We start from the raw sequence: 57,671 nt of genomic DNA, 5'->3' as shown, positions 1-57,671 counted from the left end.
CGCTCGGTCAGGAGCTTTTCCAGCTCCAGTTCGGCATCGCGGATCTTGCCACGCCAGGTTTGCAGGTCGTTATCCAGGGCCTTCCAGCGCAACACTGTGAGTTCCGCTTTTTTCTGACGCTCTTCCTGCTTGTAGGCTTTGTACTTTTCCGCAGCGGCGGCCTGGCGCTCCAGGTGCTGCAACTGGCGGCCCAGCTCTTCCCTAAGGTCGGTCAGGCGGTCGAGGTTTTCCTGGGTGCGCTTGATGCGGTTTTCGGTTTCCCGGCGGCGTTCCTTGTACTTGGAAATGCCGGCGGCTTCTTCGATATAGACCCGCAACTCCTCCGGCTTGGCTTCAATCAACCGGGAAATCATGCCCTGTTCGATAATGGCGTAGCTGCGTGGCCCCAGGCCGGTACCCAGAAACAGATCTGTGATATCACGGCGGCGGCACTTGGAGCCATTCAGGAAGTATTCGGACTGGCCTTCCCGGGAGACCCTCCGCTTGACCGAGATCTCGTTGAATTTCACGAATTCGCCGGGCGCCTTGCCTTCGGTGTTATCAAACACCAGTTCGATGGAGGCCTGCCCCACCGGCTTGCGGGCGCTGGAACCGTTAAAGATAACGTCGGTCATGGATTCGCCCCGCAGGTATTTTGCGGAGCTCTCGCCCATTACCCAGCGTACGGCGTCGATGATATTGGATTTGCCACAACCGTTCGGCCCCACCACCGCCGTCATGTTAGACGGAAACGGCACAGTGGTTGGATCAACAAAGGATTTAAAGCCGGCCAGTTTGATGGACTTGAGCCGCATATCAGGCGTTCTCCTCCGTGAGAATGCTCAGTACCTGTTGGCGCTGGTGTTCACCGAAATCCCGGATGACGTTTTGCAGGCGGTCGGTATCGCCGGTTACGGCGGCATCGGCGAGGTTCCGGAAGAACGTGCCGGTTTCGGCGATTTCACTGCGGAAGTGGTCCAGGGCCACGTAGTAGGTGCGGCTGATGGCGGGCCGGAAGTTTTCCAGGGTTTCTTCCAGGAACGGATTTTCAACCAGGCTGTAGGCGTAGCGCATAACGCCAAAACCAGCCTCGATCACCCGTTCGGCGGCATCCGGAGCCTGGGAATTGAGGGCATCAATCACCGCCTGCATTTCCCGCACCTGGCTCATCACGCCGCCCAGCTCGTCACCGGACCAGCGCTCAAGCACCTTGCGCCCGAGCATGCACAGCAGGTCAATATAGATGTCGTAGAGTGCGTTGACCGAGGCGGGGGTCAGGTCAGACACCACGGCACCGCGGCGCGGGTAGATTTCGACCAGGTGCCGGCGTTCAAGGATCAGCAGCGCCTCACGCACCGAGCCGCGGCTGACGTTCAGCTCTCCGGCAACCTTGAGCTCCTGAATACGCTCGCCGGGCTTGAGGTCCCGAATGACGATTCTCTGGCCAATATGCTGGGCGATCTGTTCGGAAAGGCTTTCCGGTGCCTGAAATCTCATAGACCTGATGCTCACTTCTGCCAACGCGTAACAATCAAACGCAGGAGTTTATCACAGGCTTTTGCCGGCCCCACCCCTTGTCTGACATTTTGATTGCCGGCCGTCGGGGTGGAGCCGTTGAGATATCAGCTGCGGGGTTTACGCTGAGGGCGCGCCGGGGCGGAGTCAGACACCTGCCAGCTGCCTTTGCGGGCGCGCTGAAGGGATTTTCCGGGGCTCTTCCGGCGCTTGCGATCGTCGGCGGCTTTCTGGCCCGGTGTTTTCTGGGGAATGCTGACTGGCGCGAGGTCGACCGTGCGGCTCAGGGTATCGACCGCTTTCTGGTCCAGCTCTTCCCACTTGCCCAGGGTCAGGCGGCTGGGCAGGAAAATCGGCCCGTAACGAACGCGTTTCAGGCGGCTTACCCGCACCCCCTGGGATTCCCACAGGCGGCGGACTTCCCGGTTGCGGCCTTCCAGCAGGGTAACGTGAAACCAGCGGTTCATGCCGCTGCCGCCGGCCGGTGAGATATCGGAAAACTTGGCCATACCGTCATCCAGCAGGACACCTTCACGCAAACGCTCGAGCATGGCGTCGTCTACTTCACCAAACACCCGGACCGCATACTCCCGGTCAATCTGGCGAGACGGGTGCATCAACCGGTTGGCCAGCTCGCCGTCGGTGGTGAACAGCACCAGGCCGGTGGTGTTGATATCCAGCCGGCCAATGGAAATCCAACGCTGGTCTTTCAGCCGAGGCAGCCGGTCGAATACCGTCGGGCGGCCTTCCGGGTCTTTCCGGCTGGTGACCTCCCCTTCGGGTTTGTTGTAGATCAGCACCCGGCGCACGACTTCGGCGGCGGAACTTACATCCAGCACCTTGCCGTCAAGTTCAAAGGTGTCGTCAATGGTGGCTTTCTGGCCGGGCTGTGCTGGCTGGCCGTTGACCAGCAGGCGGCCGGATTCCATCCAGCCTTCGATTTCCCGGCGTGACCCGGCACCTGCACGGGCCAGCAGTTTCTGAATTCGCTCCGGGCCTTCACTCAGGGCCTGGTCGCCGCGAGCCGGTTTCTTTGCTGCGCCTGGTTTTCCGGGGCTAGGTGCCGCCATGTATTACATCCTTTACTGAATAGCTGACGCCGGTGGCATCAGTGGAGTGTCTGGTCGGGCGCGTCGAGTTCGATTCCGCCCTGCATATTGCGTTCTATCTCCCGGCCGATCTCTTCGAGGTCCCGCACTTCCGATAACGGAGGCAACTCATCGAGCCCGGTCAGGTTGAAATAATCAAGAAATTGCCGGGTAGTGGCATACATGGCCGGCCTGCCCGGCACATCCCGATGGCCTACTACTCGCACCCACTCTCGCTCAAGCAGGGTGCGAATGATATTGCTGCTTACCGTAACGCCACGGATTTCTTCAATCTCGCCCCGGGTAATCGGTTGCCGGTAGGCGATCAGTGCCAGGGTTTCCAGCAACGCCCGGGAATACCGCTGGGGCTTTTCCTCGAACAGCCGGCCAACCCAGGGCGCGAACTCTTCCCTGACCTGCAGCCGGTAACCGCTGGCCACTTTCTTCAACTCGAAACCGCGGCCTTCACAGGACTGCTCCAGCAGCACCAGCACGTGCTCCATAACCTGCCGGGCCGGACGTTCGCCCTCGTCGAACAACTCCCGGAGCTGATCCAGTGACAGGGGCTTTCCGGCGGCCAGCAGGGCGGCCTCGGCAATACAACGAATGCGGTCCAACTGTTCTTCGTTCATGGTTCCGGATATCCCTTAGCTGGCAGCACGGGCGCGCACGTGAATGGACCCGAGAACCTCTGCCTGCACAATTTCAATCAGCTGTTCCTTCACCAGTTCCAGTGTTGCCAGAAAGGTTACCACCACACCAAGCCGGCCTTCTTCAATGGTGAACAGGCTTTCGAAGGTCACGAACCGGTCTCCCTGAAGGCTGGCCAGGATATGGGACATGCGTTCCCGGGTAGACAGCCGTTCCCTCTCCACATGGTGGCTGGTGAACAGATCGGCCCGTTGAAGCACTCTACGCAGTGCCAGCAGTAGCTCCCTCATATCGACATCCGGGTGCGGCTGGGACGACGGCAACTTCGGTAATGCGGCAGAAGCGGCAAAGGTGTCCCGCTCCATGCGGGGCATTTCGTCGATATCTTCGGCCGCCTGCTTGAACCGCTCATATTGCTGCAGCCGACGGATCAGCTCTGCCCTCGGATCGATATCATCGTCGTCGTCACTTTCCTGGCGGGGCAGTAACATCCGGGACTTGATCTCCGCCAGGGTGGCAGCCATCACCAGGTACTCGGCCGCCAGTTCGAAGCGCATAGCTTCCACGGCACCGATGTAGTCCATGTACTGGCGGGTGATCTCGCTGACGTCGATATCCAGAATGTTCATGTTCTGGCGGCGAATCAGGTACAGCAACAAGTCCAGGGGCCCCTCAAAGGCCTCCAGGAAAACTGCCAGTGCATCGGGTGGAATGTAAAGGTCTTTCGGCAGGTCGACCAGGGGCTTGCCCGACACCCGCGCAAGGGGTTCCTGCACCGGGGTATCCGCCGGGGCGTCAGCCACTTCCGTGCTTTCGTCCGTCATACCTGTTCACCTCTGGTCGGGGTTGCCCGGCCCGGATCAGCGGTAACTGAGCCCCATGGCGGCACGAACTTCCTCAAGGGTATCGCGGGCGGCATCACGGGCCTGCTCACGCCCCTCTTCAAGGATAGAGCGAACCAGGTCCGGGTTGCCCTCATATTCCCTGGCCCGCTCGTGCAGCGGTTTCTGTTCTTCGATAATGGCGTCAATCAGCGGCTTTTTGCAATCCAGGCAGCCAATGCCGGCACTGCGACAACCTTCCTGCACCCAGGTGCAGGTTTTCTCGTCGGAATACACTTTGTGCATGCCCCATACCGGGCATTTTTCCGGTTCGCCCGGATCGGTTCGGCGCACCCGCTGCGGGTCGGTCTGCATGGTACGGACTTTCTGTGCCACGCTGTCCGGCTCTTCCCGCAGGCCAATGTAGTTATTGTAGGACTTGGACATCTTCTGTCCGTCCAGGCCCGGCATCTTGGATTCCGGGGTCAGCAGCGGCTGGGGCTCAGGCAGAATCACCTTGCCGCCGCCTTCGATGTAGCCATACAACCGCTCGCGGTCGCCCAAGGAAATATTCTGCTGCTCTTTCAACAGTGCCCGGGCAGTTTCCAGGGCTTCTACATCGCCCTCTTCCTGATAACGTTTCTTCAGGTTGCGGTAGAGCTTGGCGTTCTTCTTGCCCATCTTGACGATGGCCGCTTCCGAAAGCTCTTCGAAGTTGGGCTCCCGACCGTAGATATGGTTAAAGCGACGGGCGATTTCCCTGGTAATCTCCACATGGGAAACCTGGTCTGCGCCGACTGGCACTTTACCGGCACGATACATCAGGATATCCGCTGTCTGCAGCAGCGGGTAACCCAGGAAACCATAGGTGGCAAGATCCTTTTCCCTGAGCTTTTCCTGCTGGTCTTTGTAGGTTGGAATCCGCTCGAGCCATCCCAGCGGCGTGATCATGGACAACAGGAGGTGCAACTCAGCGTGTTCCGGCACCTGGGACTGAATGAACATGGTTGAGGAACCCGGGTTCACGCCGGCGGCCAGCCAGTCGATGACCATGTCCCAAACACTCTGCTCGATACCGGAGGTGTTGTCGTACTGGGTGGTCAAGGCATGCCAGTCTGCGACGAAGAAGAAGCACTCATACTCGTGCTGGAGCTTGACCCAGTTTTTCAGCACACCGTGGTAGTGCCCGAGGTGCAGCTTGCCGGTCGGACGCATGCCGGACAACACTCTTTGCTGGGAATCGACAGAACTCAAAGCACGAACTCCTTCTTTCTATTTATAAAGTACCCTTTTCCGCCAGAATACATACTGCCACGGGAAACGGGCTGACCGGGCATTATAGACGCAACACTGCCCTGCGTTAAGCAGAGCGAATCAAAAGCCTGGCAACATAACGCAAAACCCCCGGAATTCTCGCGAATCCGGGGGTTTTGTTAAAGGCTTGAAACGGGACTGATTACCAGCCGGTCACTTCCTTCAGGGCCTTGCCGATTTCGGCCAGGCTGCGCACGGTTTTAACGCCGGCGTCTTCCAGGGCGGCAAACTTCTCGTCTGCAGTACCCTTACCACCAGAGATGATGGCGCCCGCGTGGCCCATACGCTTTCCTGGAGGTGCAGTAACACCGGCAATGTAGGAAACCACAGGCTTGGTGACGTTCTCTTTGATGAACGCAGCGGCTTCTTCTTCAGCGGTACCACCGATTTCACCGATCATCACGATGGCTTCGGTTTCCGGATCTTCCTGCAGCAACTTCAGAATGTCGATGAAGTTGGAGCCAGGAATCGGGTCACCACCGATACCGATACAGGTAGACTGGCCGAAACCGTAGTCCGTAGTCTGCTTGACGGCTTCGTAAGTCAGGGTGCCGGAGCGGGATACGATGCCAACCTTACCCTTCTTGTGGATATGGCCAGGCATGATGCCGATCTTGCACTCGTCCGGAGTGATGACACCCGGGCAGTTCGGGCCAATCATGCGAACGCCTTTACGGTCAACGTATTCTTTGGCGTACAGCATGTCGATGGTCGGGATGCCTTCAGTGATACATACGATCAGCTTGATGCCGGCATCAGCCGCTTCAATGATGGCGTCTTTACAAAACGGCGCCGGTACATAGATCACGGTAGCCTCGGCACCGGTCTGCTCTACGGCGTCACGAACGGTGTTGAACACCGGCAGGCCCAGGTGCTCGGTACCGCCCTTACCCGGGCTTACACCGCCAACCATCTTGGTGCCGTAGGCAATGGCTTGCTCAGAGTGGAAAGTACCCTGTGCGCCGGTAAAGCCCTGGCAGATAACCTTGGTGTCTTTATTGATCAGGATGCTCATTATTTACCCCCTGCGGCTTTAACGACTTGCTCTGCGGCATCCGCCAGGCTGGTGGCGGCGATGATGTTCAGGCCACTTTCGGCGAGTACCTTGGTACCCAGCTCCGCGTTGTTGCCTTCCAGACGAACCACAACAGGCACTTTAACGCCGACTTCTTTAACCGCACCGATGATGCCCTCTGCGATCATGTCGCAGCGAACAATACCACCGAAGATGTTAACCAGAACGGCCTGTACCGCGTCGTCAGACAGGATGATCTTGAACGCTTCGGTAACGCGCTCTTTGGTAGCGCCGCCGCCTACGTCCAGGAAGTTCGCAGGCTGGCCGCCGGCAAGCTTGATGATGTCCATGGTGCCCATGGCCAGGCCTGCGCCGTTAACCATACAGCCGATGTTGCCTTCCAGGGCTACGTAGTTCAGTTCCCACTTGGCCGCTTCGGCTTCACGGGGGTCTTCCTGGGAAGGATCACGCATCTCGTGGATTTTCTTCTGACGGTACAGGGCATTGCCGTCTACGCTGATCTTGGCGTCCAGGCAGTGCAGGTCACCGGCCGGAGTGATAACCAGCGGGTTGATCTCGACCAGTGCCAGGTCGCACTCTTCGAACAGCTTGGCCAGACCCAGGAAGATCTTGGTGAACTGTCCGATTTGCTTGCCTTCCAGGCCCAGCTTGAAAGCCAGTTCGCGGCCCTGGTAAGGCTGCGCGCCTACCAGCGGATCGATCTCGGCTTTCAGGATTTTTTCCGGAGTTTCTTCGGCTACCTTCTCGATTTCAACGCCGCCTTCAGTAGACGCCATGAACACGATACGGCGGGTGCCACGGTCTACAACCGCGCCCAGGTACAGTTCCTGGTCGATGTCGGTCAGGGACTCAACCAGGATTTTACTGACCGGTTGGCCGTTTTCGTCAGTCTGGTAGGTTACCAGGTTCTGGCCCAGCCACTTCTGAGCGAAGGCACGGATTTCTTCTTTGTCTTTAACCAGCTTTACACCGCCGGCCTTACCACGGCCACCAGCGTGAACCTGTGCTTTGACAACCCATGCGTCGCCGCCGATTTCGGTAGCAGCGTCAACAGCTTCTTGAGGCGTATCGCAGGCGATGCCCTTGGAGACTGGCAGGCCATATTCAGCGAAAAGCTGTTTGCCCTGATATTCGTGCAAATTCATAGTTAATGTCCCGTCTTTAGATGGATGATAACCACGTACGGAGAGTAACCGGCAGCGGGGCGCCCGAAGGCGCCCCGCTCAATCCGATAACGAATTATTTCTTCTTGCGACGGTTAGCGACGTGAATCGCCCCGCCGGCAACGGCCAGGGCCGCCTCATGCACAGACTCGGACAGAGTCGGGTGCGCGAAACAGGTCAGGGCCAGATCTTCGGCACTGGAACCGAATTCCATGGCGATCACGCCCTGGGCAACGATTTCAGAAGCCTGGGGACCAACTACGTGGAAGCCCAGAATGCGGTCGGTCTTCGCGTCTGCGATGATCTTGACCATACCACCGGTGGCGTTCGCCGCCATGGCACGGCCGTTGGCCGCAAACGGGAAAGTGCCCACGTTGTACTCTTCACCTTCGGCTTTCAGCTGCTCTTCGGTCTTGCCAACCCAGGCAACTTCCGGCGCGGTGTAGATTACGTTGGGAATGCAGTCGTAATTGACCTGCGGCTTGTGGCCGGCGATGCGCTCGGCAACCATCACGCCTTCTTCAGACGCTTTATGTGCCAGCATCGGACCACGAACGATGTCACCTACGGCCCATACGCCAGGGGCTTCGGTCTTGCAGTTGTCGTCTACAAAAATGAAGCCGCGCTCATCCATGGTTACGCCGGAATCTTCCGCCAGCGCACCATCGGTGTACGGACGACGGCCAACAGCAACAATCAGTTTGTCGAACTTGGCTTCCTGCTTGCCCTTGGAGTCTTCGTAGTTCACATAAACCAGCTTGCGCTTCACTTCAGCACCGGTCATACGGGCACCGGTAATGATGTTCAGGCCCTGCTTCTTGAACTGCTTCAGAGCATCCTTGGCAACCTGCTGGTCAACTACCGGCAGGAAGGTGTCCTGGGCTTCGATCACGGTCACTTCCGCGCCCAGGCGGGCCCAGACGCTGCCCAGTTCCAGGCCGATAACACCGGCACCGATGATGCCCAGGCGCTTGGGCACTTCGGAAAACTCCAGCGCGCCCTCGGAATCGACAATGTACTCGCCGTCGAACGGTGCCGGCGGGATTTCGATAGGCTTGGAGCCGGTCGCCAGAATAACGTTGTCAGCTTCGTAGGTCTTGGTGTTGCCGTCTTTGTCGGTTACCTCAACCTTGCGACCCGCCAGCAGCTTGCCGTGGCCATGGATGGGGGTCACACCATTCGCTTTGAACAGGCCGGCGATGCCGCCAGTCAGCTGCTTAACGATGCCCTCTTTGCGCTCCATCATCTTGGCAACGTCGATCTCGACGCCCTTGGCCAGGATACCCATAGACTCGTAGTCGTGGCTCGCTTCCTCGAACTTGTGAGTCACTTCCAGCAGCGCCTTGGACGGGATACAGCCCACGTTCAGGCAGGTGCCGCCCAGAACCTGGCTTTTGCCGTCTTTACCGGTCCAGGATTCCACACAGGCAGTTTTCAGACCCAGCTGGGCTGCCTTGATGGCAGCCACGTAACCGCCGGGGCCTGCGCCAATGACAATAACGTCGAACTTATCGGACATAATCTTTCCTGTTATCGAATTCGTTGAGTGTCAGCTTATACGTCCAGCAGGATACGGGCCGGGTCTTCCAGCATTTCCTTGATCGCAACCAGGAACTGCACCGCTTCCTTACCGTCGATCATACGGTGATCGTATGACAGCGCGAGGTACATCATCGGCAGGATTTCAACCTTGCCGTTCACCGCCATCGGGCGCTCCTGGATCTTGTGCATACCCAGAATCGCAGTCTGCGGTGGGTTCAGGATCGGCGTGGAGATCAGGGAACCGAAAATACCACCGTTGGTGATGGTGAAGGTGCCGCCGGTCATTTCTTCAATGCCCAGCTTGCCTTCCTTCGCCTTGGTACCGTACTCGACAATCTTCTTCTCGATGTCGGCCAGGCCCATGGCGTCGGTGTCGCGCAGAACCGGCACAACCAGGCCACGGTCGGTAGATACGGCTACGCCTACGTCCTGGTAACCGTGGTAAACCATGTCGTTACCGTCGATGGACGCGTTAACGGCCGGGAAGCGCTTCAGGGCTTCGGTCGCTGCCTTGGTGAAGAAAGACATGAAGCCCAGCTTGATACCGTGGCGCTTCACAAAGCTTTCCTGGTACTGCTTGCGCAGTTCCATGATCGGAGCCATGTTCACTTCGTTGAACGTAGTCAGCATAGCGGCGGTCTGCTGGGCATCCACCAGGCGCTTGGCGATGCTGGCACGCAGGCGGGTCATCGGAACGCGCTTCTCGGCGCGCTCGCCCTGGGCAACTTCCAGCGCCGGAGCAGCGGCCGGCTTGGCGGCGGCAGCACCGGAAGACTTGTTGCTGTCTACGTGGTTCTGAACGTCTTCCTTGGTGACACGACCGTCTTTACCGGTGCCCTTTACAGCAGCCGGATCAACGCTGTTCTCTTCGGCCAGCTTGCGGGCAGCCGGGCTCAGGATAGCGTCGCCGGAGGAAGCAGCAGCTTCTTCCTTGGGCGCTTCGGCCTTGGCTTCCGGCTTGCTTTCAACAGGCTTGGACTCGCCTGCGGCGCCTTCCTTGAATCGGCCGATCACTTCACCGCTTTCGCAGGTGTCGCCTTCGCCTTTAACAATTTCTTCAATCACACCATCAGCCGGTGCAACCACTTCGAGCACAACCTTGTCGGTTTCAATATCGACAATCAGCTCGTCACGGGAGCAGGCTTCACCAGGCTGCTTGTGCCAGGTCGCGACGGTGCCTTCGGCAACCGACTCAGGGAAAACGGGGGCTTTAATCTCAGTTGACATTACAAATCCTTAGTTCGGTAGCTCGTCAGATTCCAAACGCGTCGTTAACCAGTTTCTTCTGCTCTTCGATGTGAACAGACATGTGTCCACAGGCAGGAGCAGCAGAAGCATCACGACCGGCGTACTCAAGGTGCAGTTTCGGGTTCAGGCGCTGCAGTGCGTGCCGCATGTGGTGCTGACTGCAGTACCAGGCGCCCTGGTTCATAGGCTCTTCCTGACACCAGACCGCGCTCTTGAGCTTGGTGTACTGGCCCAGAATTTCGTCCAGATCGTCTGCCGGGAACGGATACAACTGCTCGAGGCGAACGATGGCCACATCGTCACGCTCGTCGGCTTTCTTCTTCTCCAGAAGATCATAGTAGACTTTTCCGCTACACATGATCACACGGGTGACTTTCTTCGGATCAGAAGGTTCTTTCTCGGGCAGTACTGTCTGGAAGGTACCTGAGGTCAGGTCATCCAGGCCGGAGATCGCCTCTTTGTGACGCAGCAGGCTCTTCGGTGTGATCGCAACCAGCGGCTTACGCAGCGGGCGCTTCACCTGGCGACGCAGCATGTGGAATACCTGGGACGGCGTGGTGGGTACGCAGACCTGGATATTGTGCTCGGCACACAGCTGCAGGAAACGCTCCAGGCGCGCGGAGCTGTGCTCTGGCCCCTGCCCTTCGTAACCATGAGGCAGCAGCAGGGTCAGGCCACACAGACGGCCCCACTTGTGCTCGCCACTGGTCAGGAACTGGTCGATCACCACCTGGGCACCGTTGGCGAAGTCACCGAACTGGGCTTCCCAAACAATCAGTGCGTTCGGCGTGGTGGTGCTGTAACCGTATTCGAAGGCCATAACCGCTTCTTCAGACAGCAGCGAGTCATAGATTTCGAATTTCGGCTGGTCTTCGGCCAGCTCTTTCAGCGCAACGTGGGTAGAGCCATCCTTCTGGTTGTGCAGTACCGCGTGGCGGTGCGAGAAGGTACCACGGCCAACGTCCTGGCCGGTCAGACGGATCGGGTGACCTTCGTTCAGCAAGGTGGCGTACGCCATCATCTCGCCATAGCCCCAGTTCATAGACAGGGCACCGGCAGTCATCTTTTCCCGATCGTTAACGATCTTGGAAACCTGGCGCTGGATGCTGAAGCCTTCCGGAACCTGAGTCAGTTTCTTGCCCAGCTTCTGGATCGTTTTCAGGGCAACGCTGGTCTTGCACTTGGCAGTCCACTCGTGGCCCAGGTACGGAGTCCAGTCAACGTAGAGCTCTTTGTTGGGCTCTTTGACCAGTGACTTGACCACGTGCTCACCCTTGTCGAGTGCGTCACGGTAGTCGTTCTCCATCTGCTTGGCTTCGTCTTCGCTGATCACACCGGCTTCAACCAGCTGATCTGCGTACAGAGCGCGAGTGGTTTTCAGCTTGCGGATCTTGTCGTACATCAGCGGCTGGGTAGCAGCCGGCTCGTCGGCCTCGTTGTGGCCACGGCGACGGTAGCAAACCAGATCGATAACCACGTCCCGCTTGAACTCGTTGCGGTAGTCCATGGCCATCTGGGTTACAAACAGCACGGCTTCTGGGTCGTCTGCATTCACGTGCAGAATCGGCGCCTGAACCATTTTCGCCACATCGGTACAGTACTCGGTAGAACGGGCGTCTTCCTGCTTGCTGGTGGTAAAGCCAACCTGGTTGTTGATGACGATGTGGATGGTGCCACCTACACCGAAGCCCCGGGTCTGGGACATCTGGAAGGTTTCCATCACAACGCCCTGCCCGGCAAAGGCCGCGTCGCCGTGCATAACGATCGGAAGCACAGTGCTGCCGTCGGTATCGCCACGACGATCCTGGCGGGCACGGACAGAACCCTCAACCACCGGAGATACGATTTCCAGGTGTGACGGGTTGAATGCCATTGCCAGGTGCACTTCGCCACCCGGAGTCATCACGTTGGACGAGAAGCCCTGGTGGTATTTCACATCACCGGAGCCGGAATCCGCGAGCTTCTTGCCCTCGAACTCGTCAAACAGTTCCTTCGGATTCTTGCCCAGGGTGTTTATCAACACGTTCAGACGGCCACGGTGTGCCATGCCCAGCACGATTTCCTTGGCACCGTAGGAGCCGGCCCGCTGGATCAGTTCGTCCAGGCACGGAATCAGGCTTTCGCCACCTTCCAGGCCAAAACGCTTGACGCCCGGATAACGGGAGCCCAGATATTTTTCCAGGCCTTCGGCAGCGGTGAGACGCTCGAGCACGTGCTTGCGGGTTTCCGCTTCGTACTCAGGGCGGGAGCGCACTGGCTCCATCCGCTGCTGGAACCAACGCTTGATGCGGGTATCCACCACGTGCATATATTCGGCGCCAATGCTTTCGCAATAGGTCTGGCGCAAGCCTTGCACGATGTCTCCGAGCTTCATGGTCTCGGAGCCGAAATTCAGTGAACCTGTCTGGAATTCGAGATCCAGGTCAGACTCGCCCAGTTCGTGGAACGAGGGCTCGAGATCTTCAACAGGCTGACGCTGCCAGACGCCCAGCGGATCGAGCTTTGATTCCTGGTGACCACGGAAACGGTACGCATTAATCAGCTGCAGAACACGGATCTGCTTCTTGTCAGCATCTGACGTGGCGCTTGCAGGCACACCACTACTGGCAAGAAAACGCTGGTTGCGGGAGATATGCTCGAACTGTTCGCGGATGGTCGAGTGAACGATGTCGCGGCCTTTATAGCCATCAACACTCGGAAGCTTGTCGAAGTAGCTTCTCCACTCTTCGGGAACTGAATTGGGGTCTGTCAGGTAGGTCTCAAAAAGCTGTTCAACGTAGGCCAGATTTCCACCTTGCAGGTGGGAAGTCTGCCATAACTGCTCCATGATGCTTTCGTGCATTTTGAATAGCTCACCTTGGGCTGGTGCGGGGGAGCGAGTATGGTCGGCCAGGGGTAAATCTCAGTCAATACGGGTTATTACGGCATGACTTTTGGCCACCACACCCTGCAAGGATGTTTTCCGTCCCCAGTGATTTTTATACTCAGCTGCGCCATCAGCCAGACTGGATAAGCCCAAGCAGACAGCGCGCATAAGTTTGCACCCCGATAAGACTTTTGACTATAAGCCTTTGGTTGAAGGCCCCGCATATAGCGAGGCCTTCGAGGGTACTAACTGGTGTCAGAGCACCAGTATAGCTGATGCTGCAAATTTTGCCGGTCAGGTGGCTCGCTGCAGCAACAGGTTCCGGATATGGCCAATCGCCTTTGTGGGGTTCAGGCCTTTCGGACACACACTTACGCAGTTCATGATGCCGCGGCAGCGGAAGACGCTGAACGGGTCATCCAGGTTCGCCAGTCGCTCTGCCTGGGCAGTGTCGCGGCTGTCCGCCAGGAAGCGGTAGGCCTGCAGCAGGCCAGACGGACCAATGAACTTGTCAGGGTTCCACCAGAACGACGGACAAGCGGTGGAGCAGCATGCACACAGAATACACTCGTACAGGCCGTCCAGCTTTTCACGATCTTCCGGCGTCTGAAGACGCTCGATGGCCGGGGCCGGGTTGTCGTTTACAAGGTACGGCATAACTTTTTCGTACTGCTTGTAGAACAGACTCATATCCACGACCAGGTCACGGATAACCGGCAGGCCCGGCAGCGGGCGCAGAACCAGCTTGTTGTTCTTGACCACATCCGACACCGGAGTGATACAAGCCAGGCCGTTCTTGCCGTTCATGTTCATGCCATCAGAGCCGCAAACACCCTCACGGCAGGAACGACGATAGCTCATGGAAGGATCTTTTTCCTTCACCAGGTTCAGAACATCCAGAACCATGAGATCTTTGCCCGCAGGAATCTCGATTTCGACATCCTGCATGTAAGGGGCATTATCGGTTTCCGGATTAAAGCGATACAGGCTTACCAACATATTCAGGATACCCCCTTAGTAGGTCCGGACTTTCGGCTGGAAAGTCGGAACCGTTTTCGGTGCAAAGTTCACGTCACGCTTGCCAACACGCTTGTCCAGCGGGAAGTACATGGAGTGCTTCAGCCAGTTCTCGTCGTCACGCTCGGTAAAGTCGTTACGGGCGTGCGCACCACGGCTTTCTTTACGCTCGATCGCAGACTTGGCTGTTGCGTAGGCAACTTCGTACAGGTTATCCAGCTCCAGCGCTTCGATACGGGCAGTGTTGAACGCCTTGCTGGTATCGGCCAGCTTGGTCTTGCGAACACGCTCGCCAATCTCTTCCAGCAGCTTGATACCCTTCTCCATGCTCTCGCCGTCACGGAATACGCCGAAGTACAGCTGCATGCAGTTCTGCAGATCCTTACGAACCTTGGGCACATCCTCACCTTCAGAGGCACTGTCCAGACGCTCCAGGCGAGCCATGGCACGCTTGATATCTTCTTCGCTGGCGCCATCAACCTCGAAGCCGCCACGCAGCTGCTCTTCAATGTGCAGGCCAGCTGCACGACCGAAGACCACCAGGTCCAGCAGGGAGTTACCACCCAGACGGTTAGCGCCGTGTACAGATACACAAGCTGCTTCACCACAGGCAAACAGGCCGGGAATAGGCTTGTCGTTGCCGTTTTCATCCTGGGTCAGGGCCTGGCCACCTACGTTGGTGGGAACACCGCCCATCATGTAGTGACAGGTCGGAACGACCGGGATCGGCTCTTTAACCGGGTCAACGTGCGCAAAGGTACGGGACAACTCGCAGATGCCCGGCAGACGCAGGTTCAGGGTTTCTTCACCCAGGTGATCCAGCTTCAGCAGTACGTGATCCTTGTCGGGACCACAACCGCGACCTTCCAGGATCTCCAGAACCATGGAACGGGCCACAACGTCACGGCCAGCCAGGTCTTTCGCGTTCGGAGCATAGCGCTCCATGAAACGCTCACCTTCGGCGTTGATCAGGTAACCGCCCTCACCCCGACAACCTTCTGTAACCAGGGTGCCAGCACCGTGAATACCGGTCGGGTGGAACTGCCACATTTCCATATCCTGTACCGGGAAACCGGCACGCAGCGCCATACCGATACCGTCGCCGGTGTTGATCATGGCGTTCGTGGTAGAGGCGTAGATACGGCCAGCACCACCGGTAGCCAGAACGGTAGCCTTGGACTTGATGTAAGCCACTTCACCGGATTCGATCTCGATGGCAACCACACCAACCACTTCGTCTTTGCTGTTCTTGACCAGGTCTACGGCGTACCACTCGTTCAGGAAGGTAGTGCCGCCCTTCAGGTTGGCCTGGTACAGGGTGTGCAGCAGGGCGTGACCGGTACGGTCAGCGGCGGCACAGGTACGGGCTGCCTGGGTGGGGTTATCCGGACCCTTGGACTGGCCACCGAACGGACGCTGATAGATACGGCCCTGCTCGGTACGGGAGAACGGCAAGCCCATGTGTTCCAGCTCGAACACAGCCTGGGGGCCTACGGAACACATGTACTCGATAGCGTCCTGGTCACCGATATAGTCGGAGCCCTTGACGGTATCGTACATGTGCCAGCGCCAGTCATCATTGGGATCAGCGCTTGCGATCGCACAGGTAATGCCGCCTTGGGCAGACACTGTGTGCGAACGGGTCGGAAAGACCTTGGTGATACACGCGGTGTTGATACCGGCTTCTGTCAACTGCAGGGCGGCACGCATACCGGCACCGCCGCCACCGATAACAATCGCGTCGTAAGACATGGTTTTGATGTTAGCCATCGATTAAAGCCCCCACAGAATCTGAATGCCCCACACGACATATACGAACATCACCAGAATGCAGGCTGCCTGCAGCAGGAAGCGCGGCATTGCTGCTTTGATGTAGTCGGTGGATACGGTCCACAAGCCTACCCAGGCGTGTCCGGCAATGGACAACAGCGCCAGCAGGCTGAAAATCTTGAACCAACCCTGGCTGTACAGGGAAGACCACGCCTGGTAGTCCACGTCTGTAGTTACGAAGAAACCAAGGAGAAACAGCGTGTACAGAGCCAATACGTAGGCAGTAACCCGCTGGATGATCCAGTCCTGAATCCCGTTACGACCAATATTCGTTACACTGTTCATGCCCATACCCAGACTCCTGCCAGAATGATGAGAACAATGGAAACCACAAGCGTGATTTTGGCGGCAAGGCGGCCACTTTCCAGCTCTTCAGCAATACCCGCATCCATCAGCAGGTGCTTGATACCTGCAGCAAGGTGGTAAAGCAGAGCAGACAGGATGCCCCAGATAATCAGCTTTGCCAGGAAGCTGTCCAGCAGTTCGTTAACCCGGTTGAAGCCATCTTCCCCGGACAGGGAAAGATCCAGGCCGTACATCAGGAATGCAACACCAACAAAAATGATGATGCCGCTGATGCGATGCAGGATCGAAGTAATGGCTGGCAGCGGGAAATGGAACTTGCCGAGATCGAGATTTACTGGTCGTTTGCTATTCACAGCGCTCTCACACTCTCTCTTGGTACCGCGAAACCGGAAAAACCGGCGGCGGTGGGTTGGTATGTTAGGTCCGGAGAATCAGTACGATACCGGTAACCGATTGGTTCAGGAGGGCGGATGACAACCCGGTAGCTTGCTACGCTGAAGCATGCAAGAAAACGGTGCATCCCCGATTCCGGGCTACGGATTATAAGGAGACACCCCGGTAATTACAAACTTGCAACAACCGCCAAAGCCTTGCGAGGCGCTGCCCTGCCCCATCTATAAGGATTATTGACAAACCGGAATTCAGGGCAAAAGCGCCGTCATTCGGGATATCCCTCATTTACACCGGATGTTAATTTGGTGCTTTTCGCACCCAGCTCATTGACAAAAAAAGCTGACGCCCTATATTTTGCGCCCAGTTTTGCGATAATACGCGCTTTCTGGCGCATCTACACATGCAAATCAGCTGTCACAGCTAATCAAACGGGAGAGCACCATGACCGACAGGAAAGCCACGCTCTCGGTGGGAGACAAGTCCATTGAGCTACCGGTTTACTCCGGCACCGTCGGCCCTGACGTTATAGACGTACGCGGCCTCGTCCAGGAAGGCGTATTCACTTACGACCCGGGTTTTGTATCTACCGCAGCCTGCGAATCTGCCATCACCTACATCGATGGTGCCAAAGGCGTCCTGCTGCACCGGGGTTACCCGATCGACCAGCTGGCCGAGCATTCCGACTTCCTCGAGGTATGCTACCTGCTCCTGAACGGTGAACTGCCGAGCGCTGAAGAGAACAAGCAGTTCCACGACACCATCAAAAACCACACCATGCTGCACGACCAGATGCGCAACTTCTTCAACGGCTTCCGCCGTGATGCGCACCCCATGGCCATTATGTGCGGCGTTGTGGGCGCCCTGTCTGCGTTCTACCACGACCAGATGGATGTGGCTGATCCCAAGCAGCGCGAGATTACCGGCCATCGCCTGATCGCCAAGATGCCGACCATCGCCGCATGGTGCTACAAGTACTCCATGGGCCAGCCGTTCATGTATCCGCGTAACGACCTGTCCTACGCCGAGAACTTCCTGTACATGATGTTCGGCACCCCTTGCGAGGACTACAAGCCGAGCCCGGTTCTGGCCAACGCGATGGACAAGATCTTTATCCTCCACGCTGACCACGAGCAGAACGCCTCTACCTCCACCGTACGCCTGGCGGGCTCCACCGGCGCCAACCCGTACGCGTGTATCGCCTCCGGCATCGCCGCCCTTTGGGGCCCGGCGCACGGCGGTGCGAACGAAGCGGTTCTGGACATGCTGGCTGAAATCGGCGACGAGTCCAACATCGAGAAATTCATCGCCAAGGCCAAGGACAAAGACGATCCTTTCCGCCTGATGGGCTTTGGTCACCGGGTTTACAAGAACTTTGACCCGCGCGCCAAGGTAATGGCACAGACCGCCCACGAAGTGCTGAGCGAGCTGGGCCTGGAAAACGATCCGCTGCTGAAGATTGCCCAGCGCCTGGAAAAAATTGCCCTGGAAGACGAATACTTCGTTCAGCGCCAGCTGTACCCGAACGTCGACTTCTACTCCGGCATCATTCTGAAGGCCATCGGTATTCCGACTTCCATGTTTACCGTGATCTTCGCCATGTCCCGCACCATCGGCTGGTTCTCTCACTGGAACGAAATGGTCAGCGGTGCCAACCGCATCGGCCGTCCGCGCCAGCTGTACACCGGCTCGCCGAAGCGCGACTACCCGAAGAAGTAAGCTGCAAGCTTGGTTCACCCAGAAAAAAGCCGCTGAATCCAGCGGCTTTTTTCGTATCATGGCACGACAAATTCGACTAATCCGACAACAACCAGGAGCAGATCATGGCAACTATCGCGTTTATCGGGCTCGGGGTAATGGGCCACCCGATGGCAGGCCACCTTGCCCGGGCCGGCTATGACGTCAGCGTTTGGAACCGCACCAGCGAAAAGGCCCGTCAGTGGGCCGAACAGTATCCGGGCAAAGCCTGTGACAGCATTGCAGATGCGGTCGCCAACGCAGACGTGGTACTGACCTGCGTGGGCGCCGATAAAGACCTGGAAGAAGTCTACACGGCCCCCGATGGCATCATCAGCAACGCCCCGGCCACAGCCACCCTGGTAGACCACACCACTGCATCTGCCGGCATTGCCGAGACACTGGCACAGGCGGCCCGTGCACGGGGCCAGGGCTTTATCGACGCCCCGGTTTCCGGCGGCCAGCAAGGTGCCGAAAACGGCCAACTGACGATTATGTGCGGCGGCAGCCCCGAGGATTTCAGCAAGGTTAAGCCAGTACTCGAATGCTACGCCCGGGCCCTGAACCTGATGGGCCCTGTGGGCAGCGGCCAGAAGACCAAGATGGTTAACCAGATTGCCATTGCGGGGCTGGTACAGGGGCTGTCAGAAGCCCTGCACTTTGCCGAACAGGCAGAGCTGGACGTGCGCAAGGTGGTGGACGTGATTTCCAAGGGCGCGGCCCAGTCCTGGCAGATGGAAAACCGCTCCGGAACCATGATCGACGGCGAATTCAACCACGGCTTTGCGGTGGACTGGATGCGCAAGGACCTGGGCATCTGCCTCGAAGAAGCCCGCAGAAACGGCTCCAGACTGCCGGTAACGGCACTGGTGGACCAGTTCTACGGAGATGTGCAGGAGATGGGCGGAAACCGCTGGGATACGTCTTCGCTGATTCAGAGGCTTCGTAAGAAGTAATCATTTGCCACGAAATCCACTAAAGAACACGAAAGTGAAGAAAAGATAACTGATTTTTTTCCACGGACACTCACGGACTCTCACGGACAGTAAAAAAACAGTTTTCTCTTTTGTCCGTGTGGGTCCGTGAGTGTCCGTGGCTAATCAGTTTTCTTTTTTCGTGTTTTTTAGTGGATTTCGTGGCAAAAAAGAATCACTTCTTCTTGTCCCGAGGCACCCAGCGGCCGTTTTCGTACCAGGCGGACCAGCCGGTGGCTTTGCCATCCTGTTCCGACATAACGTACTGCTCTTTCGACTTCCGGCTGTAGCGGATCACCGTCGGGTTACCCTCGGGATCCTTCTCCGGGGCGTCCATCAGGTAATCGTATTTCGGGTCGATTTCCTTGCGGTGTGGCTTGATTTCCATCACCAGCGGTGGGCGGGTTTCCCGGTTTTTCGGGAACTTACTGGCAGCCAGGAACAGGCCGGAAGCACCGTCACGCAGCACGTAGGTGTCGTCTACCTTCTGGCACTGCAGCTCCGGCATGGGCACCGGGTCCATTTTGGGGGGCGCAGGCTCGCCGTTCTTCAGCAGTTTGCGGGTGTTCTTGCACTCGCTGTTGGTGCAGCCGAAGTACTTGCCGAAGCGGCCGGTTTTCAGCTGCATTTCGGAACCACACTTGTCGCATTCCAGCGTAGGGCCGTCGTAGCCCTTGATGCGGAAACTGCCCTCTTCCACTTCGTAGCCGGAGCAGTCGGGGTTGTTACCGCACACGTGCAGCTTGCGCTTTTCATCAATCAGGTAGCTGTCCATGGCCGTGCCGCATTTCGGACAGCGGCGCTTCATACGCAGCAGGCGGGTTTCGCCTTCACCTTCCACATCTTCATCGGCACTGACCACTTCGTCGCCAGACACCAGGTTAATGGTGGTCTTGCAACGCTCCTTGGGCGGCAATGAATAGCCGGAACAACCCAGGAATACCCCGGTACTGGCCACGCGAATCTGCATGTTACGGCCACAGCTGGGGCAAGGAATATCGGTTTCTGTGGGTGTGTTGGCCCGCATACCGCCGTCGGTCTTTTCCGCACTTTCGAGCTGGTTACGGAACTTGGCGTAGAAGTCGTTCAGCACCTTCTTCCACTGAACGTCGCCTTCGGCAATCTCGTCCAGCTCGCCTTCCAGGCGCGCGGTAAAATCGTAATCCATCAGGTTCGGGAAAGATTCTGCCAGCCGTTCGGTAACAATCTCGCCCATCTTCTCGGCGTAAAAACGGCGGTTCTGAAGCCGCACGTAACCACGATCCTGGATGGTGGAAATAATGGATGCGTAGGTAGAAGGACGGCCAATGCCCTGCTTTTCCAGTTCCTTGACCAGGCTGGCTTCGGTATAGCGCGGCGAAGGCTTGGTGAAATGCTGGGTCGGATCCAGCTTCTTGAGATCCAGGGGCTGATCTACCTTGATGTCTGGGAGCGCCACGTCTTCGTCTTTCTTGGCTGACTGGGGCGCAGCTTTCAGGAAACCTTCGAACTTGACGATGCGACCACGGGTACGCAGTTCGTAGTCACCATTGGCCACAACGATGGAGGTGCTGAGGAATTCGGCATCCGCCATCTGGCAGGCGATAAACTGGCGCCAGATCAGGTCGTAAAGCTTCTCCGCATCCTTTTCCAGGCCACTGATATCGGTAGGCCTGCGGGATACGTCAGTAGGCCGGATGGCCTCGTGGGCCTCCTGGGCGCCTTCCTTGCTACCGTACACGCGGGGCTTCTCGGGCAGGTAGCGATCACCGAACTGTTTCTGAATAAACTCGCGGCAGCCGGTTACAGCATCCTGGCTCAGGTTGGTCGAGTCTGTACGCATGTAGGTGATGTAGCCCGCCTCGTACAGGCGCTGGGCCAGCATCATGGTTTTCTTGACACTGAAGCCCATGCGGTTGCTCGCCGCCTGCTGCAGTGTCGAGGTAATAAAGGGAGCAGAGGGCCGTGAACGGGTTGGCTTGTCTTCCCGCTTGGCCACCTTGAAGCTACCGGCTTTCAGACGGTCAACATGTTCCTTGCTCTGAACATCATTAACCGGACGGTAGGGCTTGTCGTTGTAGCGGGTAACCTCGAACCGAACCGGGTCCCTGGTTCCTTCTGCGGTCAGGTCTGCGTGCAGCTGCCAGAATTCCTCCGGCACGAACTTGCGGATTTCCCGCTCACGCTCAACGATCAGGCGCACGGCAACCGACTGAACCCGGCCAGCAGACAGGCCTCGGGCAATCTTGGCCCAGAGCAGCGGCGAAACCATGTAACCCACAACGCGATCCAGGAACCGGCGCGCCTGCTGGGCATTTACCCGGTTGTTATCCAGCTCACCGGGGTCCTTGAACGCTTCCTGGATGGCCCGCTTGGTAATTTCGTTGAACACCACGCGGCGATACTTTTCCGGCTCGCCGCCAATGGTCTCCTGAAGGTGCCAGGCGATGGCTTCCCCTTCCCTGTCCAAATCCGTTGCCAGATAGATGTGGTCGGCATTCTTGGCCAGGCGCTTTAGCTCGCTGACGACCTTTTCCTTACCGGGCAGGATCTCGTAACGGGCGCTCCAGTCGTTATCGGGATTTACCCCCATGCGGGCAACCAGCTGTTCACGGGCCTTACGCTTCTTGTGCTCGGCTTTTTCGTCCGGGCTCATCTTGCGGGTGGTAGCGGCCTGCCTGGCGCGCTCTTTCGGGTCTGACTGGCTACCACTGCCACTGACTGGCAGGTCACGAATGTGGCCAACACTGGACTTAACTATAAAATCCGAGCCCAGGTACTTGTTGATGGTCTTCGCTTTCGCTGGAGACTCGACAATAACGAGACTTTTACCCATATCGGAGATCTGTATCCTTGGCGATCAATCGGTCAAGTTCTGGACAGAACCGTAAACTCGCATAAAAATCAGGCAACTGGAAAACACAGGGGCTGCCATTGTGTATAGGCTCACTGTTTTACAGGGTCAAGAATGGCAAAACAACCCATTCTTTGATTTCAGTCACCGTTTTTTGGGATTTCCGGGCCGTTTTACAATCCCTGAAACAGGAAGGCCCGGCGAATTGCCGGGCCTCCTGATTGAGCGTTACTGATCCGGACTAACCGATCAGAGGCGCTCCCACACAGTGGCAATGCCCTGACCCAGGCCGATACACATGGTGGATACACCAAGCTTACCGCCTTTGGCCTGCATGATATTCAGCAGTGTGGTGGAGATACGGGCACCGGAGCAGCCCAGCGGATGGCCAAGGGCAATCGCGCCGCCGTTCAGGTTAACCTTCTCTTCCATAACACCCAGCAGTTTCAGGTCTTTCAGGACCGGCAGGGACTGGCCTGCGAAGGCTTCGTTCAGTTCCCAGAAGTCGATATCTTCAACTTTCAGGCCTGCACGCTTCAGTGCCTTCTTGGTGGCCGGAACCGGGCCGTAGCCCATGATTGCGGGATCACAGCCAGCAACAGCCATGCTGCGGATCTTGGCAATCGGGGTCAGACCCAGTGCTTCTGCCCGCTCAGCGGACATCAGTACCATGGCAGCCGCGCCATCGGTCAGCTGGGAAGACGTACCGGCAGTTACGGTACCGTTCTTCGGATCAAACGCCGGACGCAGCTGGCCCAGGGACTCAGCGGTTGTTTCCGGACGAATGGTCTCGTCTTCTTCGATCAGCTTCACAAAGCCGTTTTCGTCGTGGCCTTCAATCGGAACGATTTCGTTCTTGAAACGGCCTTCAACAGTGGCTTCGTGGGCCAGGCGATGGGAACGGGCACCGAACTCATCCTGCTGCTCGCGGGTAATACCGTGCATTTTCGCCAGCATTTCTGCAGTCAGGCCCATCATGTTGGACGCTTTTGCAGAGTACTTGGACGCAGCCGGGTTGTGGTCGAAGCCGGCAGTCATGGGTACGTGGCCCATGTGCTCGACACCGCCTACCATGAACACGTCACCGTTACCGGTCTGAATCGCCTGGGCGGCAGTGTGGATGGCGCTCATGGCGGAACCACACAGACGGTTAACGGTCTGGGCAGCAGACTCGTGCGGGATACGGGTCAGCAGGGAAATCTGCCGCGCCACGTTAAAGCCCTGCTCTTTAGTCTGGTTTACACAGCCCCAGATTACGTCTTCTACTTCTTTCGGATCGAGCTTCGGGTTGCGCTCAAACAGTGCTTCAATCAGCGCAGCAGACAGAGTCTCGGCGCGAACGTTGCGGAAACAGCCGTTTTTGGCACGACCCATCGGAGTCCGCACGCAATCGACGACGACAACGTCTCTCGGATTAAGGCTCATAGATCTTTCTCCGTTCGGAAATCTCGTAAGGGTTAGCCAAAGAACTTCTTGCCAGTCTTGGCCATTTCACGCAGCTTCTCGGTCGGCGCGTACAGCGGGCCGAGATCTGCATATTTGTCTGCCAGTTCGACGAACTTGTCGACGCCCATGTCGTCGACGTAGCGCAGGGCACCACCACGGAACGGAGGGAAACCGATACCGTAGATCAGGCCCATGTCTGCATCGGCCGGGTCTTCAACAATGTTGTCTTCCAGGCAGCGAACGGTTTCCAGGCACAGAGGAATCATCATACGGGCGATGATGTCTTCTTCGTCGAAGTCCTTGCTGCCGTTAACCACAGGCTCGATCAGCTTGTAGGTTTCTTCGTCGACAACCTTCTTCGGCTTGCCCTTCTTGTCTTCTTCGTACTTGTAGAAGCCCTTGTCGTTCTTCTGGCCGTAACGGTTGTTCTCGAACATCACGTCGATGGCAGACTTGAAGTCAGCCTTCATGCGATCCGGGAAGCCGTCTGCCATCACTTCGTTGGCGTGCTTGGCAGTGTCCATGCCCACCACGTCGAGCAGGTAGGCCGGGCCCATGGGCCAGCCGAACTTTTCCATCACCTTGTCGATCTTCTGGAAATCGGCACCGTCACGTACCAGCGCAGCAAAGCCGCCGAAGTACGGGAACAGAACACGGTTAACCAGGAAGCCCGGGCAATCGTTAACCACGATCGGGGTCTTGCCCATGGCCTTGGCGTAGGCAACGGTGGTCGCGATAGCGCGGTCACTGGTCTTCTCGCCACGGATAACCTCAACCAGCGGCATCATGTGTACCGGGTTGAAGAAGTGCATGCCGCAGAAGTTCTCCGGACGCTTCAGGTTCTTGGCCAGAAGGTTGATGGAGATGGTAGAGGTGTTGGACGTCAGGATGGCGTCTTCGCGAACCGCGTCTTCGGTCTCGCGCAGAACGGCATCTTTCACCTTCGGGTTTTCAACAACCGCTTCAACAACCAGGTCTACGTTCTTGAAATCGCCGTAGTTCAGGGTCGGCGTGATGTTGTTCAGAACGTCGCCCATCTGACCAGCGTCCATCTTGCCCTTGGCGACACGCTTGGACAGCAGCTTCTTGGCTTCACTCAGGCCCAGCTTGATGCCGTCCTGGTTGATGTCCTTCATAACAATCGGGGTGCCTTTCAGCGCCGACTGGAAGGCTACACCGCCACCCATGATACCGGCGCCCAGTACGGCAGCCAGGTTCACATCAGAGGCTTCTTTTTCCCAGGCACTGGCTTTCTTCTTCAGGGCCTGGTCGTTCAGGAACAGACCAACCAGACACGCGGCAACGTTGGTCTTGGCCATCTTGGCGAAGCCCTTGGCTTCTACTTCGATCGCCTTGTCGCGGGTCATGCCGGCATGCTTCTGCATGGTCTTGATGGCTTCCACCGGCGCCGGATAGTTCTTGCCAGCCTTGCCGGCCACGAACGCCTTGGAAATCTCGAACGCCATCATGCTTTCCATGGCGTTGAGCTTGATCTTGCCTTTCTTCTCTTCACGGCGCGCCAGGTTGTCCAGCTTGCCTTCGTTGCACTGATTGATAATGGCAACGGCTGCGTCGACCAGCTTGTCGGCTTCAACCACGGCATCAACAGCGCCCACTTTCAGAGCGGCATCAGCGCGGTTTTCAGTACCACCGGCAATCCACTCAACCGCGTTATCCACACCCACCAGGCGGGACAGGCGAACAGTACCGCCGAAGCCCGGGAAGATACCCAGCTTCACTTCCGGCAGACCTACCTTGGCCTTGGGAGCCATAACCCGGTAGTCGGTGGAAAGGCACATTTCGAAGCCACCACCCAGAGCGATACCGTTAATAGCGGTAACGGTCGGGAACGGCAGGTCTTCAATGGCGTTGAATACTTCGTTGGCCTTCATGCTGTTGGCCACGAGAGCTTCTTCGGAACCTGCGAACAGCTCGGTAAACTCGGTGATATCGGCACCGACAATAAAGCTGTCCTTGGAACTGGTAACCACCAGGCCCTTGAGGTTCTTCTGGGATTTGAGTGCTTCAGCTGCGGCGCCCAGCTCTTCGATGGTGAGACGGTTGAACTTGTTGACTGACTCGCCCTGCAAGTCAAAGTTCAACTGAGCGATCCCGCCTTCGATCTCTTTAACCGTGATGGCTTTACCTTCGTAAATCATCAACTGATCTCCAGTCTGTGTTTGGAACTGCTGACAACCGGCTGACAATAGCTGCCGGGCCGGCTGTTTGTGCAGCGAGATTTCGGTCACTGCCCGATCTTCCGATCCAAAATTCATACAGTCGTTTGAATCGTGAGGCCACACGATGGAAAAAAACGGAGCGTTTGTCAATTTGTTTCTGCAGGGAACCCGGAGAAACTCTTGATAAAAAAGTGAAGTGGTACCGGTAACAGCCGGAAATTAGTTGATTAGGCTGCGTAGTTACTTTAACTTCGAGTTGAGACTTTAGTCCACAATAATAAAACGGCATTACGGAGACTGATCCGATGAAAGACGCCCACCTGCGAATCCGCTCACTTCTGGCAGCCCTGATCCTGTTGTCCTTTACCGCGTTCGGCGCCAAGGCACAGGAATCCGGTAACGAGTTCCTCGCAGACCTTCATGATTTCCGCATCAACAACTACCTGGCGCTGGACGCCTTCTACGCCTTCAGCGCAACCTCCGACACCGAATTGCTCAACCGTGTCGTGGTTGGAATCAATAGCGCCAACGACGCCATGAACTCTGTGGTCGGCAGCAACAGTGGCGTGCTTTCAGACGAACAGGTCGAGGAACTGAACCGGTCATTCGACAGCTTCAAGGACCTGATGCGCAGCAACATCAACGAAGTACGGGATCGCGGTTACCCTGACCTGCGCCTGATGGCCGAGCTCGCCAATCAGGGGCAGTCGATGAACGATACCGCCACAGAGCTTTACGACCTCGCCAGGGAAAGCAGCGGAACCGAAACCAACCCGCAAGTGGAATCGGCGCGCTCAGCGGCAGTGCTGATGGCTCAGATGATGGCCCGCTACGCCGCCCGTACCCACTCTTCCGTCTCCCAGACGTTCCAGGGCGCCGCCAACGAAGTGTCGCTCGACCAGCAGGCGCTGATGTTTGACGAGCTTCTGGCGCAGGCGCGCTCCGGCTCAGCGACCGGCGAACTGAAAACTGCCCTCGATGATGTGGCCGCCAAGTGGCAGTTCATTCGCGGCTCCTACATCAACTACAACGACAACAACGTCAGCTTTATTATCGACCGTTACTCCAAAGGCATTATCCAGGGTCTGGACGACGCCATTGTAATGCTCCGCAATAACGCCTGATTCCTGCCTGGCCGGCCGGGTTAACTCATTGCCCACCGGCCAAAAACTTCCCTTTCCGCTTGATGCCGGTCAGAATGGCTATACACTTGATTGGTATACAGTCCAGAGTCATTCAGGATTATTTCCCAGCGCGAAGGAGCAAGACCCCATGTCCACCTACAAAAAAGTTCTGGTTGCCATCGACCTGACCGAAGAAGCACCGCAGGTCCTTAACAAAGCCAAGTCCATTGCCGAGTCACAGGCGGCGGAGCTGTTGCTGGTTCACGTAGTGGAGCCTGTCGGCTATGCCTATGGCGGCGACATCCCCATGGATCTTTCTGAATTGCAGGATCAGCTGGACAAGGCCGCCCATGACCAGCTTGGGCAATATGGCGAGCAATACGGCGTAGCCAAGGACAGCCAGATTGTGACGGTTGGCCGTCCGGAATCTGAAATTCACCGGCTGGTGAAGGAACAGGGAGTGGACCTGGTGATTGTCGGTAGCCACGGACGCAAAGGTTTCCAGCTGCTGTTGGGCTCTACCGCCAATGGCGTGCTGCACGGCACAGAATGTGACGTTCTGGCAGTGCGCATTCACTGATAAAGGCGATGGCGGGGCTGCTACTGCCCCGCCTGCTCTTCCAGCTCCATCCAGCGCTCGATGACCTGCTCAAGGCGGGCTTCTGCGTCAGACAACTGCTCCAGTGTCTTCGAAACCTTCTCCGGATCTCCGGAATAAAAATCCGGCGCGGAGATCGCTTGCTGAAACTCCGCCACTTCCTGCTCCAAAGCCTCGATTTTACCCGGTAACTGCTCCAGTTCGAGCTTGAGCTTGTAACTCAGTTTCACCGGTTTGGACTTTGCTGCGGGAGCTGCAGAAGCCTCAGGCTTCTTTGTCGTTGCCTCAGTCTTTTCCCGCTTATCCTGTTTGTCCGGCCGGCTGCCAGAAGACTCCGCCGGAAACACCCCGCCTTGCCGGCGCCAATCGCTGTAACCGCCAACAAACTCGCGCACGCGACCGGTGCCATCCAGGAAGATGGTGTCGGTGACCACGTTATCCAGGAATTCCCGGTCGTGACTGATCACAATCACCGTACCCTTGAACTCGGAGAGCTGTTCTTCGAGCAGTTCCAGGGTTTCCACATCCAGGTCGTTGGTCGGTTCGTCCAGAACCAGGATGTTGGCAGGCTTGCTGAACAGCTTGGCCAGCAACAGACGGGCTCGCTCACCACCCGAGAAAACACTGACCGGCGAACGGGCACGTTCCGGGGTGAACAGGAATTCCTGCAGGTATCCCAGAACGTGTTTGCTTTGGCCGTTGATATCGATAAATTCCCGACCCTCGGCCAGGTTGTCCAGAGCGTTGCTTTCCAGGTCCAGCTCGCCCCGCAGCTGATCGAAGTACGCCACCTGCAGATTGGTACCCAGCCGGATGCTTCCTTCAGTAGGTTCAAGCTCTCCCAACAGTAGTCGTACCAGCGTGGTCTTGCCGGTTCCGTTCTCCCCTACCAGGCCGATCTTGTCGCCTCGCAGAATGGTCAGCGTCATATCCCGGATAACCGGATCACTGCCCGGGTAGGCAAAGCCTGCCTGCCGGGCTTCAGCCACCAGCTTGCCGGAACGGGCTGCCTCTTCAACGGAGAAATTGGCAGTGCCACCGCGAACCCGGCGCTGGCGATGCTCTTCGCGCATGGCCCTGAGCGCCCTTACACGGCCCATATTGCGGGTTCTGCGGGCCTTGATGCCCTGTCGTATCCACGCCTCTTCCTGTTTCAGGCGCTTGTCAAACAAGGCGTTCTGGCGCTCTTCATCTTCCAGCGCCTTTTCTTTCAGCTCCAGGTACTTGTCATAGTTGGCCGCAAAACTGATCAACTGCCCCCGGTCCAGCTCGACTACGCGGGTCGCCATGCGCCGGATAAAGGCCCGGTCATGGCTGACAAACAGCATGGCACCCCGAAACTGGCCCAGAGCCTCTTCCAGCCAGGCAATCGCGGGCACATCAAGATGGTTGGTTGGCTCATCCAGTAACAGGATGTCCGGCTCTGCCACCAACGCCCTTGCCAGCAAAACCCGGCGCTGCCAGCCGCCAGACAAGGTATTGAGCGTACGGTCCGGATCTACGCCGTACTGGGCCAGGATCGTGGTGACCTTATGGTCCAGGCGCCAGCCATCCAGGCTTTCGAGGCGCTCCTGAACCTTCATCATCCGGTCCAGGCTGGCTTCATCTGCCTGCTGGGACAAGCGGTGAAACTCCGCCAGCAACTCGCCGGTTTCCGGAAACGCCGAAGCCACCACATCGTAGGCGGTGCGGGTGTCGCCAGACGGCAGGTTCTGGGGCAATACCGCCAGCACCGAGCCCTCTTCCAGGCGAACAATGCCTCCATCAGGAGTCACATCACCGCTGACGATTTTCAGGAGCGTCGATTTACCTTCGCCGTTTCTCCCTAACAGACACACCCGCTCACCCGGTTCGATGGTCAGCGAGGCCTCATCCAGCAAGGGATGCATGCCGAAAGAAAGGGAAATTTTATCCAGGTTCAGTAAGGGCACCTTGTTCACGACTCCTGTTGGGAAATGGCAACACGGTCTCCGACCGAGACCCTGCCACTGCTTAAATGAATGGCATTCTGGCCGAAGATTACACCATCAGGCGTTTTACGGTAGGTAGAAAGCGTTCTCAGGGGCTCGGTTCCGGCATCTTTGATGCCCGTTTCGGGATCTACGGTTGTCAGAACGCATCGGGAACAGGGTTTGACGACCTGAAATCCTACAGTCCCGATCACCAGCGATCGCCAGTTATCCTCGGCCCATGCCGGCACGCCCTGTATGACAATATTGGGCCGGAACCGTGTCATGGATACCGGCTGCGTCAGGCGGGTATTCAACTCATCCAGTGACCCCTGGTTGGCGAGCAGAAACGGAAAGCCGTCGGCAAAGCCCACACGCCGGTTATCGGCGACCCGCTCCGGATCGACCCGGCGAAAACTGGAATCGGGCATATAGACAAAGCGAAGCGGGACACCACAGAACTCACTTAACGCCGCACTTGCTGCAGGGTCACCCATCAGGGCATCGACGGTATCACGCCAGACCACGACCCGAACCTGCTCCTCCTGCGGCACCAGGGAAAAACGCCCCTGATCCGGAATCTGCACCTCTACCCCGTCATCGCTCATCACCGCACTGATCAGGGCAAGCCTTGGCACCTGCCGCTGGGTTACAAACCGATTCTGATCGTCCACGATCATCCAGCGGCGATCCCCTTTCGGGCCGAAATCGTCCAGCTCAAAACCTGGAACTTCAACGCCTGCCAGGGATTTTACGGGATACAGGTAAAGTGACTGCACCTTCATCTTGAGCGCTCGCACAGATCAGTTTAAAAATGAGGATGCCGAGTATAGCTGACACAGACAATAGAAAGGGGAGTTATCCGGAGCCTGAAAGCAAAAAACCCGACACTGGGGTCGGGTTTTTTGGAATCTGGAGCGGGAAACGAGATTCGAACTCGCGACCCCAACCTTGGCAAGGTTGTGCTCTACCAACTGAGCTATTCCCGCAGATCTTTGTGAGGGCGTTGCCTCTCAACGGCTGCGTATTCTACTGATCGATCGCAGCGCGTCAACAGTTTTTTTAAGAAATTATGAAAGCGGATTATTGGCCAAACCTCCGCCCTCCCTCCAGGTATTCCAGCTCCTGCTCGGTAGACTTGCGCCCGAGGGCACGGTTACGGTGGGGAAAGCGGCCAAACCGGGCAATGATGTCGTGATGGTCCCGGGCTGACTGCAGGAAGCTCTCAAGAAAATCTCCCAGCAAGCCGTTGTGGCTTGCCGCCAACTGCCGATAGCACTCCACCGACAGTTCCTGGTCCTTGATCTTCTCAGAGTGCTGGAACGGCATATACAGAAAGGCGCGTTGAACCGCCGGTAACTGAACATCCTGGCCCTGGTCCATCGCCTGCCGGCACAATTGCCTGGCCAGGCGATCGTGCTCGAAAGCCAGCGCACCGCCCCGGAAGATATTCCGGGTAAACTGGTCCAGCAACAGGATTTCCGCCAGGGCACCGCCGGCAGCTGTACGCCAGTGCTCCAGCCCCTCCTCGGAGGCAAACAAAACCAGGGACAAAAAGCGGCGGCGAATCTCCTGGTCAAACTTTCTGTCAGACCGAAACCAGCGGTTACGATGAAATGCATCCGGCAGGCCCTGGTCATCCAGGGGGCCAAACCAGTAATCCAAAAGCTCTTTCCAATCGAACATTCAACCACTCCCTGATACATTTAGGGCAACAGCATCGTATAGCTTTGCAGTCATTACGTATCAGCCAATCCATCTGATCATTCCGGAGACCTCATGGCAAATCCTCACCGCATTATTCTGCTGGCTCACGGCAGCAGCGACCAGCGCTGGTGCGATACCTTTGAACAACTGGCCAAGCCTACCCTCGAGTCAGTCGAAGACTCGTCCATTGCCTATATGGAGCTGGCCGAGCCTTCCCTGGAGACGATTGTTGCCCGGGGCAAGGAAAGCGGCGCCACCAGCTTTACCATCGTTCCGTTGTTCCTGGCTGCGGGCCGGCATTTACGCAAAGACGTCCCGGCCATGATTGAAGAGCTCGAGAAACAACACGGTGTACAAATCCGGCTGGCAGACCCTATTGGACAGAACCCGCATCTGGGTGAAGCCATCCGGGACGTTGTCCAGGACGAGCTGGGCCGCGCTGCAGTCTGATCACCCGGTTTGCATCGAGGGAAGCAGACATGGAAAAGCGAATTCTGATAACCGGCGGTACCGGCTTCATTGGCCAGGTACTTTGCCGGGAACTGGCCAGCCGGGGCTGGTCACTGACAGTGCTGAGCCGACAGGCGCCCAACATCGTCAAGGAACTTTGTGGCCCCGCTCAGGTAATTGGCGACCTCGGGCAGACCTCCGGTCGCTCCGGCTTTGATGCGGTCATCAACCTGGCCGGCGAAGGCATTGCAGACAAGCGCTGGTCCGACAAACGAAAACAAGCCCTCAGGGACAGCCGAATTGCACTGACCCATGACCTGGTCAGCGCCATGGAAAACTGGGCGACCAGACCCGGGGTACTCGTATCCGGCTCTGCGGTAGGTGTTTACGGAAATCAGGGTGATCAATTAGTTACCGAAGAGACCTCACCCAATATCGAGTTTACCCACGAGCTTTGCCGCGATTGGGAGCAGGCAGCTCTGGAGGCGGAGAAACTCGGTGTACGGGTATGCCTGTCCCGTACAGGCGTGGTGGCGGGCTCCGGTGGAGGTTTCCTGCAGCGAATGCTGCTGCCCTTCAAATTGGGGCTGGGCGGAAAGCTTGGAAGCGGTCGCCAGTATATGCCCTGGGTGCACAGAGACGACGTTGTCGCCGCCCTGATCTGGATGCTGGAAAACGAACAGGCTCGCGGCCCCTATAATGTAGTCAGCCCTGCACCGGTAACAAATGCTGAATTTACCAGGGCGCTGGCACGGGTGCTGAGCCGGCCCGCGATACTGCCTGCGCCTGCATTCGCATTACAGTTGATGCTGGGGGAAATGGCCCGGCTGTTGCTCACCGGCCAACGAGCGGTTCCGGCAAGGCTGGAAAAAGAAGGATTCCGGTTCAAGTACCCGGAGTTAGCGGATGCCCTGCAAGACAGCGTGAAGTGAATTTTTTTGAAAAAAAGCGTTGACAGGCCCAAGGCCCTTACTTAATATACGCGCCACCTCGACGAGGCAAGCTTTTGAAAACGTTGCGTCCCCTTCGTCTAGTGGCCTAGGACTCCGCCCTTTCACGGCGGCAACAGGGGTTCGAACCCCCTAGGGGACGCCAATTTTTCCCAAGCTTTGATAGCACCCGAAGATGCTATCCGCCATGGCTTCCACGATGATGTTTGGCGCCACCCTTCGCACCGTGGTGCTTCTGATCTTTCACGATGAAGACACCAACGCCTACGAAAAATCCGATCATCAGCAACACTGTTACAATACCTGCGATTACTACAGCGTCCATATACATGGCCGTTCTCCTGTTTGATTCCGAACTTGACTAAACTCAGGTTACGCCCGTACCGCCCACACCATCTTGACCTGAATCAAGCCCGAGACACCGTTGCAATAAGTGTCAAACTGAGACTTCTTCCGGCAATTCTTCCGATTTATCCTGAGTTTGCAGGGCAGTTGTCATAAACTGTTGCTATAGTCGTTTGCAGGGAAGCTGGGTTAACGCCCAAATCACAACACGGTTTGCAGCGCCTGGTTATGTCAGATACTTCACAAGGTGGCCTGGTCACTGAAATGCCAGACATTACGACACGTCTGAAACGTATTCGTACGGCCTCTCCTCTCTCTATCAGGCTCCTGGCATGGATCCTTCTCTTCAGCTCGGCCTTTACTTTGCTGGCCTCCGGCATACAGATCTATTCGGACTACCGCCAGGACCTGAACAAAATCCAGCAAAGGCTCGATGTGATCGAAGCAGGCTACTCGTCCAGCCTTGCCCGCAGCCTATGGGCCCTTGACCAGAAATCCCTGCAAACCCAGATGGAGGGCATTCTCAGCCTGCCCGATATCGACCACCTGCGCCTGCGCATAGAGCCGGATTCCGAGCTGGTCATGGGGCAAAGCCCCCGGGGCGACTTTCTCAGCCACAGCTTTGACCTGGTTTACCGGGATGACGAACCTTTCAACCTTGGCCGAATTACCATCTCCGCCGGACTGGAGCGGGTATACCAGGATCTCAGGCACCGGGTGGGCGTCATCATTGCCACCCAGTTCTTCACCATTTTCTTTATTTCCATCCTGATTCTCTGGATTTTCCGCCACCTGGTTACCCGGCACCTGACAGCCATGGCCGGTTACACCCGCGATCTTTCCCTGAAAACTTTGTCGCGGCCGCTCAAACTGGAACGGCCGGACACCCCGGGCAATCGCCGGGACGAGCTGGGCCTGGTAACAGACGCCATCAACGAGATGCGTGAGCGGCTGAACGAAGATGTGGCACGCCGTGAGCGGGACGCTGCCGATATCCTGAAGTTCTCCCAGGCCATCGAACAGAGCCCCTCTTCTGTGCTGATCTGCGACCGGCAGTGGCACATCGAATACGCCAACCAGAAATTCAGCCAGCTCACCGGCTACACCCAGGACGACATCATCGGCAAACACCCGTCCGCACTGGTGGACCAATCCATGAACAGCCGGGAAGCGTGGCAGCTGTGGCAGGCAATACGGCTGCAGGTGAAGCGGGTTGGCGTTTGGCAGGGTGAAGTGAACAGCGTAAGGCGCAATGGTGAGCGTTACTGGGAACAGCTGGTGGTAACACCCATCAAGGATTCCAATAGCGATACCACCGGCTACCTGATTCTCGGTGAAGATATCAGCATCCGTAAACGCTACGAACAACAACTGTTGCGCCAGGCCAACTACGATGTGCTTACCGGCCTGCCGAATCGCATGCTGGCACTGGATCGCCTGAAGCTGGCTATCGCCCAGGCCCGCCGGGATGAAACCCAGGTTGGCGTTATGTTCCTCGACCTGGACAACTTCAAACACATTAACGACACCCTTGGCCACGATGCCGGGGACACCCTGCTGATTGAAGCCTCCAAAAGGGTCTCCAGCTGCCTTCGCGGCACCAGTACCGTCGCCCGCCTGGGCGGCGATGAATTCCTGGTGGTCCTGCCCGGCCTCAGTGGCCCCGATGCCGCATGCCAGGTGGCTGATCGCATCCTTCAAACCTTCTCGACCCCGTTCATGCTGGGCGGGCAGGAAGTGTTCGTTACCACCAGTATTGGTATCGCCACCTTCCCACAGGACTCCGATAACAGTGGCACCCTGCTCCAGCACGCCGATGCCGCCATGTACGAAGCGAAGCACAAGGGCAAGAGCGCCTATTCCCGCTTCACGCCGGAAATGACCGAGGTCTCCCACGAGCGCTTGCAGATGGAATCCTACATGCGCAAGGCCATGGAGCTCGGCGAGTTCGAACTCTATTTCCAGCCAATCATCGATACCCACTCCGGCAAGCTGGTGTCTGCCGAAGCCCTGCTGCGCTGGAACAACCCTGCCCTGGGTATGGTGATGCCGGATCGTTTCATTCCGCTGGCCGAGGAAACCGGGCTGATCATTCCGATTGGCGAGTGGGTCATCCAGGAAGCCTGCAAAGCCGCCCGAAACTGGCAAACCCTGACCGGAAACCCGATCGGTGTGGCGGTGAATGTGTCACCGCGCCAGTTCAGGGATCCGGGCTTTACCGATGCCGTCATGCGGGCGCTCGACGCCAGCGGGCTGAGCCCGGAGCTGCTGGAGCTGGAAATCACCGAACGACTGATTCTGGACAACTCCATTGAAACCGCTGATATCCTTCGCAAGCTTGACCGTTCCGGAATCCGACTGGCGGTGGACGATTTCGGTACCGGCTACTCAGCTCTGAGCTACCTCAAGAGCTACCCCTTTGATACCCTGAAAATCGACAAGTCCTTCATCCAGGACGTGCTGACCGAAAACGACGATGCCTCGCTTGTTCGCGCCATTATCACCATGGCCCACAGCCTTGGCCTGAAAGTGGTGGCAGAGGGCGTCGAAGCCGAAGCCCAGACCCACTTCCTGAAGGATGAACATTGCGATTACTCTCAGGGCTACTTCTACAGCACTCCGCTCCCGGAACAGGATTTCATCCAGTGGCTCGACACCAACGAACGGGCCAGCACCTAGAACCAACACGGCGAGAACATGGAAGAATCAATACTGGTTGTGAACTGCGGCAGTTCCTCCCTGAAACTTGCACTTTTTGATCAGAAAAACCGGAAAATCGCTTCGGCGCTGGCTGAAAAGCTGAACAACAGCGATGCCTTTGCACGGATTTCCGGTGACGACAATCCGGTGAAACTGCCGGCCGGAGCCAGTCACGAACAGGCCCTGCAGGCGCTGGTGAACGAGTTTCGGAACCGGCAATTGCTGACCGGCACACCCAAGGCTATCGGCCATCGGGTTGTACACGGTGGCGAAACCTTCCGTGAAGCCGTCCTGGTGGATGATGCCACCGAACAGGCCATCGAAGCCTGTGCTGAACTGGCCCCCTTGCACAACCCGGTCAACCTCGCCGGTATCCGTGCCATGCGGGCCCTGTTCCCGGACCGCCCCCACGCCGCCGTCTTTGATACCGCCTACCACCACACCCTGCCGGAGCGGGCTTATCGCTATGCGCTACCCGAGCATTGCTATACCCAATGGGGCATCCGGCGCTATGGCTTTCACGGCACCAGTCATTACTTTATGGCCCGGGAGGCCGCAAAGCTGCTGGGTAAAACACCGGCGACCACATCGATTATCTCGGCACACCTGGGCAATGGCTGCAGCATCACCGCCATCCGCGATGGCCTGAGCGTTGACACCAGCATGGGCCTTACGCCCCTTGAAGGCCTGGTGATGGGTACCCGAAGCGGCGACGTCGACCCCGGCCTGTTCGACTACCTGGCTACCCGGGGAGTCAGTGCCACCGAAGCCCACCGTATGCTCAACAACGACAGCGGATTGCTGGGCCTGTCCGGGCAAACCAACGATATGCGATCCCTGTGCGAGCTGGCTGATCACGGCCACGAACCCTCACAACTGGCAATCGATGTGTTCTGTTTCCGCCTTGCCCGCTATGTCGGTGCCATGACGGCCTCGCTGGCACAACTCGACGCCCTGGTGTTTACCGGCGGTATCGGCGAGAACAGCCCCCGCATCCGACAGGAAACCGTCAAACACCTGGGGCTGCTCGGAATTGAACTGGACACCGGCCTGAACCGTGATCATGGCAGGATGAGCGACGGCTTTGTCAGTAGCCCCGACTCACGGTTCCCGGTGCTGGTGATTCCCACCAACGAAGAACTAGTTATTGCCCAGGAAGCCGAGCGCCTGGCCTCCGCCTGAACGACCGAACCCGACAGATTTACAGGACAACCCATGGCAAAAAGTCTTTTTATTGCACCTACCTCGATGGAATCCGGCCTGACCTCCGTTTGTCTTGGCTTGCTCCGGGCCCTCGAGCGTGAAGGCGTGAGCGTTGGTTTCTACAAACCGTTCAGCCAGTCGGTACACCGCGGCGAAGCGATCCATAACGACGGCCGCGATTCTTCCACGGCGTTTGTCACCGCCCGCAGCCACCTGCAACCACCCGATCCGATTCCCCTGAAAGAAGCCCAGCAACTGCTGAACCGGGGCAAGGGAGACCTGCTTCTAGAAAATATCGTTGGCGAGTACCAGAAAGTCGCCAACCAGGTCGATATCGTTATCATCGAAGGCCTGGTGCCGGACCGGAGCGAAGCCTACATCGCACGACTCAATGTGGAGGTAGCCAGGAACCTGGGCTCCGAGGTGATCCTGGTGAGCGCACCAAGAAGCTGTTCCGCCTCTGACCTTGACGAGGAACTGGATTTCTCCGCGCGCCTGTTTGCCGCCCCCTCAGATCCGGACGTCATTGCCGTCATCCTCAACAAGATTGGCGCGCCGGAGAAGTCCGGCATGACCCTGGACCACCACCGTCCGGCGAAGGGAGACGTTATTGATTACCGCTCGGCCTGCAAGGTGTTCACGTCTGGCCGTTTCCACTTGCTGGCCGAGATTCCCTGGCAGCCACACCTGCTGGCGCCACGTGTGTCCGATGTTGCAAGGGAGCTCGGGGTGCCGGTATTGCACGAAGGCCACATGCACAGCCGTCGGGTTCAGAAAGTGTCTGTGTGTGCCCGCACTATCAGGAATATGACGGACACCCTGAAGCCTGGTACCCTGATGGTCACCCCCGGTGACCGCGAAGATATCGTGGTGACCACGGCCCTGGCGGCCCTTAATGGTGTGCCCCTGGCGGGCCTGATGCTGACCGGCGGACTGATGCCGGACAGCCGGGTCATCGACCTCTGCCGCAGGGCACTGGATACCGGCCTTCCGGTACTCAGCTCCGATGCCAACACCTATGAAACCGCCCATATGCTGGCCAGCCTGTCGTCGGCCATCCCGATTGACGATCCGGAACGGATCGAGGAATCCATGGAGTCGGTTGCCCGCCGCGTGGATACCGACTGGCTCCAGGAACACCTTAAGGTTCAGCGCCAGAGCCGGCTGTCACCACCCGCTTTCCGTTATCAGCTGTCGGAGCGGGCGAGGTCTGCCAATAAACGTATCGTATTGCCGGAGGGCTGCGAGCCCCGTACCGTGCACGCAGCCATTATTTGCCATCAGCGCAAACTGGCCCGCTGCGTGTTAATCGGAAATCCCCAGGAAATCCGCTCGGTAGCGGCAGCACAGGGGCTTGAGTTACCGGAAGACCTGGAGCTGATGGATCCTGCCTCGGTCCGCGACCGCTACATCGCACCGATGGTGGAGTTCAGGAAGCACAAGGGGCTTACCGAAGACATGGCAGAAGCCATGCTGGAAGACAACGTGGTGCTCGGCACCATGATGGTCGCCATGGATGAAGCCGATGGCCTGGTTTCCGGTGCCATCCACACTACCGCAAACACCGTGCGCCCTGCCCTGCAGCTGATCAAAACCCACGACAACGCCAAGGTGGTGTCGTCGGTATTCTTCATGCTGTTGCCGGAACAGGTGCTGGTATACGGAGACTGTGCCATCAACCCGGACCCGAACGCGGAAGAGCTGGCCGACATCGCCATCCAGAGCGCCGAATCGGCGGAGGCCTTCGGTATCCAGCCAGTGGTTGCCATGATCAGTTACAGTACCGGCGAGTCCGGAAGTGGCCAGGATGTCGACAAGGTACGTGAAGCCACCCGCATTGCCCGGGAACGTCGTCCGGACCTGCTGATCGACGGCCCGCTGCAATACGATGCCGCTGCGATTGAAAGTGTCGGCAAATCCAAGGCACCAGACAGCAAGGTAGCCGGTAAGGCCACGGTGTTCGTGTTCCCGGATCTCAACACCGGCAACACCACCTATAAAGCCGTACAGCGCAGCGCAAATGTGGTCAGCGTCGGCCCGATGCTTCAGGGTTTGAGAAAGCCGGTGAACGACCTGTCACGGGGTGCGCTGGTGGAAGATATCGTGTTCACCATTGCCCTGACAGCCGTTCAGGCGCGCCAGGTAGAGGAAGCGGGAGTGGCGTGAGCCCACTCCCGGTCGTGCGGAGAGCCCGGTTGATCAGCGTTTAACGCTTTTCTGCCGGGTTTTCTTGATCTTGCGGCCTTTCTTCAGGTCGTTATCCTTCTTGACCTTCTGCCGTGGTGTCAGCCGGTCAACCTTGTTGGCAAACGGGTTTTCACCGGACTTGAATTCGAAGCGGATGGGCGATCCCACCACTTTCAGCACCTTGCGGAAGGTGTTCTCCAGATACCGTTTATAAGCCCCGGGCAGCGAATCCACCTGGTTACCGTGCACCACAATCACCGGCGGGTTCGAGCCGCCCTGGTGTGCATAACGCAGCTTGATACGCCGGCCATGAACCATGGGCGGCTGATGCTGGGCTACGGCATCCTGCAGGATTGCCGTCAGGCGGTTTGTGGGCCACTTCGCCATGGCAGATTCGTAGCAGGCCTGCACCGATTCGTACATCGTGCCTACGCCGGTGCCATGCAGGGCCGAGATGTAGTACTTGTCTGCGTAATCCAGGAAATCGAGGCGACGGGCCACCTGCTCCTTCACCTTGCTTCGGTCTTCCGGATCCATGCCGTCCCATTTGTTGACGGCAATCACCAGTGACCGGCCGGCATCCAGCACAAAGCCGATCAGGTGCAGGTCCTGGTCTACCAGACCTTCCCGGGCGTCAATCACCAGGATCACCACATGGGCGTCGTCGATGGCCTGCAGGGTTTTGATGATGGAGAACTTCTCCACCACTTCATGAACGTTTTTGCGGCGCCGTACCCCGGCGGTATCAATCAGGGTGTACTGCTCACCATGGCGCTCGTAGGGAATGTATACGCTGTCCCGAGTGGTTCCCGGCATGTCATAAACCACCACCCGGTCTTCACCCAGCATCCGGTTAACCAGCGTGGACTTGCCTACATTCGGACGGCCCACAACACCGATGCGGATACCCGGATAACGATCGGCCCGGTCCTGCTCCTCCGGATCTACCGGTTCAGGCAGCAAGGTTTCCAGCAAGGTACGGATACCGCGGTTATGGGCTGCGGCGATGGTAAAGCTGGATTCAAAGCCCAGGCGGTAGAAATCCGCTGCGGCAACATCCGGATCCTGGCCGTCCGTTTTGTTAACCACAAGGTGCGCCTGCTTGCCGGAGCGGCGCAGATGGTCAGCAATCATTTCGTCACCGGCCGTCAGCCCTGCCCGGCCGTCTACCAGGAACAGGACGATATCGGCCTCTTCCACAGCCTGCAGGGACTGCCTGGCCATTTCAGCGTCAAGGCCAACTTCGTCACCAGTCAGACCGCCGGTGTCGATAACAATGAACTTCTGCCCTTCGTAATGACCTTCCCCGTATTTTCTGTCACGGGTGAGGCCCGGAAAATCTGCCACAAGGGCATCCCGGGAACGGGTCATCTGGTTGAACAGGGTGGACTTGCCAACGTTTGGGCGGCCCACCAGGGCTATTACTGGGGTCATATTGGTCTGCTATGCAAATAAAACAGAAACCCGGCCGTAGCCGGGTAAATTCATGGGGCTGTCAGTCGTCCTGCTCAAGCCTGAGCACGGACAGTTTGCCGCCGTTTCCGTAAACCAGCAGGTTACCATCTCTCGTAACCTGAACCGGTACGCGGATACCCTCACTGTCGAACTTCAGCTGGCCCTGCAGGCTACCGTCCTCGGCGGACAACACGTGCAGATAACCCTCGAAATCGCCTACCACCAGATAGTCTCCGGAGACGGCCGGACGGGTTACCTGGCGCCAGGACAACTGATCCTGAACCCACAGCTCCCTGCGGTCGTTGCCACGAAGCGCCTGGATGTCACCATTGGCCAAGGCCAGGTAGATATTGCCGTTACCGATTGCCGGTGAATAGAAGCTGGATGCCGGCTTGCTCCAGATTTCCTGGCCGGAACGAATATCCACCAGGGCCAGCTTGCCCTGATAACCCGCCACCATAATGGCGGAATCCAGCACCAGCGGCTGGCCGCCAATATCCACCAGGCGCTCAAGCTCTGTACGGCCCTGCGGCTGGCCTACTTCGTACTGCCAGACCGGCTGCCCGGCGGCTGCCGTCAACGCAATGACCCGGCCGTTGGCGAAGGACGCGATCACCACGTCTCCACCCACCAGCGGAGCCGCGCCAGTGCGCATGGTCAGAACCGGAACCTGGGCATCGTACTGCCAGAACTGGTCACCGTTCCCGGCATCAAAACCGATCACCCGGCCATCGGTGGTCTGCGCCACCACCAGGGAACCGTTAGACTGCGGCGCAGCTACCACTTCCGTGGGCAGGCTCGCGCGCCATTGTTCACTGCCATCCTCACTGGACAGGGCGATCAGTTCGGCATTCCGGCTTGCCAGGTAAAGTTGCCGGGCATCAGCACCCGGGCCCGCAAACAAACGCTCGTCCAGGTCCTGCTCCCAGATCAGCTCGCCGTTTTCGCTTTGGACCGCGACAACCTCGCCGTCTGCAGAGGCAGCATACAAGGTGTCACCCGCATACAGCGGCGCCATGTGCAGGAACTCACCGTCGTGGCCATCGCCAACCGACATGGACCACACCCGGTCGAACTCCACACGCTCGTCGATTTCCGGCAAGGGGGCAGGCTGTTCAAAGGTATCGGTGGTGCTGCATCCGGCCAGGGCCATTGCCGCAATGGATGCCGCCGCCAGGAAACCCGAGCGGATGCTTCTGGATACCGGCATCAGGCGTCCTCCCCGACGCCCAGGTCAGACAGTTTCAGTTCCAGGACACCACTTCGGCCCTGCTGGTTCTGCTCCCGGGCGGTCAGATAGGCTTCGCGGGCACCATCCTGGTCACCTTTGGCCAACAGGATATCACCCCGAAGTTCGGAGAAAATGGCATTGAAGGCATCCGCTTCGCCGGCACCATCAAGCGTGGCCAGGGCATCGTCGTGGTTGCCGGCGGCAAACTGGGCCCGGGCCAGGCGGTTGCGCACAACCAGGGAAAGCGCCTTGTCATCAGCAGCTTTGTCCAGCGCCCAGCTCAGAGATTCTACTGCAGCGGCGGGATCGTTCTGTTCGGCCAGTTGCTGGCGCGCCATCACCAGGTTGCCGTAGATGGCATAGGCGCTGTCGGAATGCTCTTCACGCAGGGTTTCGGCGACAAAGGCCATGGTGTCTGTGTCAGACTCTCCCTGCTCACCCGAAAAGGCATTCAGCAGATTGGCGAACTGGTTGGCTGCTTCCGCCCGTTGCTGGGCCTGGTGGTTCTGCCAGGCTTGCCAGCCGAAGACAATGGCGAGTGCCGCGCCGATACCGATCAGCAGCGAACTGCCGTTCTTTTTCCACCAATCCTTGATCGCCTGGACCTGTTCTTCTTCTGTGCGCAACTCGGCCATGAAAACTCCTGATTAATTATTAAAATACAACGCGTTATCAAGAAAACTTAAAGCATATTTTTGAGAACTGAAGCCAGTTCGGACTGGCTAACGTCCTGCTGGGGATCGTCATTTCGAAGTGGTTTCAGGGCCACCGTGCCGCTGGCAATTTCGTTCTCTCCCAGAATGACTGCGTAGCGGGCATTGCTCCGGTCAGCCTTTTTCATCTGGCTCTTGAAACTTCCGCCACCACAATGGCTGACCACCACCACTCCGGGCAACTCATTACGCAGACTTTCGGCCACCGCCATGGCTGGTGCAACGGCCTGCTCGCCCATGGCGGTTACATATACATCGGCGTTGTTGTTGACCTGCTCCGGCACCAGGTCGAGGGTTTCAAGCAGCAGAATCAGCCGCTCCAGACCCATGGCAAAACCTACCGCATCGGTGGGCTTGCCACCAAGTTGCTGAACCAGTCCATCATAACGGCCACCGGCACAGATGGTGCCCTGGGCGCCAAGGCTGTCAGTGATCCACTCGAACACGGTTTTACCGTAGTAATCCAGGCCCCGAACAAGTGCCGGATTGACGGTGTAGCTTACGCCGGCCGCATCCAGCAGTGATTTCAGTTGCTCGAAATGGGCGCGGGATTCGTCGTCGAGGTAATCATCCAGCAACGGTGCCCCGTTCAGGATTTCACGGGTGGCCGGGTCCTTGCTGTCCAGGATGCGAAGCGGATTGGTGCCAAGACGACGCTTGCTGTCGTCATCGAGCTGGTCTTTATACTGCTCGAGATAACGAACCAGCGCCTCTCGGTACACCTTGCGGGATTCGCTGGTACCGATGGAATTGATTTCCAGCCGGGCATGCTCGGTCAGCCCGAACGCCTTCCACAGGCGGGCGGTCAGAACCAGCAGCTCCGCGTCAATGTCAGGGCCGGCCATGCCGAAGCACTCGACACCGATCTGGTGAAACTGGCGATACCGTCCTTTCTGGGGCCGCTCATGGCGAAACATCGGGCCGGTGTACCACAAACGGCGTGTCTGGTTGAACAGCAGGCCATGCTCTTCTGCGGCCCGCACGCAACCGGCTGTACCTTCAGGGCGCAGAGTCAGGCTGTCGCCATTGCGGTCGTCGAACGTATACATTTCCTTTTCGACGATATCGGTCACTTCACCGATCGAGCGCTTGAACAGCTCGGTGTGCTCTACCACCGGCATACGGATTTCCTGGTAGCCGTACTGGCCGAGCACTTGTCTTACCGTGGACTCTACATACTGCCAGACCGGGGTCTGGTCCGGGAGGATGTCATTCATCCCCCGAATTGCCTGAATTTTAGCCAAGTTTAAACCCTGAAAATCTTTGAATGGTGTCTTTGTAACGCTCAGTCTGAAGACCGGGCGATAACGGCTTCTTCCTGCTCCTGGCGCTTGGCAACCTGCTCGCGGATCAGCCGCTCGAGGTCATCAGCCAGTGCGGTGTTGTCCAGTTTCTGGTTCGGCTTTCCACCCACATACAGCAGGTGTTTCGGGCTTCCGCCGGTCAACCCCAGGTCTGCTTCCTTGGCTTCACCCGGCCCGTTAACGATACAGCCAATGATGGCTACATCCAGTGAGGTGTTCACATCTTCAAGACGGGCTTCCAGGTCGTTCATGGTCTGGATAACGTCGAAGTTCTGGCGTGAACAACTCGGGCAGGCAATGAAATTGATGCCGCGGCTACGCAAACGCAGGCTCTTGAGGATGTCGAAGCCTACCTTGATTTCCTGTACCGGGTCTGCCGCCAGGGAGACCCGTATGGTGTCGCCAATGCCATCCATCAGCAACATGCCGAGGCCGATGGCGGATTTCACGGTACCGGACCGGAAACCGCCCGCCTCGGTAATGCCCAGGTGCAAGGGCTGCTCGATCTGGGAGGCAATCTGGCGATAGGCTGCGACGGTCATGAATACGTCGGACGCCTTCAGGCTGACCTTGAAGTTCTGGAAGTCGTGCTTGTCCAGAATATCGATGTGGCGCATGGCAGACTCCACCAGCGCCTCGGGGGTCGGTTCGCCATACTTGCGTTGCAATGCCTTTTCCAGTGACCCGGCATTCACCCCGATGCGGATCGGAATATTGCGATCCTTGGCAGCGTTGATCACCGCACTCACCCGGTCGTCCCGGCCAATGTTACCGGGGTTGATCCGCAAACAATCAACACCCAGCTCGGCAACCCGCAACGCAATCTTGTAGTCAAAATGGATATCCGAAACCAACGGCACCGAGACCCGCTCACGAATCTTGCCGAACGCCTCGGCCGCCTCCATAGACGGCACAGACACGCGGACAATATCCGCACCGGCCTCTTCAAGGGCCTTGATCTGGCCGACGGTGGCATCAACATCACAGGTATTGGTGTTGGTCATGCTCTGTACCGAAATGGGCGCATCTCCGCCCACTGGCACATTGCCCACCATGATCTGGCGGGATTTACGTCTCTTGATCGGGGAATCTTGCTTCATGGTCTGGAACCAACAATCTGTTCAGGCGGTCGTTCAGGGTTCTAGGGTGAACTCTGCTCGGTTATTCACTACGCGGAAACGGCCAGGGTCCAGGGCCTCGCCCCGGAACTGGATGGTTTCAACGGCACTCATTGCGCCAACTACCACTCTCAGTGGCGCCTCACCGGATACGTCCAGCTGGTTGCCGCGGGTACGAAGACCGGCAGCCAGGCGGTTACCAGCGCCATCAGTAACCTGAATCCAGCAATCATCACTGAACGTCATCTGCAGACGGGCCGCTACCGGCGGCTCGTTAGCCACAACTGTTTCTTCCGGAACCGGTTCAGCGACAGGCGCAACGTCCGCCGGCTCGGTCTCAAGGGCTTGGTCGTCAGCCTCAGGGGCTGTTGCAGGGGCCTTGTCAGGCTCCAGGGTCACCCCGTCTTCGGGCATAACCGGCCCTGCCTCTGGCGCGGATTCATCAACAGACTCCTGGGGCTCTGGCACCCCCACAGCGGGCTCGCCAGATTCAATCAGAGGCGCGGTTGCAGTACTGTCCGGCTGAAACCCGGCAGGGTCTTCGGCGGCTTCGGGCTGCTCTGCTTCCGGTTGCGGTGTCGCCGGAAGCGCGGAGTCTTTGTTGCTGAGATAAGTAAAGGCCAGAAAGCCAATCAAAGCTGCGGCCACCAGCACGAGAATCAGCTTGGCGGCCCGACGCTTCTGGCGCCGGCGTCGTTCGATATTTACCAGCGGGTTAGCCTGCAGCGCCTGCTCCCGCTCCTGGCGGCGAGGCTCAAGCTCTGTGTCCAGGTCACGGATAATCGAGTCTGCATCCAGGCCTACTTGCCGCGCATAGGCACGGACATACCCCTTCAGGAACAGCTCGGTATCAAATTTGCTGTAATCACCGCTTTCAATCGCCTGGATCACGGAAACCCGAAGGTGCTGTTGGTCTGCAACCGCTGCCAGACTCAGCCCTGCCTTCTCCCGTGCCCGCCGGAGCTGCTGTCCGACAGATTCTGCGGATACGTTATTCAGCTGCTCGTCACCGGTCATTGGCAATCAGCACCTTGTATTGTTGATACTCTATGGATTCCGGGAATTCGTTCCGCAATAACAAAGCCATACTGGCTTCCTGGTCTTTGTCCCCGAAATAACGGGCAATGCGGATACCTGTGTAAAGGCTTTCTGCGGAATGGGTCAGTCGTGTATTGCCCTGAATCATGGTCTGAAGGCGACTGTAATACCGGGACGCTTCGGTGTAATTGTCCTGTTCCACCAGCACACGTGAAAGTGACAGTAACGAGCGAGCTTCGCCGCGGGTCAGCTCTACGGCTCTGCGGTAGGCTGCCTCTGCGCCTTCGAGGTTATCCAGGCGCTCTTCTGTCATGCCCAGATTGTAAAAGACACCTCCGCGCTCTCTGTACCCGGTATCCCGGGACGCAACGGAAAACTGGTTACGGGCACCTTCGTATTCTTTTTGGCCGTACAAGAAGGCACCGTAATACACTCGCCCACGGGTATAGCTTCCGTCCGCTGACACAGCCTTGCGGAAACTTTCTTCGGCCAGCTGCTCTTCGCCTTCATAGCTGTACACCAGCCCCATGGCAGCCAATGCCTCGGCATCTCCGCTGTCAATTTCCAGGGCGCGATCAAGGTGGTGCCGGGCCCGCTCCAGGTTGCCCTGCCGGATATAAGCGGTTGCCAGCTGAACGTAGCTGCTCAAGGCTTTGTCGCGGTCAGCCTCCCGGCTGAAACGGCTGTCTGTGGTGGTTACGCATCCGGACACCAGCATCCCTGAAAAAATCAGGGCCAACACAGCCAGTTTTACCTTGGAATTCCTAACCATCAACAAACACCTTACCTTGGTTGTTTCTGCTCCCCTGTATTCAGGGATTAACTTGCTGAACGGCAATATAGCGCTGGCTTCTGCGCGTCCGGTCTTCCACCCGGCCTACCAGCTGCCCGCAGGCAGCGTCAATGTCATCACCTCGGGTGGTTCGGATGGTGGTCACGAAGCCGGCTTCGTTCAGCACATTCTGGAAGCGCCGGGTTGCGTTCATGCTGGGCCGGCGGAAATCGCTTTCCGGGAATGGATTAAACGGTATCAGGTTAATCTTGCAGGGCAACCCCTTCAAGATTACGGACAGTTCCCGGGCGTGCTCTGGCTGGTCGTTCACACCTTCTATGACCGTGTACTCGATAGTGGCCTTACGCTTGTCCGGCAGGCGCGCCAGGTAGCGGCGGGTCGCTGCCAGCAACTCGGCAATCGGGTACTTTTTATTCAGCGGCACCAGCGTGTTACGAAGTTCATCATTAGGGGCATGCAGAGAGATGGCCAGTGAAACATCGGTAACCTCACCCAGCCGGTCAAGGGCCGGAACAACACCGGAGGTACTCAGGGTAACCCGACGCTTGGAAATACCGTAAGCCAGGTCTTCCATCATCAGGTTCATGGCGTCAACCACGTTATCGAAGTTGAGCAGGGGCTCTCCCATGCCCATCATGACCACGTTGGTAATCGGCCGATCGGTGGGATCAAACGGCATGAAAGCGCGGCGCGCCACCCACACCTGGCCAATGATTTCTGCCGCTGTCAGGTTACGGTTAAAGCCCCGCTTTCCCGTCGAACAGAAAGTACAGTCCAGGCTGCAGCCAATCTGGGACGACACACACAAGGTGCCACGTTCCCCATCAGGAATAAGCACAGTTTCAACACTGTTGCCGTTATCCATGCGCATAACCCACTTGCGGGTGCCATCTTTCGAGGTTTCGTCGTAAACCACCTCGGGGCCACGCACTTCAGCAATTTCCTTGAGCCTTTCGCGCAGAACGCGGCTCATATTGGTCATTTGATCGAAGTCATCAACGCCACGCTGGTGGATCCACTGCAGCACCTGCTGGGCCCGGAAACGTTTTTCCCCCAGGGTTTCAAAAAATGCCTCGAGCTTGGCTTTGGGCATCCCCAGAAGATTGATTTTTTCGGCAGGGGCAGTCATGACATAACCTCGATCAGATAACCAATTCAGGGGCAGCCGTAAGCTGCCCCTGAACAGACAACATCAGCCGCGCGGGCAGATTTCGTTGTCGGAGAAGAAATACGCAATTTCGCGCTCGGCAGAAGCTGCAGAGTCGGAGCCGTGAACGGCGTTTGCGTCGATGGAAGAAGCGAAGTCTGCACGGATAGTGCCGGCGTCGGCTTCTTTCGGGTTGGTTGCACCCATCAGCTCACGGTTCTTCAGGATGGCGCCTTCGCCTTCCAGAACCTGCACAACAACCGGACCGGAAGTCATGAAAGCAACCAGGTCGTTAAAGAACGGGCGCTCTTTGTGCTCGGCGTAGAAACCTTCGGCCTGCTCCTGGGTCAGGTGCATCATTTTGGCCGCAACGATTTTCAGGTCGGCTTTTTCAAAACGGCTGTAGATTTCGCCGATAACGTTCTTGGCGACCGCGTCGGGCTTGATGATAGAGAGCGTGCGCTCGTTTGCCATGATGTTTCTCCAGTCTGGTTAGGGTAAAAATTCAGGGGTGCGATTATACGCAGTCCGAGTGCAACTGCCTACCGCACCGTACGAAGTCGGGACACAACCTGCACAATCTGCTCCACGGCAAAGTCGATTTCTTCATCGGTGGTGAACCGCCCGAAGGAAAATCTTAATGCCCGATGAGCCAGCTCGTCACTCACGCCAATGCCACGCAGCACAAACGAGGGCTCTACCGTAGCCGAAGCACAGGCAGAACCGGATGACACCGCCACCTGCCGCAAGCCCAGCATCAGGGACTCGGCTTCAACACCCTCAAAGGATAGGTTGACAATGCCCGGCACCCGATGTTCCCGGCTGCCATTGAAATGAACGCCGGAAAGCGACTCCAGCCCGCCCAGAAAGCGCTCGCGCAGGGCTTCAAGGCGCACAAGTTCGTCAGACAGTCCTTGCCCGGCCAGCTCGAAAGCCTTCCCCATGCCGGCAATCTGGTGGGTAGGCAAAGTACCGGAGCGCATGCCCCGCTCGTGGCCGCCACCATGCATCTGGGCCTCGATGCTGACCTCTGGAGACCGACGCACATACAACGCACCAACACCTTTCGGGCCGTAAACCTTATGTCCGGAAAGCGACATCAGGTCGACATTCAGTGCGGCGACATCGACCGGCATCTTTCCGGCGGCCTGCGCGGCGTCCACGTGAAACAACACGCCACGGTTACGCAACAGTTCGCCGATTGCAGCCGTATCGGTAATACAACCCAGCTCATTGTTCACCAGCATCAGGCTCACCAGTACGGTGTTTTCCCTGAGTGCACCCGCCACCGCCTCAACCGAAATACGCCCGTCGGCTTCCGGCGCCAGCCAGGTAACCTCTACGCCCTGTTGCTCCAGCCACTTGCAGGTATCAATAACTGCCTTGTGCTCGATCGTCGATGTAATCACGTGGGCACTGGCCCGGCCGGCTACGGCACCTTTAATGGCAAGGTTGTCCGATTCCGTTGCCCCGGAGGTCCAGACAATCTCCCTGGGGTCGGCATGGATAAGGTCTGCTACCTGGCGGCGGGCACCTTCAACAGCGGCCTCGGCTTGCCAGCCGTATCCGTGGGAGCGAGACGCGGGGTTGCCAAAAACTCCATCAATGGTCAGATATTTGACCATCTCATCGGCAACGGCAGGATCAACGGGCGTCGTCGCCGCATAATCAAGATATACGGGTGTTTTCATAGTCAAAGGAAGTGTCGGTTATCAGGCCGGAGCCTGGTCAATCAAACGCCGGGTATTGATGGTATCCGGATCGCCATCAGACTGTTTACGGTTCTGGCGGTCCGCCACCTGGCGGATTTCGTGTTTTCGCATCAGGTCGCCCAGGCTGATTTCGCTGAGAAACTGATGAATCTGGCTGCTCAGGTCTGACCACAAATGGTGGGTAAGGCACTTTTCGCCATTCTGGCAGTCGCCTTTATTACCGCAACGGGTGGTATCCAGGGATTCGCTGACCGCATCCACCACTTCCGCGACATAAACGTCATCGGCAGAGCGGCTCAGACGATAGCCACCACCCGGGCCCCGCACGCTCACCACCAGGCTATGACGGCGCAAGCGGGAGAACAGCTGCTCGAGATACGAGAGGGAGATTTCCTGCCGGGCTGAAATATCTGCAAGGCTTACCGGCCCCTGGGCTCCGTGCAGAGCCAGGTCAAGCATCGCCGTTACAGCGTAGCGGCCTTTGGTGGTCAGCTTCATAATTTCAGCCCCGTTAATGGGAATGAATCGCGATATGCATGCGGAAGTATGAATTGACCAACTAAAACAGTCAAGTATTCAGCCTTTTCCGTCGGTGTCGGTTTCATCCCGCACGCAGTCAAAATCTTCCTCGTGCAAAGGTGGCAACTCGCCGTTCTGGTATTCGCTGTTCACCTTGCGAATGGCCTTGCACATGTTTTCGATGCGATCGTCCACCGCGTGCATGTGATCCAGCAGCGAACGCACGGCCCTGGCCACCGGGTCCGGCATTTCTTCAGTAACCCCGTAGGCATCGAAGCCCATACGCTCTTCCATCTGCTTGCGACGGACATCATCTTCGCCCTGGCGCTTCACAATCACCCGACCAGGAATGCCAACGACGGTCGCGCCCGCAGGCACCGCCTTGGTCACTACGGAATTGGACCCTACCTTGGCGCCCTTTCCCACTTCAAACGGCCCCAGGATCTTGGCACCGGCACCAACCACCACACCATTTCCGATGGTGGGATGGCGCTTGCCTTTATTCCAGCTGGTACCGCCCAGCGTAACCCCCTGATACAGGGTGACGTCGTCACCGATGACAGTGGTTTCGCCGATAACCACGCCCATACCATGATCAATAAAGAACCGCCGGCCAATGGTTGCGCCCGGATGAATCTCGATACCGGTAAACCAGCGGGCCAGGGTAGACAGGGTTCGGGCCAGCCACTTCAGCCCCAGGTTCCAGAGCCAGTGAGCCAGCCGGTGGAACAACAAGGCATGCAACCCGGGATAGTTGGTAAGCACCTCGAAGGTGTTCCGTGCCGCCGGATCCCGATGGAATACGCTGTTGATGTCTTCCCTTAAACGCTCGAACATGTCTTTATTCCCGCCCTTGGTCTGCGGAGGATTCCGCCGTCGGTTTATGCTTCATACCGCCTTGTTGGGTTCCGGCGGCCTTCTGGACTGCAGAGAGTACGCCTCTCAGGATGTTTATTTCCATTTCATCCATCCGTGCCCGCTGGAACAGGCGCCTTAACCTGCTCATTAACTGACGCGGATTGTCACGGCGATGGAAATTCACATCCACCAGCACCTGCTCCAGGTGGCCAAAGAACCCTTCCACATCATTCACTGTTGCCGGCGGCACATCCCAGCCGTTATCACCCGGCGCCACCATAGCCTCAAGGTAGGGGCTGGACTCGCCCTCTTCAAGTCCGCGCAGGTACTGCATGCGCAGTTCATAGCAGATCACCTGAACCGCCATCGCCAGGTTCAGCGAACTGTAATCAGGGTTCGAGGGAATATGGATATGATAGTGGCAACGCTGAAGTTCGTCGTTCGACAGCCCGTGATTCTCCCTGCCAAATACCAGCGCCACCCGCCCCTTCGCACTGTGCTCTGATGCCATGGCAGCCGCCTGCGGAGGCGCCATCACCGGCCAGGGTACCTTGCGGCCGCGGGCGCTGGTGCCCATCACCAGGATGCAGTCCGCCAGGGCTTCATCCAGCGAAGAAACCACCCGGGCCCGGTCAAGCACATCGGAAGCACCGGCCGAACGAGCGTAGGAGGCCTCATCGGGGAAAGACGAAGGATTCACCAGCCAGAGATTCCCCAGCCCCATATTCTTCATCGCCCGGGCTACCGCACCGATATTTCCGGAGTGGGAGGTTTCAACCAGAACAATCCGGACCTGATCATTGAAAGTGTCGCTTCCTTCCTGCGGCATTGCGTGCTTGTGCATGTTCGTGGGGCCTGTGACTGGTCGTACATTCGCGAAAAAGAGCCGCATGATAGCAGAAACCCGACCGTTTCCGCTCTCCGGAAATCCCGCAACTTCGCCCGAACCCCATGGTATCCGTGGATTTCCTGAGCCAAAAAACGTACAAGCGAAGGGAGTTTTTGCTATGATAGCCGGCCTTAACACACCCGGATAATGAACACTCAGATGCAACCAGCAATCAAAATGGCCCTGCGCGTTGCCCGCCAGGGATCCGACTACCTGAAAGCCCACTTCGAGCGCCAGGAACCTAACGGTAAAGATGAGTCTGACCGCCTGCGCCAGCTGGAACGGGTTGAGCAGTCCATTTACGACAACTTTGCCGAACAGCTTGAAAAGGCCTACAAAGACCACACCATCGCTCCGATGGGCGAGGCTGATGCCAACGGTAGCGATAAAAGCTGGCACATTTTCCCGGTTCTGGGGCGTGAGAACTTTGTACGGGGCATTCCCGAGTTCGCCCTGGCCCTGTCCCAGAAAAAGAACAACCGCACCGAGAACCTGCTACTGGTTAACCCGGTGACCGGCGAGGAATACTCCGCCAGCCGCGGCCACGGTGCTGCCCTGAACAGCCGCCGCGTGCGGGCTTCCGATGTAAAACTGCCGGCCAAGGCCGCAATCTCCACCAACCTTCTGGACCAGACCCGTCAGGGCGATGATCCGATGGTGTGGGGCGAAATGGCTGCGACGCTGGCCAGCGAAACCGCCATGTTCCGCACCTCCGGCTGCGTGGTCCTGGATATTGCCCGGGTTTCCGCCGGCCTGCTGGATGCAGCCGTTATCTTCCGCCCTGCCGCAGCTGACCTCGACCTCGGGGTCACCCTGGCCATGGAATCCGGCGCACTGACCGGCGACTTTTCCGGTAATCCCTCGGCTGGCAACGCCCGTCAGCTGATTGTGGCGAACCCGAAACTGTTCCGCGAAGTTCTGAAAGTACTGCACCCCTTCCGGGGTCGCCTGCCACGGTAAATTTACCGGGCACAAAAAAACCGCCATCCTTTCGGGTTGGCGGTTTTTTTATGCCGGGCCACAAGGGCCCGGCAGGCATGCATTACATGCGATTCAACCACTCGGGCGGCTGCTCTTCCTCCGCCTCGTCGCCGGCACCTTCCTTTGCAGGCACCATCAGGTCTTCGCGGGTTATACCCATCACCATCAGCATATTCGCAGACACATAGATGGAGGAATAGGTGCCCACAACCACACCGATCATCAGGGCCAGGGCGAAGTTGTTGATCGCCTCACCACCGAGGAAATAGAGCGCAATCAGCACCACCAGTGTCGTACCGGAGGTGTTGATCGTACGAGTGATGGTCTCGTGGATGGACTGGTTGATGATATCCCACGGCTCCCCTACCCGCATTTTCCGGAAATTCTCCCGGATACGGTCCGCCACGACGATGGTGTCGTTCAGGGAGTAACCGATAATGGCCAGCAAGGCGGCCAGAACGGTCAGGTCAAAGGTCCACTGGAACAAAGCAAATACACCCAGCACGATGATCACATCGTGGGCAAGAGGAATCACCGAGGCGATACCGAACTTGAACTGGAAACGCATACCGACGTAGATCAGTACTACGGCCAGCGCTATCAGCAGCCCAAGACCACTGTCTTCTTTCAGCTCGTCACCCACCTGGGAGCCGACAAACTCTGAGCTCACCAGCTCCAGCTCGGCGCCCGTGCGTGACAGCACCTCGGTCACCTCGCTCGCCAGCTCATCGTTACCTGCTTCCGCCATGCGGATCAGCACGATGGTATCGGCGCCGAAGTTCTGCACCGAGAACTGCTCGTAGCCGGCTTCCGTCAGCTGGGTACGGATTTCATCAAGGCTCGGAGCCTCGGCATATTCGAATTCGACGGAGGTGCCGCCGGTAAAGTCCATGCCGAGATTGAGGCCGCGAATGCCCAGCAACGCAATAGACGCAATTACCAGGGCGATAGAGAGCACCGAAGCAATCTTTCGGAAGCCCATGAAGTCAAACGGTTGCTTTTCGGTATCAGCCATTGGCCAGCTTCCCTCCGATCGAAAGTTTCTCGACCCTGCGGCCGCCGTACACCAAGTTCACCATGCTGCGCCCGACCATCAGGCCGGTAAACATGGAGGTCAGGATACCGATACACAGGGTAACGGCGAAGCCCTTGACCGGGCCGGAGCCCATAGCGAACAGAATCACCGCCACCAGCAGCGTGGTGATGTTGGCATCGAAAATGGATACAAAGGCGCGACTGTAACCGGAGTTGATCGCACTTTGTGGCGGCACGCCCGATTTCAGCTCTTCCTTTATTCGCTCAAAGATAAGCACATTGGCATCGACGGCCATACCCACTGTCAGAACGATACCGGCAATACCCGGCAGCGTCAGGGTGGCCGAAAGTATCGACATACACGCCACCAGCAACATCAGGTTGAGGGTCAGCGCCACGTTGGCCATCATGCCGAAGCCACGATAGAAGAACGCCATGTAGATCAGGACCAGGGCAAAACCGATCATTACCGACATCAGGCCGGCATCGATGTTCTTCTGACCCAGGCTTGGCCCGATGGTCCGCTCCTGCACAAAGTACATCGGCGCAGCCAGTGCACCGGCACGCAGCAACAGCGCGAGTTCCGCGGCTTCGGGAATGGAATCCAGGCCGGTGATACGGAAGCTGCTGCCCAGGGCAGACTGCACCGTTGCCAGGCTGATCAAGCCCTTCTCTACTACGCGCTTGTCGGTCTCGACAATCTCGCCATCGACTTCGCGGGTTTCGGTCTCGGTACGGTACTCAATAAACAGCACCGCCATGCGGCGACCGATGTTGTTGCGGGTAGCGCGGTTCATCAGGTCACCACCCACGGAATCCATGGTGATGTTGACCTGGGGCTGGCCGTTCTCGTCGAACGCCTGCTGGGCATTTGCCACGTTGTTACCGGTCGCAATAACGTCCCGCTCCAGGCGGGCTGAACGATTAGGCTCATCCCGGAAGCTGAACTGCTCGGTTTCGGCGGAGGCGGCGTCCTGGCGGGCTTCCATCCGGAATTCCAGGTTGGCCGTAGCACCCAGAACCCGCTTGGCCTGAGCCGTATCCTGCACGCCCGGCAGCTCCACAATAATCCGGCTCGCGCCCTGGCGCTGTACCAGCGGCTCGGCAACACCCAGCTCGTTTACCCGGTTACGGATAGTGGTCAGGTTCTGTTCCAGGGCGTATTCCTGGATGTTACGAACTTCGGCTTCAGAAAGGGCGAGTGAAATCAGGAATTCACCACCCTCGGTGCTCTCGTCGAGCAGGAATTCGTTGTAGTTGTCACGAATCAGCGTGAATGCTTCGGCGCGGGTCTCCGAATCACGGAAACTCAGGATAATGTTGCGGTTCTCGCCCACATCACCGCCCCGGTAGCGGATGCGCTCTTCCCGCATATCCCGCTTGATCTGGCCTGACAGGGCCTCAAGGCGCTGGTTAACCGCTGTCTCCATATCCACTTCCAGCAGGAAGTGAACACCGCCACGAAGATCCAGGCCCAGCTTCATGGGGCCGGCGCCCAGACTCTGCAGCCAACCGGGAGTCGACGGAGCCATGTTCAGGGCCACCAGGTATTCCCGACCCAGGGCCGCCTGCACTGCCGGCCTCGCCCGCAACTGGTCATCGGAACTGGTCAGGCGAATCAGGGCGTCCCGCTCTTCGAGGAGGCTGGATTTGACTTCGATACCGCGGCTTTCGAGTTCGCCAAGTGCGCGGTCGAGCACACGCTGGTCTACCTCGGTGCTACCACGGGCGCCGGTGATCTGGATGGCGTAGTCGTCGGGGAAAAAATTGGGTAAGGCGTAAATAAACCCGATGACCAGTGCAAACACGATCACCAGATTTTTCCAGAGAGGATACTTGTTCAGCATGGGATCCCTTTGAGCCGACTGGTCGCCGGTCTTGGTGTGTCAGCCAGTATGAATCAGCCGGCGCCACAGGGCGCCGGCGCCTGACCAGCTCAGATATCCTTCAGCGTACCCTTCGGCAGGGCGGCTGCTACAGCTACTTTCTGAACCTTGATTTCTACGTTATCGGACACTTCCAGAACGATGAAGTCGTCCGCAACCTTGGTAATGCGACCGGCTACGCCGCCGGAAGTGACAACTTCGTCACCCTTGTTCAGGCCGGACATCAGAGCTTTGTGCTCTTTTGCACGCTTGGACTGCGGGCGCCAGATCAGGAAGTAAAAGATCAGGATAAAGCCTGCGAAGAAGATGATCTGACCCATCACGCTCATACCCTGGGCGCCCGGATCCTGAGCCATGGCCAATGCAGGCATCAGAGACAGCAGACCGGCGATGAGCAGTTTGATTGATTTCATTCAGGTTCTCCGTTTATTGACTTGTCTAGGTGTAAAACTTGATCAGGAATCGCCCAGCGGCGGCACACTTTCGCCGCGTAAGGCATAGAATTCGCTTACAAAGTCGGACAATGTACCTGCTTCAATGGCGCCACGCAATCCGCTCATCAGGTTCTGGTAAAAGCGCAGATTGTGGATGGTATTGAGCTGAGAGCCCAGCATTTCACCACACTTGTCCAGATGGTGCAGGTAACTCTTCGAGAAATTCTGGCAGGTGTAACAGTCACACCGCTCGTCCAGGGGCCCGGTGTCGTGCCGGTTCCTGGCATTGCGAATCTTCACGATGCCGGTTGAGGTGAACAGGTAACCGTTACGGGCATTCCGGGTGGGCATTACACAGTCGAACATATCGACACCGCGGCGCACGGCCTCAACAATATCTTCCGGGCGACCCACGCCCATCAGGTAGCGGGGCTTGTCTTCCGGCATCTTGGGCGGCAGATGATCCAGAATGCGGATCATGTCTTCCTTCGGCTCCCCTACCGACAGGCCACCAATGGCATAGCCGTCAAACCCGATATTAGTCAACCCTTCCAGCGAGCGGTCCCGCAGGGATTCATACATGCCACCCTGAACGATTCCGAACAGTGCTGCCGGATTACCCTCATGGGCATTCTTGCTTCTTTCTGCCCAGCGCAGGGACAACTCCATGGATTCCTTCGCCTGCTTCTCGGTAGCAGGATACGGCGTACATTCGTCAAAAATCATGACGATATCCGAGCCCAGGTCCCGCTGCACGCCAATGGCAATCTCCGGCGACAACTCCACTTTCGAGCCATCCACCGGTGAACGGAAGGTTACGCCCTGCTCGGTGATCTTGCGCATTTCGCCCAGACTGAATACCTGGAAACCGCCGGAGTCCGTGAGGATCGGCCCCTGCCACTGGGTGAAGTCGTGCAGGTCACCATGGGCCTTGACCACTTCCGTACCCGGCCGGAGCATCAGGTGGAAGGTGTTGCCCAGAATGATTTCCGCACCGATTTCCTTGATGTCCCGGGGCAACATGCCCTTGACGGTACCGTAGGTACCTACCGGCATGAACGCCGGCGTCTCGACCGTTCCCCGGGGGAAGGTCAGACGGCCACGCCGGGCCTTGCCATCTTCTCCAAGTTTCTCGAAGCTCATGAAACAGGAATTACTCACAGGGATTCTCCACGGGATTCCGGTTGATCAGTATCGGCTTGGCCAGACGCAGCCTGGCGCCCAAGGCTTGGCTGCCGGCCGGTCAGGAACATGGCATCACCGTAGCTGAAAAACCGGTAACGCTCCTGAACCGCCTCACGATAAGCAGACATAATATGTTCATAGCCGGAAAACGCACTAACCAGCATGATCAGCGTGGACTCCGGCAAATGGAAATTGGTGACCATCGCGTCCACCGTCTGAAAACG

50 protein-coding genes and 2 tRNA genes (2 of these 52 cut by a window edge) are annotated in these 57,671 nt (G+C 57.8%); 11 read left to right on the top strand and 41 right to left on the bottom strand.

Translation table 11 applies throughout. The features are described 5' to 3' along the window. The 15 genes from smc to sdhC all read right to left on the bottom strand — a co-directional run. Positions 1-794, bottom strand: the beginning of a protein-coding gene (smc, locus tag Q668_RS08800) for a chromosome segregation protein SMC (RefSeq protein ID WP_022989244.1). The gene continues 2,701 nt to the left of window position 1, outside the view; only the first 794 of its 3,495 coding nucleotides appear in the window; it begins with the start codon at positions 792-794; the stop codon falls past the left edge of the window. 1 nt (position 795) lies between these two features. Then, entirely contained in the window at positions 796-1,476 is a 681-nt protein-coding gene (locus Q668_RS08795) for a GntR family transcriptional regulator (RefSeq protein WP_022989243.1), read from the bottom strand. A 125-nt stretch (positions 1,477-1,601) separates the two neighbouring features. Then, the gene (gene rluB, locus Q668_RS08790) at positions 1,602-2,564 is read right to left on the bottom strand and encodes a 23S rRNA pseudouridine(2605) synthase RluB (RefSeq protein WP_022989242.1); all 963 of its coding nucleotides are present in this window, start codon (positions 2,562-2,564) and stop codon (positions 1,602-1,604) included. Between the two features lie 38 nt (positions 2,565-2,602). Next, positions 2,603-3,214, bottom strand: coding sequence for an SMC-Scp complex subunit ScpB (scpB, locus tag Q668_RS08785; RefSeq protein WP_022989241.1), 612 nt, complete (start codon positions 3,212-3,214; stop codon positions 2,603-2,605). A gap of 15 nt (positions 3,215-3,229) precedes the next feature. After that, positions 3,230-4,057 carry a segregation and condensation protein A gene (locus Q668_RS08780; RefSeq protein ID WP_022989240.1) on the bottom strand — a complete coding sequence of 276 codons (828 nt, stop codon included), beginning with the start codon at positions 4,055-4,057 and terminating at the stop codon, positions 3,230-3,232. A 36-nt stretch (positions 4,058-4,093) separates the two neighbouring features. Beyond that, a complete protein-coding gene (locus Q668_RS08775; RefSeq protein WP_022989239.1) occupies positions 4,094-5,308 on the bottom strand; it encodes a tryptophan--tRNA ligase in 1,215 nt (404 codons plus the stop codon). A gap of 202 nt (positions 5,309-5,510) precedes the next feature. Continuing rightward, positions 5,511-6,383, bottom strand: coding sequence for a succinate--CoA ligase subunit alpha (sucD, locus tag Q668_RS08770; RefSeq protein WP_022989238.1), 873 nt, complete (start codon positions 6,381-6,383; stop codon positions 5,511-5,513). Beyond that, positions 6,383-7,549, bottom strand: a complete 1,167-nt coding sequence (sucC, locus tag Q668_RS08765; RefSeq protein ID WP_022989237.1) for an ADP-forming succinate--CoA ligase subunit beta — start codon at positions 7,547-7,549, stop codon at positions 6,383-6,385. Before sucC ends, sucD begins: the two co-directional genes overlap by 1 nt. Positions 7,550-7,643: 94 nt before the next feature. Further along, positions 7,644-9,086, bottom strand: a complete 1,443-nt coding sequence (gene lpdA, locus Q668_RS08760; RefSeq protein ID WP_022989236.1) for a dihydrolipoyl dehydrogenase — start codon at positions 9,084-9,086, stop codon at positions 7,644-7,646. 35 nt (positions 9,087-9,121) lie between these two features. Further along, entirely contained in the window at positions 9,122-10,336 is a 1,215-nt protein-coding gene (gene odhB, locus Q668_RS08755; RefSeq protein WP_022989235.1) for a 2-oxoglutarate dehydrogenase complex dihydrolipoyllysine-residue succinyltransferase, read from the bottom strand. A gap of 25 nt (positions 10,337-10,361) precedes the next feature. Then, the gene (locus tag Q668_RS08750; RefSeq protein WP_022989234.1) at positions 10,362-13,199 is read right to left on the bottom strand and encodes a 2-oxoglutarate dehydrogenase E1 component; all 2,838 of its coding nucleotides are present in this window, start codon (positions 13,197-13,199) and stop codon (positions 10,362-10,364) included. Between the two features lie 318 nt (positions 13,200-13,517). Next, positions 13,518-14,222 (bottom strand): succinate dehydrogenase iron-sulfur subunit, encoded by a 705-nt coding sequence (locus tag Q668_RS08745; RefSeq protein WP_022989233.1) that lies wholly within the window; start codon positions 14,220-14,222, stop codon positions 13,518-13,520. A 15-nt stretch (positions 14,223-14,237) separates the two neighbouring features. Continuing rightward, complete coding sequence (sdhA, locus tag Q668_RS08740) at positions 14,238-16,010, bottom strand: succinate dehydrogenase flavoprotein subunit (RefSeq protein ID WP_022989232.1); 1,773 nt, start codon at positions 16,008-16,010, stop codon at positions 14,238-14,240. Positions 16,011-16,013: 3 nt separating this feature from the next. Continuing rightward, a complete protein-coding gene (sdhD, locus tag Q668_RS08735; RefSeq protein WP_081697577.1) occupies positions 16,014-16,355 on the bottom strand; it encodes a succinate dehydrogenase, hydrophobic membrane anchor protein in 342 nt (113 codons plus the stop codon). Continuing rightward, on the bottom strand, positions 16,352-16,729 hold the full coding sequence (gene sdhC, locus Q668_RS08730; protein ID WP_022989230.1) for a succinate dehydrogenase, cytochrome b556 subunit: 378 nt from the start codon (positions 16,727-16,729) through the stop codon (positions 16,352-16,354). Before sdhC ends, sdhD begins: the two co-directional genes overlap by 4 nt. A gap of 481 nt (positions 16,730-17,210) precedes the next feature. On the opposite strand from sdhC, the gene gltA reads away from it, so the two are divergent. Together gltA and Q668_RS08720 are read left to right on the top strand one after the other, a co-directional pair. Beyond that, positions 17,211-18,485: a citrate synthase gene (gene gltA / locus Q668_RS08725; protein WP_022989229.1), complete on the top strand. Its 1,275-nt coding sequence runs from the start codon at positions 17,211-17,213 to the stop codon at positions 18,483-18,485. A gap of 104 nt (positions 18,486-18,589) precedes the next feature. Continuing rightward, positions 18,590-19,459: an NAD(P)-dependent oxidoreductase gene (locus Q668_RS08720; protein ID WP_022989228.1), complete on the top strand. Its 870-nt coding sequence runs from the start codon at positions 18,590-18,592 to the stop codon at positions 19,457-19,459. A gap of 193 nt (positions 19,460-19,652) precedes the next feature. Here Q668_RS08720 and topA read toward each other — a convergent pair whose 3' ends face one another. The 3 genes from topA to fadB form a co-directional block, all read right to left on the bottom strand. After that, positions 19,653-22,292, bottom strand: coding sequence for a type I DNA topoisomerase (gene topA / locus Q668_RS08715; RefSeq protein ID WP_022989227.1), 2,640 nt, complete (start codon positions 22,290-22,292; stop codon positions 19,653-19,655). A gap of 267 nt (positions 22,293-22,559) precedes the next feature. Then, positions 22,560-23,735 carry an acetyl-CoA C-acyltransferase FadA gene (gene fadA, locus Q668_RS08710; protein WP_036219550.1) on the bottom strand — a complete coding sequence of 392 codons (1,176 nt, stop codon included), beginning with the start codon at positions 23,733-23,735 and terminating at the stop codon, positions 22,560-22,562. A gap of 32 nt (positions 23,736-23,767) precedes the next feature. Further along, positions 23,768-25,915, bottom strand: coding sequence for a fatty acid oxidation complex subunit alpha FadB (fadB, locus tag Q668_RS08705; RefSeq protein WP_022989225.1), 2,148 nt, complete (start codon positions 25,913-25,915; stop codon positions 23,768-23,770). A gap of 326 nt (positions 25,916-26,241) precedes the next feature. Between fadB and Q668_RS08700 the strand changes: the two genes are divergently transcribed. Together Q668_RS08700 and Q668_RS08695 are read left to right on the top strand one after the other, a co-directional pair. Next, positions 26,242-27,060: a hypothetical protein gene (locus tag Q668_RS08700; protein WP_022989224.1), complete on the top strand. Its 819-nt coding sequence runs from the start codon at positions 26,242-26,244 to the stop codon at positions 27,058-27,060. A gap of 148 nt (positions 27,061-27,208) precedes the next feature. After that, on the top strand, positions 27,209-27,640 hold the full coding sequence (locus Q668_RS08695; RefSeq protein WP_022989223.1) for a universal stress protein: 432 nt from the start codon (positions 27,209-27,211) through the stop codon (positions 27,638-27,640). Positions 27,641-27,660: 20 nt separating this feature from the next. Here the strand turns inward: Q668_RS08695 and Q668_RS08690 are convergent, their stop codons facing one another. The 4 genes from Q668_RS08690 to Q668_RS08675 all read right to left on the bottom strand — a co-directional run bounded on the left by Q668_RS08690 (position 27,661) and on the right by Q668_RS08675 (position 31,293). Beyond that, on the bottom strand, positions 27,661-29,589 hold the full coding sequence (locus Q668_RS08690; RefSeq protein ID WP_036219574.1) for an ATP-binding cassette domain-containing protein: 1,929 nt from the start codon (positions 29,587-29,589) through the stop codon (positions 27,661-27,663). Positions 29,590-29,594: 5 nt separating this feature from the next. Beyond that, on the bottom strand, positions 29,595-30,392 hold the full coding sequence (locus Q668_RS08685; RefSeq protein WP_022989221.1) for an MOSC domain-containing protein: 798 nt from the start codon (positions 30,390-30,392) through the stop codon (positions 29,595-29,597). 128 nt (positions 30,393-30,520) lie between these two features. Continuing rightward, positions 30,521-30,596: transfer RNA gene (locus Q668_RS08680), tRNA-Gly, on the bottom strand. 94 nt (positions 30,597-30,690) lie between these two features. Beyond that, a complete protein-coding gene (locus Q668_RS08675; RefSeq protein ID WP_022989220.1) occupies positions 30,691-31,293 on the bottom strand; it encodes a DUF924 family protein in 603 nt (200 codons plus the stop codon). Positions 31,294-31,386: 93 nt separating this feature from the next. On the opposite strand from Q668_RS08675, the gene Q668_RS08670 reads away from it, so the two are divergent. From Q668_RS08670 to Q668_RS08660, 3 genes are all read left to right on the top strand, one after another. After that, positions 31,387-31,764, top strand: coding sequence for a sirohydrochlorin chelatase (locus Q668_RS08670; RefSeq protein WP_022989219.1), 378 nt, complete (start codon positions 31,387-31,389; stop codon positions 31,762-31,764). A gap of 29 nt (positions 31,765-31,793) precedes the next feature. Beyond that, positions 31,794-32,696 carry a TIGR01777 family oxidoreductase gene (locus Q668_RS08665; RefSeq protein ID WP_022989218.1) on the top strand — a complete coding sequence of 301 codons (903 nt, stop codon included), beginning with the start codon at positions 31,794-31,796 and terminating at the stop codon, positions 32,694-32,696. A gap of 87 nt (positions 32,697-32,783) precedes the next feature. After that, positions 32,784-32,859 (top strand) — tRNA-Glu (locus tag Q668_RS08660). A gap of 33 nt (positions 32,860-32,892) precedes the next feature. On the opposite strand, the gene Q668_RS17760 is transcribed toward Q668_RS08660, so the two are convergent. Continuing rightward, on the bottom strand, positions 32,893-32,997 hold the full coding sequence (locus Q668_RS17760) for a hypothetical protein (protein ID WP_413771524.1): 105 nt from the start codon (positions 32,995-32,997) through the stop codon (positions 32,893-32,895). Between the two features lie 290 nt (positions 32,998-33,287). On the opposite strand from Q668_RS17760, the gene Q668_RS08655 reads away from it, so the two are divergent. The 3 genes from Q668_RS08655 to pta are packed head-to-tail and all read left to right on the top strand — an operon-like array spanning position 33,288 to position 39,128. Further along, on the top strand, positions 33,288-35,738 hold the full coding sequence (locus tag Q668_RS08655; RefSeq protein ID WP_081697576.1) for an EAL domain-containing protein: 2,451 nt from the start codon (positions 33,288-33,290) through the stop codon (positions 35,736-35,738). 18 nt (positions 35,739-35,756) lie between these two features. Next, positions 35,757-36,941, top strand: coding sequence for an acetate kinase (locus tag Q668_RS08650; RefSeq protein ID WP_022989215.1), 1,185 nt, complete (start codon positions 35,757-35,759; stop codon positions 36,939-36,941). Positions 36,942-36,974: 33 nt separating this feature from the next. Beyond that, the gene (pta, locus tag Q668_RS08645; protein ID WP_022989214.1) at positions 36,975-39,128 is read left to right on the top strand and encodes a phosphate acetyltransferase; all 2,154 of its coding nucleotides are present in this window, start codon (positions 36,975-36,977) and stop codon (positions 39,126-39,128) included. Positions 39,129-39,161: 33 nt separating this feature from the next. On the opposite strand, the gene der is transcribed toward pta, so the two are convergent. From der to trmJ, 13 genes are all read right to left on the bottom strand, one after another. Beyond that, positions 39,162-40,583 carry a ribosome biogenesis GTPase Der gene (gene der / locus Q668_RS08640; RefSeq protein WP_022989213.1) on the bottom strand — a complete coding sequence of 474 codons (1,422 nt, stop codon included), beginning with the start codon at positions 40,581-40,583 and terminating at the stop codon, positions 39,162-39,164. Positions 40,584-40,644: 61 nt separating this feature from the next. Further along, entirely contained in the window at positions 40,645-41,814 is a 1,170-nt protein-coding gene (gene bamB / locus Q668_RS08635; RefSeq protein ID WP_022989212.1) for an outer membrane protein assembly factor BamB, read from the bottom strand. After that, positions 41,814-42,470 carry a YfgM family protein gene (locus Q668_RS08630; protein ID WP_022989211.1) on the bottom strand — a complete coding sequence of 219 codons (657 nt, stop codon included), beginning with the start codon at positions 42,468-42,470 and terminating at the stop codon, positions 41,814-41,816. Before Q668_RS08630 ends, bamB begins: the two co-directional genes overlap by 1 nt. Positions 42,471-42,517: 47 nt before the next feature. After that, entirely contained in the window at positions 42,518-43,792 is a 1,275-nt protein-coding gene (gene hisS / locus Q668_RS08625; RefSeq protein WP_081697574.1) for a histidine--tRNA ligase, read from the bottom strand. 41 nt (positions 43,793-43,833) lie between these two features. Next, positions 43,834-44,952 carry a flavodoxin-dependent (E)-4-hydroxy-3-methylbut-2-enyl-diphosphate synthase gene (gene ispG, locus Q668_RS08620; protein ID WP_022989209.1) on the bottom strand — a complete coding sequence of 373 codons (1,119 nt, stop codon included), beginning with the start codon at positions 44,950-44,952 and terminating at the stop codon, positions 43,834-43,836. A 33-nt stretch (positions 44,953-44,985) separates the two neighbouring features. Beyond that, positions 44,986-45,987, bottom strand: coding sequence for a RodZ domain-containing protein (locus Q668_RS08615; protein ID WP_022989208.1), 1,002 nt, complete (start codon positions 45,985-45,987; stop codon positions 44,986-44,988). Next, positions 45,977-46,780, bottom strand: coding sequence for a type IV pilus biogenesis/stability protein PilW (gene pilW / locus Q668_RS08610; RefSeq protein WP_022989207.1), 804 nt, complete (start codon positions 46,778-46,780; stop codon positions 45,977-45,979). The genes Q668_RS08615 and pilW overlap by 11 nt, the downstream gene beginning before the upstream one ends. Positions 46,781-46,820: 40 nt before the next feature. Continuing rightward, positions 46,821-47,930: a 23S rRNA (adenine(2503)-C(2))-methyltransferase RlmN gene (rlmN, locus tag Q668_RS08605; RefSeq protein WP_022989206.1), complete on the bottom strand. Its 1,110-nt coding sequence runs from the start codon at positions 47,928-47,930 to the stop codon at positions 46,821-46,823. Positions 47,931-47,993: 63 nt separating this feature from the next. After that, positions 47,994-48,422 (bottom strand): nucleoside-diphosphate kinase, encoded by a 429-nt coding sequence (gene ndk / locus Q668_RS08600; RefSeq protein ID WP_022989205.1) that lies wholly within the window; start codon positions 48,420-48,422, stop codon positions 47,994-47,996. A gap of 68 nt (positions 48,423-48,490) precedes the next feature. Next, on the bottom strand, positions 48,491-49,639 hold the full coding sequence (locus tag Q668_RS08595) for an IscS subfamily cysteine desulfurase (protein WP_022989204.1): 1,149 nt from the start codon (positions 49,637-49,639) through the stop codon (positions 48,491-48,493). 21 nt (positions 49,640-49,660) lie between these two features. Continuing rightward, entirely contained in the window at positions 49,661-50,158 is a 498-nt protein-coding gene (gene iscR / locus Q668_RS08590) for a Fe-S cluster assembly transcriptional regulator IscR (RefSeq protein ID WP_022989203.1), read from the bottom strand. A gap of 78 nt (positions 50,159-50,236) precedes the next feature. After that, positions 50,237-51,016 carry a serine O-acetyltransferase gene (gene cysE, locus Q668_RS08585; protein ID WP_022989202.1) on the bottom strand — a complete coding sequence of 260 codons (780 nt, stop codon included), beginning with the start codon at positions 51,014-51,016 and terminating at the stop codon, positions 50,237-50,239. Positions 51,017-51,020: 4 nt separating this feature from the next. Then, entirely contained in the window at positions 51,021-51,881 is an 861-nt protein-coding gene (trmJ, locus tag Q668_RS08580; protein WP_022989201.1) for a tRNA (cytosine(32)/uridine(32)-2'-O)-methyltransferase TrmJ, read from the bottom strand. Positions 51,882-52,085: 204 nt separating this feature from the next. Between trmJ and Q668_RS08575 the strand changes: the two genes are divergently transcribed. Next, positions 52,086-52,886, top strand: a complete 801-nt coding sequence (locus Q668_RS08575; protein ID WP_036219547.1) for an inositol monophosphatase family protein — start codon at positions 52,086-52,088, stop codon at positions 52,884-52,886. 82 nt (positions 52,887-52,968) lie between these two features. Here Q668_RS08575 and secF read toward each other — a convergent pair whose 3' ends face one another. The 5 genes from secF to queA all read right to left on the bottom strand — a co-directional run. Beyond that, positions 52,969-53,922 (bottom strand): protein translocase subunit SecF, encoded by a 954-nt coding sequence (secF, locus tag Q668_RS08570; protein WP_022989199.1) that lies wholly within the window; start codon positions 53,920-53,922, stop codon positions 52,969-52,971. Further along, positions 53,915-55,789 carry a protein translocase subunit SecD gene (gene secD / locus Q668_RS08565; RefSeq protein ID WP_022989198.1) on the bottom strand — a complete coding sequence of 625 codons (1,875 nt, stop codon included), beginning with the start codon at positions 55,787-55,789 and terminating at the stop codon, positions 53,915-53,917. Before secD ends, secF begins: the two co-directional genes overlap by 8 nt. A gap of 89 nt (positions 55,790-55,878) precedes the next feature. Further along, a complete protein-coding gene (gene yajC, locus Q668_RS08560; RefSeq protein WP_227498326.1) occupies positions 55,879-56,184 on the bottom strand; it encodes a preprotein translocase subunit YajC in 306 nt (101 codons plus the stop codon). Between the two features lie 99 nt (positions 56,185-56,283). Then, the gene (gene tgt / locus Q668_RS08555; protein WP_036219564.1) at positions 56,284-57,405 is read right to left on the bottom strand and encodes a tRNA guanosine(34) transglycosylase Tgt; all 1,122 of its coding nucleotides are present in this window, start codon (positions 57,403-57,405) and stop codon (positions 56,284-56,286) included. A gap of 14 nt (positions 57,406-57,419) precedes the next feature. Continuing rightward, positions 57,420-57,671, bottom strand: the 3' end of a protein-coding gene (gene queA / locus Q668_RS08550) for a tRNA preQ1(34) S-adenosylmethionine ribosyltransferase-isomerase QueA (protein ID WP_022989195.1). 849 nt of this gene lie beyond the right edge of the window; the window shows 252 of its 1,101 coding nt (coding positions 850-1,101); the start codon falls outside the window, past its right edge; the stop codon is at positions 57,420-57,422.

It is taken from the genome of Marinobacter sp. ES-1, from assembly GCF_000475255.1.
Taxonomy (GTDB): Bacteria; Pseudomonadota; Gammaproteobacteria; order Pseudomonadales; family Oleiphilaceae; genus Marinobacter; species Marinobacter vinifirmus.
The sequence above is the reverse complement of the archived record's forward strand: the minus strand, read 5'-3'. Positions and strand labels throughout refer to the sequence as shown.

Coding starts and splice junctions, on each gene's coding strand:
- Q668_RS08795 (WP_022989243.1), bottom strand. CDS start 1,476: ATGAGATTTCAGGCACCGGAAAGCCTTTCCGAACAGATCGCCCAGCAT.
- rluB (WP_022989242.1), bottom strand. CDS start 2,564: ATGGCGGCACCTAGCCCCGGAAAACCAGGCGCAGCAAAGAAACCGGCT.
- scpB (WP_022989241.1), bottom strand. CDS start 3,214: ATGAACGAAGAACAGTTGGACCGCATTCGTTGTATTGCCGAGGCCGCC.
- Q668_RS08780 (WP_022989240.1), bottom strand. CDS start 4,057: ATGACGGACGAAAGCACGGAAGTGGCTGACGCCCCGGCGGATACCCCG.
- sucD (WP_022989238.1), bottom strand. CDS start 6,383: ATGAGCATCCTGATCAATAAAGACACCAAGGTTATCTGCCAGGGCTTT.
- sucC (WP_022989237.1), bottom strand. CDS start 7,549: ATGAATTTGCACGAATATCAGGGCAAACAGCTTTTCGCTGAATATGGC.
- lpdA (WP_022989236.1), bottom strand. CDS start 9,086: ATGTCCGATAAGTTCGACGTTATTGTCATTGGCGCAGGCCCCGGCGGT.
- odhB (WP_022989235.1), bottom strand. CDS start 10,336: ATGTCAACTGAGATTAAAGCCCCCGTTTTCCCTGAGTCGGTTGCCGAA.
- Q668_RS08750 (WP_022989234.1), bottom strand. CDS start 13,199: ATGCACGAAAGCATCATGGAGCAGTTATGGCAGACTTCCCACCTGCAA.
- Q668_RS08745 (WP_022989233.1), bottom strand. CDS start 14,222: ATGTTGGTAAGCCTGTATCGCTTTAATCCGGAAACCGATAATGCCCCT.
- sdhA (WP_022989232.1), bottom strand. CDS start 16,010: ATGGCTAACATCAAAACCATGTCTTACGACGCGATTGTTATCGGTGGC.
- sdhD (WP_081697577.1), bottom strand. CDS start 16,355: ATGAACAGTGTAACGAATATTGGTCGTAACGGGATTCAGGACTGGATC.
- gltA (WP_022989229.1), top strand. CDS start 17,211: ATGACCGACAGGAAAGCCACGCTCTCGGTGGGAGACAAGTCCATTGAG.
- Q668_RS08720 (WP_022989228.1), top strand. CDS start 18,590: ATGGCAACTATCGCGTTTATCGGGCTCGGGGTAATGGGCCACCCGATG.
- topA (WP_022989227.1), bottom strand. CDS start 22,292: ATGGGTAAAAGTCTCGTTATTGTCGAGTCTCCAGCGAAAGCGAAGACC.
- fadA (WP_036219550.1), bottom strand. CDS start 23,735: ATGAGCCTTAATCCGAGAGACGTTGTCGTCGTCGATTGCGTGCGGACT.
- fadB (WP_022989225.1), bottom strand. CDS start 25,915: ATGATTTACGAAGGTAAAGCCATCACGGTTAAAGAGATCGAAGGCGGG.
- Q668_RS08700 (WP_022989224.1), top strand. CDS start 26,242: ATGAAAGACGCCCACCTGCGAATCCGCTCACTTCTGGCAGCCCTGATC.
- Q668_RS08695 (WP_022989223.1), top strand. CDS start 27,209: ATGTCCACCTACAAAAAAGTTCTGGTTGCCATCGACCTGACCGAAGAA.
- Q668_RS08685 (WP_022989221.1), bottom strand. CDS start 30,392: ATGAAGGTGCAGTCACTTTACCTGTATCCCGTAAAATCCCTGGCAGGC.
- Q668_RS08675 (WP_022989220.1), bottom strand. CDS start 31,293: ATGTTCGATTGGAAAGAGCTTTTGGATTACTGGTTTGGCCCCCTGGAT.
- Q668_RS08670 (WP_022989219.1), top strand. CDS start 31,387: ATGGCAAATCCTCACCGCATTATTCTGCTGGCTCACGGCAGCAGCGAC.
- Q668_RS08665 (WP_022989218.1), top strand. CDS start 31,794: ATGGAAAAGCGAATTCTGATAACCGGCGGTACCGGCTTCATTGGCCAG.
- Q668_RS17760 (WP_413771524.1), bottom strand. CDS start 32,997: ATGATCGGATTTTTCGTAGGCGTTGGTGTCTTCATCGTGAAAGATCAG.
- Q668_RS08655 (WP_081697576.1), top strand. CDS start 33,288: ATGTCAGATACTTCACAAGGTGGCCTGGTCACTGAAATGCCAGACATT.
- Q668_RS08650 (WP_022989215.1), top strand. CDS start 35,757: ATGGAAGAATCAATACTGGTTGTGAACTGCGGCAGTTCCTCCCTGAAA.
- pta (WP_022989214.1), top strand. CDS start 36,975: ATGGCAAAAAGTCTTTTTATTGCACCTACCTCGATGGAATCCGGCCTG.
- der (WP_022989213.1), bottom strand. CDS start 40,583: ATGACCCCAGTAATAGCCCTGGTGGGCCGCCCAAACGTTGGCAAGTCC.
- bamB (WP_022989212.1), bottom strand. CDS start 41,814: ATGCCGGTATCCAGAAGCATCCGCTCGGGTTTCCTGGCGGCGGCATCC.
- Q668_RS08630 (WP_022989211.1), bottom strand. CDS start 42,470: ATGGCCGAGTTGCGCACAGAAGAAGAACAGGTCCAGGCGATCAAGGAT.
- ispG (WP_022989209.1), bottom strand. CDS start 44,952: ATGAAGCAAGATTCCCCGATCAAGAGACGTAAATCCCGCCAGATCATG.
- Q668_RS08615 (WP_022989208.1), bottom strand. CDS start 45,987: ATGACCGGTGACGAGCAGCTGAATAACGTATCCGCAGAATCTGTCGGA.
- pilW (WP_022989207.1), bottom strand. CDS start 46,780: ATGGTTAGGAATTCCAAGGTAAAACTGGCTGTGTTGGCCCTGATTTTT.
- rlmN (WP_022989206.1), bottom strand. CDS start 47,930: ATGACTGCCCCTGCCGAAAAAATCAATCTTCTGGGGATGCCCAAAGCC.
- ndk (WP_022989205.1), bottom strand. CDS start 48,422: ATGGCAAACGAGCGCACGCTCTCTATCATCAAGCCCGACGCGGTCGCC.
- Q668_RS08595 (WP_022989204.1), bottom strand. CDS start 49,639: ATGAAAACACCCGTATATCTTGATTATGCGGCGACGACGCCCGTTGAT.
- iscR (WP_022989203.1), bottom strand. CDS start 50,158: ATGAAGCTGACCACCAAAGGCCGCTACGCTGTAACGGCGATGCTTGAC.
- cysE (WP_022989202.1), bottom strand. CDS start 51,016: ATGTTCGAGCGTTTAAGGGAAGACATCAACAGCGTATTCCATCGGGAT.
- trmJ (WP_022989201.1), bottom strand. CDS start 51,881: ATGCACAAGCACGCAATGCCGCAGGAAGGAAGCGACACTTTCAATGAT.
- Q668_RS08575 (WP_036219547.1), top strand. CDS start 52,086: ATGCAACCAGCAATCAAAATGGCCCTGCGCGTTGCCCGCCAGGGATCC.
- secF (WP_022989199.1), bottom strand. CDS start 53,922: ATGGCTGATACCGAAAAGCAACCGTTTGACTTCATGGGCTTCCGAAAG.
- secD (WP_022989198.1), bottom strand. CDS start 55,789: ATGCTGAACAAGTATCCTCTCTGGAAAAATCTGGTGATCGTGTTTGCA.
- yajC (WP_227498326.1), bottom strand. CDS start 56,184: ATGGCTCAGGATCCGGGCGCCCAGGGTATGAGCGTGATGGGTCAGATC.
- tgt (WP_036219564.1), bottom strand. CDS start 57,405: ATGAGCTTCGAGAAACTTGGAGAAGATGGCAAGGCCCGGCGTGGCCGT.